Genomic DNA, 57,671 nt, shown 5'->3' with positions numbered 1-57,671 from the left:
CCCTTCAAGAACGCCTACTGGTGCCCGAAAAGAAAGTGGTTTGCCAAGGAGCCCTGTCCCTTTTCCAACCGGTTCGAATGCATGAGCTTCGCCCGCTTCAGCGGGGCCATCTGAAGCCGAAATGCCCCGACCGGAAGGGGGCGTCCCCTTCCGGCCCCTCGCGGGGCGACCCGTCCCGTCCTTCCCCCCGTGCGCCTTCCCTCCCTGCCGCAGAAACCGCCGCTGCCTTTTGCCGCACCCGCAACCCCCCGCCAAGGGCCTGACGTTTTCGCAGCTAGGCGATGCAAAATTGTCCGCGACCGGCAGGGGCGCGCGGCAGGCTATCTTTTGTCACGCATTGCGCGGATGGAAGCCGTGGGGGAATTGCTCGCGGCCGACGTATCACGATAATCCCGACCGGGACATGAAACCTCACCGGGGTTGCGGGCGACAGGCTGTCGCAGGCCGCCCCCAAAAACGCCGATGCCGGGACGGCCTGCGCCAGTCCGGCGTGACGCGCATCGTCCCGGCCGCGACCTGACGGTTTGAAAATCTCCCCGCAAGGGGACTGGCAGGCTTTTCCCCGCTGATGTAACCTTTGGCCTGCCGGATACGACGTGGGTTCGCAACGCCGTTTCCGGCATTCGTTTTTCCGGCAACGTCAACCCTGACAAGGATGTCCCGCATGCCATCTCCCCAGGACGCCTCGCCCCGACGCGGCTCCTTTCGCACCGCCGCCGTCATTCTCGCGCTCCTCGCCGTGGGCGGCGGGCTGTGGTTTTTCGCGGACCGCGACGGCCGGGCCCAGCCCAAGGGACCGCCCCCGGGCATGGGGCCCATGGTCGTATCCGTGTCCGTGACCAAGGCCAGGACCGGCGACGCCCCGGTGACGCTTTCGGGCATCGGCACGGTCACGCCGCTTAAGACCGTCACGGTCAAAAGCCGCGTGGACGGCGAACTGACCGAGGTGCGCTTCAAGGAAGGCCAGTTCGTCAAGGAAGGCGAGCTGCTCGCCCAGATCGATCCGCGCTCCTTCGAGGCCCAGCGCAACCAATACGAGGGCCAGCTGGCCAAGGATATGGCCCTTTTGGAAAACGCCCGGGCCGACCTCGCGCGCTACGACAACCTCGTCAAAAAGGACATGCTCGCCGGCCAGACCAAGGACACCCAGGCCTCGCTCGTGCGCCAGTACGAGGGCGCGGTGCGCTCGGACAAGGCGCAGATCGACAACGCCAAGCTGCAGATCGAATACAGCCGCATCACCGCGCCCGTTTCCGGCCGCGTGGGCCTGCGCAAGCTCGACCCCGGCAACATGGTCAAAAGCACGGACGAGAACGGCCTTTGCGTCATCACCCAGATGTCGCCCATGAGCGTGGTCTTCACCCTGCCCGAGGACCAGTTGCCCAAGGTGCGCCGCAAGCTGCTCGCCGGCGAATCGCTCCCCGTGACCGCCTACGACCGCACCATGAGCGAGAAGCTGGCCCAGGGGAAACTCGCGACCACCGACAACCAGATCGACGTCTCCACGGGCACGGTCAAGCTGCGGGCGCTTTTCGACAACAAGGACGAGGCCCTTTTCCCCAACCAGTTCGTCAATGCCGAACTGCTGCTCGAAAACAGGCGAAACGTCGTGCTCGTGCCCGCCGCGGCCGTGCTGCGCGGCCCCAAGGGCGCGCACGTGTTCGTGGTCGGCGCGGACAATACCGTGTCCATGCGCCCCGTGGTCACGGGCCTTGCCGTGGGCACCGACGTCGTGGTGGACTCGGGGCTTGCCGCGGGCGAAACCGTGGTGGTCGACGGCGCGGACAGGCTGCGCGACGGGTCCAAGGTCTCCATACGGCAAGACGCGGCCGCGGCGGCGCCCAACGCATGAACCTCTCGCGCCCGTTCATCCTGCGGCCCGTGGCCACCACCCTCGTGATGGTGGCGGTCATCCTGGCCGGGGCCATCGCCTATTTCCAGCTGCCGGTCTCGGCCCTGCCGCAGGTGGATTATCCCACCATCCAGGTCCGCACCTTCTATCCCGGCGCAAGCCCCGACGTCATGGCCTCGGCCGTGACCGCGCCCCTCGAGCGCCAGTTCGGCCAGATGCCGGGGCTCACGCAGATGACCTCGGTCAGCTCGAGCGGCGCGTCGGTCATCACGCTGCAATTCGCCCTGAGCCTGTCCCTCGACGTGGCCGAGCAGGAGGTGCAGGCCTCCATCAACACGGCCTACAGCCTGCTGCCCGACGACCTGCCCACGCCGCCGGTCTACAGCAAGGTCAACCCGGCGGACGCGCCCATCATTTCCTTGGCGCTCACCTCCGAATCCATGCCGCTGACGGAAGTGCAGGACCTCGCCGACACGCGTCTGGCCCAGAAGATCTCCCAGCTTTCGGGCGTGGGCCTCGTCAGCGTCTCGGGCGGGCAGCGGCCCGCCGTGCGCATCGACGCCAACCCCACGGCGCTGGCCGCCTACGGCATCACCCTGGAAGAAGTGCGCACGGCCGTGGCCGCGGCCAATGTCAACCAGGCCAAGGGCGGCTTCGACGGCCCGCGCCAGTCCTCGATCCTGGGGGCCAACGACCAACTGCTCACCAGCGCGGAATACCGTCCCCTGCTTGTGGCCTACAAAAACGGCCGGCCCGTGCGCCTGTCCGACGTCGCGACCGTGTCCGACGGGGCCGAGGACGCGCGGCAGGCCGCCTGGGTCAATGGCAAGCCGGCCATCGTGCTCAACATCCAGCGCCAGCCCGGGGCCAACGTCATCGACGTGGTGGACCGCATCAAGGCCATCCTGCCCCAGCTTCGCGCCTCGCTGCCGGCGGCGGTCAACCTGGCCGTCATGGCCGACCGCACGGTCACCATCCGCGCCTCCATCGACGACGTGCAGGTCGAACTGGCGCTGGCCGTGGCCCTGGTCGTCGGCGTCATCTTCGTGTTCCTGCGCGACGGCCGGGCCACGCTCATTCCGGCCGTGGCCGTGCCCCTTTCCCTCGTCGGCACCTTCGGCGTCATGTATCTGCTCGGCTATGGGCTCAATAACCTGACGCTCATGGCGCTGACCATCTCCACGGGCTTCGTCGTGGACGACGCCATCGTCATGATCGAAAACGTGGCCCGCCACGTCGAGGACGGGGCATCGCCCCTCGAGGCGGCGCTCGCCGGCGCGGGGCAGATCGGCTTCACCATCCTGTCACTGACCGTTTCGCTCGTCGCGGTGCTCATTCCGCTGCTTTTCATGGGCGACGTGGTCGGGCGGCTTTTCCGGGAATTCGCCGTGACCCTTGGCGTGGCCATCCTGTTCTCGGCCGGGGTGTCCCTGACGCTCACGCCCATGATGTGCGCGCGCATGCTCGGCCACGGCGGCCTTGGCGGTGGCAAGGGCCGCTTTTTCCGCGCCACCCAGGGCCTTTTCGACAGGGCCATCGCCGGCTACGGCCGCACGCTCACCGTGGTGCTGCGCCACCAGGGGCTCACGCTTTGCGTGGCCCTGGCCACGGTCGTCGTCACGGTGCTTCTCTACATCTACGTGCCCAAGGGCTTCTTCCCGGTCCAGGACACCGGCATCCTCTCCGGCGTGACGCAGGCCCCGGCCACGGTTTCCTTCGCGGCCATGGGCGAACGCCAGCAGGAACTGGCCGACATGATTTCCAAGGACCCGGATGTGGCCGCGGTCGCGTCGTTCATCGGCGTGGACGGCACCAATCCGAGCGTAAATATCGGCCGGCTGTCCGTGACGCTCGTGCCCAAGGCCAAACGCGACGCCGACGCCGCGGCCGTGGCCCGGCGGCTGGAGGCGCAGGCGCAGCACATCGCCGGCATCACGCTCACGCTCCAGCCCGTGCAGGACCTGACCGTGGACGCCCGCGCCGGCCGCGCCCAGTACCAGTATGCGCTCAGCACCCCCAGTTCCGCGGAGCTTGCGCAGTGGACCCCGCGTTTCGTCGAGGCCCTGTCCAGGCGGCCCGAAGTGCGCAACGTCGGCGACAACCTCGTGCCCGGCGGCCTGCGCTTAAACGTCGATATCGACCGGGTCGCCGCCGCGCGCTACGGACTTACCCCCTCGGACATCGACAACACCCTCTACGACGCCTTCGGCCAACGCCAGGTTTCGACCATGTTCACGGAACTCAGCCAGTACCGCGTGGTGCTTGGGCTCCTGCCCGAAATGTCCGACGGCGCGCAGGCGCTCTCGCGCATCCGCCTGCCGGGCACGGGCGGCTCCCAGGTGCCGCTTGCCGCCGTGGCCACGGTGCGCGAAAGCACGGGCCCCCTCGTCATCAACCGCCAGGGCCAGTTCCCGGCCGCGGTCGTCTCCTTCGACGCCGCGCCGGGCCATTCCCTGGGCGACGCCGTGGAGGCCGTCTCCGCCGTCGCCGCCGGGCTCGACATGCCGGCGAGCATCGTCGGCTCCTTCCAGGGCGCGGCCCGGGCGTTCATGGATTCCCTGCGCAACGAACCGCTCCTCATCCTCGCCGCCCTGGTCACGGTCTATATCGTGCTCGGCGTCATGTACGAGAGCTTCATCCATCCGGTGACGATCCTGTCCACGCTCCCTTCGGCCGGCATCGGCGGCTTGTGGGCGCTGCTCCTTTTCCACGAGGACCTCGGCGTCATGGCCGTCATCGGCATCATTTTGCTGATTGGCATCGTCAAGAAAAACGGCATCATGATGGTGGACTTCGCCCTTTCCTCCGAGCGCGAGGAGGGCAAGGCCCCGCGCGACGCCATCTACGAAGCCTGTCTGCTGCGCTTTCGCCCCATCATGATGACCACCTTCGCCGCGCTCCTCGGCGCGTTGCCCCTGGCGCTCGGCTCGGGCGTGGGTTCGGAGCTGCGCCGGCCGCTCGGCATCGTCATCGTCGGCGGGCTCATCGTGAGCCAGGTGCTGACGCTTTACACCACCCCCGTGATCTATCTCTTTTTCGAGCGTCTGGCCCGTTCCCGCCGGCCCGGCGTCGCCGCTCCCAAGGCGTAACCATGGCCAGCCTGCCTGAAATCTGCATCCGCCGGCCCGTGGGCACCACGCTGCTCACGCTGGCCCTGGTGCTGGCCGGGGCCATCGCGTTTCGGCTGCTGCCCGCGGCAGCCCTGCCGCAGGTGGATTTCCCTACCATCTCCGTGCAGGCGCAACTGCCCGGGGCCGAGCCGCAGACCATGGCCACCTCCGTGGCCGCGCCCCTGGAGCGCCAGTTCGCCCGCATCGCGGGCGTGACCGAGATGACCTCCCAGAGCAACCGGGGCTCGACGCGCATCAACCTGCAATTCGACCTCGACCGCGACATCAACGGCGCGGCCCGCGACGTGCAGTCGGCGATAAACGCCGCCCGGGGCTACCTGCCCTCGACCCTGCGCCAGAACCCGACCTACCGGAAGATGAACCCGGCGGATGCGCCCGTCATGGTCCTGGCGCTCACGTCCGATACCGTGTCCCGGGCCACGATGTACGACGTGGCCTCGACCGTGCTCCAGCAAAAGCTCTCCCAGGTGCCCGGGGTGGGGCAGGTGTTCGTGGGCGGCGGCGCGCTGCCCGCGGTGCGCGTCAATGCCGATCCCGCCGCCCTGGCCGCCAAGGGCCTGAGCCTCGAAGACGTCAAGGACATGCTGACCAAGACCACGGTCCTGCAACCCAAGGGGCGGCTGGAGTCCGGGGATCGCTCCTACGAGGTCGAGACCAACGACCAGTTGCACGAGGCCTGGGAATACCAGCCGCTGCTGCTTGCCTACAAAAACGGCGCGCCGGTGCGCCTGACCGACGTGGCCACCGTGACGCCTTCCGTGGAGGACACGCGCACGGCGGGCCTGGTCAATGGCAAACCCTCGGTCATGATCATCGTCTTCCGCCAGCCCGGGGCCAACATCATCGAGACCGTGGACAACGTGAAGGCGCTCATTCCGCAGCTCGAGGCCTCGCTGCCGGCCGGCGTGGGCGTTTCCGTCGAGATGGACCGCAGCCCGCCCATCCGGGCGTCGCTGGCCGACGTGGAACGCACGCTCGTGCTCTCGTGCGTGCTCGTCATCCTCGTGGTGTTCCTGTTCCTTGGCAGCCTGCGCGCCACGATCATCCCGGGCGTGGCCACGGTGGCCTCCCTGGTCGGGACGTTCGCGGTCATGTACCTGCTCGACTATTCCCTGGACAACCTGTCGCTCATGGCGCTGACCATCGCCACGGGCTTCGTGGTGGACGACGCCATCGTGGTGCTCGAAAACGTGGCCCGCCATATGGAGCAGGGCATGGAGCCCTATGAGGCCTCGGTCGTCGGCTCGCGCGAGGTTGCCTTCACCGTGGTTTCCATGAGCGTGTCGCTGGTCGCGGTCTTCATCCCCATCCTTTTCATGGGCGGCATGGTGGGGCGGCTTTTCCGCGAATTCGCCATGGTGCTGTCCATCGCCATCATGATTTCCCTGCTGCTGTCCCTGACGGCGACGCCCATGCTGTGCGCCGTGCTGCTGCGCAAAGGCGTCGGCCGCGCCCGCGAGGCCCGGCCGGGCTTCGGGGCCAGGGTCTACGCGGCCGTGCTCTCGGGCTATGCGCGCAGCCTGCGCGTGGCGCTGGGGCATCCGCGCCTGATGCTCGCCGCGACCCTCGGCGCGCTGGCCGGCGCGATCTGGCTCTACATCGCCATTCCCAAGGGCTTTTTCCCGGAACAGGACAACGGCCGGGTCATGGGATTTATCCAGGCCGCGCCGGACATCTCCTTCCAGGCCATGGAGCAGAAGCTCGCGGCCATCGTGAAGGTCATCGGGGCCGACCCGGATGTGGTTTCGGTCACGGGATTCACCGGCGGCGGGGGCGGGCCTGGCGGCGGCGGCACCAACTCCGCCCAGATGTTCATCACGTTAAAGTCCGCCAAGGAGCGCCCGCCCATGACCGTGACCCTGGGGCGGCTGCGCAAGGCGCTCGCGGCCGTGCCCGGCGCGCCGGCCTTTCTCATGCCGGCCCAGGAACTGCGCCTGGGCGGCCGGCCGGGCAAGGCGCTCTACCAGTACACGCTGCTTTCGGACAATTACGCCGATCTCGTGGAGGCCTCGCCCAAGGTGGAGGCGGCGCTGCGCCGCCTGCCCCTGCTCACCGACGTCAGCGCCGACCAGCAGGACAAGGGGCTCATGACCTCTGTCGACATCGACCGCGACACGGCCTCGCGCCTGGGCGTGAGCACCAAGGCCGTGGACGCCGCCCTCTACAACGCCTTCGGCCAGAGCCTCGTCGGCGTCTCCTACAGTGACCAGAACCAGTACCACGTCGTGCTCGAGGCCACGCCGCGCTCGTTGCAGGGTCCCGAGGGCCTGCGCGACATCCACGTGCCGGGCACGGGCGGCAAGCAGATCCCCCTGTCCGCCGTGGCCACCATCCGCCGCAGCGAAGCGGCCCTTTCCGTCAACCACCAGGGGCAGTTTCCGGCCGCGACGATCTCGTTTAACCTGACGCCCGGCGCATCCCTGTCCCAGGCCGCCTCCGCCATCGACGCGGCCGTGTCGGCCCTTGGCCTGCCGGCATCCGTGCGCGGCACCTTCGCCGGCACGGCGCAGGCCTTCGAGAGCACCACGCGCAGCCAGCCGCTGCTGCTCCTCGCCGCCCTGGTCGCGGTCTACATCGTGCTCGGCATCCTCTACGAGAGCACCATCCATCCGCTGACCATCCTCTCGACCCTGCCTTCCGCCGGCCTCGGGGCGGTTGCGGCGCTGATGGCCGTGCACCTGGACCTGACGATCATTGCCATCATCGGCATCATTTTGCTGATCGGCATAGTCAAGAAAAACGGCATCATGATGGTCGATTTCGCCCTGACCGCCGAGCGCGTGCAAGGACTGCCCCCGCGCGAGGCCATCTACGAGGCCTGCCTCAAGCGTTTCCGGCCGATCATGATGACCACGCTCGCCGCGTTTCTCGGGGCATTGCCGCTGGCGCTCGGGCACGGCGAAGGCGGCGAGCTGCGCCGGCCGCTCGGCATCGCCATCTGCGGCGGGCTGCTCGTGAGCCAGGCCATGACGCTCTACACCACACCCGTGATCTACCTCTACCTCGACCGGGTGCGCCTGCGCCTGGCGCGCCGCCGGGCGCGCCGTGCCGCCCGTGCGGCCCGCGCCGTGGCGCACTGATCTCCTGGCAAAGCAAAAGCCCCGACAGCTGGTTGGCCGTCGGGGCGGGGAAGCCGCGTCCCGTCAGGGCGTCGTTGTCGCGGGCGGTGCCTGCGCGGCGAGGCGCACGAAGGTCAGTTCGTGCTTGTTGTGGCTTAAGTGCAGCAGCCGGCTGCCGGGGATGTCCCGGAATTTCCCCAGCAGCCGGAAGTCCGTTTCGCCCTGCAGTTTGACCGTCAGCACGTAGTTGCGGCACTCCCCGAGCGCCAGCCAGCGCGAAAGCCACTCGTAGAGCCGGTCGGGATAGCAGATCACGTCGGAAAAAAGCCAGTCCGCGGCCCCGACATGGCGCGGGTCCAGGCCGAAGGCGCTGCCCTGGCACCAGGACACCAGGGGATGCCCGGCGACATTCGGGGCGAGCGGGGCCTTGTCGATGCAAAAGACCCGCGCCCCGAGTCCGGCCAGGACAAAGGCCCAGCCGCCGGGGCTGCCGCCCATGTCCAGGCACAGCTCCCCGGGCCTGGGCGCTTGCCCCAGCCGCGTGAAGAGCTCCCACAGCTTGAGGTAGGCCCGGCTCGGCGGGCCTTCCTTGTCTTCCGCGAAGCGGTAGCTGCCGTCCGGCACGGGTTCGGACGTCGTCGGCGAGGCGAGCAGCAGGTTCTCGTCCCAGAGCGTGAAGGCCCCAAGCGGCGACGTGGGCAGGGGCTGGCCGAAGGGCAGCGGCTTGGCCGACACCCTGGGCAGCTTTTCCGCGACGAGCGCCGCCCGGCGGAAATGCCCCGTGGGCACGAGGGACCAGTTGCGCTGGATGGCGGTGAGCGCCTTGGCGGCCTGGCCGATGGACGTCGCCTGGATGAACTCCGGCGCGGTCCAGACATTGGCCGCGAAGGCGGCCTGGCGCGGCGGCCCGTCGGCGACGACCAGCGGATCGCGCACGGCCGTGACGGCGTCGCCGAGTTCGGCGGTGAGTTCGGCCACAAGGCCGGGAGCGGCATGGTAAACGGTAAAGGGCATGGCTCTTCCGGTCGGCAAAGGTTCGGGAAAACGGACGGGAGAACCGCCTAGGCGGCCGTGCCCCGCGCGGGCAGGAATTCCAGGCCGAGCAGGCTCACGTCGTCGCGTGGGTGGGCGTCGCCGAGAAAGGCCGCGGCGTCCTGGCGCAGCCCGGCCAGGATGTCGGCCACGGGATTGCGCGCCAGCCGGTCGACGGTTTCGAGGATGCGCTCCTCGCCGAAAAACGCGCCGTCCGCCGCCTGCGTGTCGGCCAGGCCGTCGCTCGTGACGAGGAGCTTGTCCCCGGGCTCCATGACCATCATGCCGGCGCAGAAGGGCTGGAATCCCGACAGGCCGATGATGGTGCCGCGACAGGGCAGGGGGGTGACGCTCCCTTTGGCCAGGTGCAGCGGCGGCGGGTGGCCGGCGTTGCAGTAGCGCGCCTTGCCCGTGCGCGTATCCAGGGTCATGTAGAACATGGTGAAGAACTTCGAGAATTTCTCAAAAGGAAATTCCTCGTCCAGGCGGGCGAGAACGGTGTGGGGCGCGACCACGTCGATGGACCCGGCAGAACGGTCGATCAGCGTCGCGCGCTGGTAGTGCATGAAGTTGTAGACCGAAAGCGCGACCAGGGAAGAGGCCACGCCGTGGCCGGATACGTCGAGCATATAGAGTCCCACGTGGTGCGGCCCGAGCGGAAAGACATTGAAGATGTCGCCGCCGATGGACTCGCAGGGCATGAATTCCCAGGCGAAGCGCAGCCGTTCGGACATGGACAGGCGCTTGGGCAGGAGGCTGCGCTGGATTTCGGCCGCCGCCTCCAGGTCTTTCATGTGGCGGCTCTGCTTCCTGAGCAGGTCTTCCTTTTGCTTGGCGAAAAGGGTGATGTCCTCGATGTTGCAGATGAGTTCCCCGCCGGGCATGCAGGAAAAATGGATCTGGCAGACGCGGCGCAAGCCGTTTCTGTCGGCGAAGGGGTAGATCCGCCGCCAGACGTGACCCGGTGCCGGGCGCGAGGCCACGATGTCGGCGATATCCGCGCGGTCGGCCGCTTCGGGAAATGTCGTGTCCAGCCAGCGGTCCACGGTGGAGTAGGCGGAAAGCGGCAGGCCGAAGACGCGTTCCATGCCGGGCGAGACAAAGGCGAACCGGCCGTCCGGGTTCACCATGGCGATGCCGTCGTGGGAGTATTCCAGGATGGCGGCGATGCGGTCCTTCTCCTCCCGGATCTCCCTCTCGCGGGCTTTGCGGGCGTCGATGGCCTGCTTGAGGCGCAGGGCCGAGGCGATGCGGGCCATGAACTCCGCGCGCCTGGGTGGCTTCTGGATATAGTCCATGGCACCGGCGGCAAAGGCCTCGGAGAGGTTCTCCTCGTCGTCGCTGACGGTGATCATGATGACCGGGATGTCCGCCAGGCGGGGGTCGGCCTTGAGCCGGCGCGTGCCTGCGAGCCCGCCGAGGCCGGGCATGATGCAGTCCATGAGCGCGAGGTCGGGCAGGGGCGCGCCGGGCTGCCCCAGGGTGTCGAGAAACGCCTCGGCCGAGGCGAAGGCCGCGACGTCGGCGTAGCCCGCGGCGTGGAGCAGGCTTTCCAGGTACGTGCGGAAACTGTCGGAATCGTCGATGACGGCAATGCGCATGGCGCGGATCAGGTGGCCGGCTGCGCGGCGTCGGGCTGTGCCAGGGCAAGGTAGTCCGTCAGGCGCAGCGTCTCGAAGAGTTTGCGGATGGGCGGGGCGGGATTGCGCACGCAAAACTGCTTGCCCCGTTCCTGGCACAGGCGGCGCAGGCCGATCAGGAGCCCCACGCCCGAACTGTCCATGAACGTGACGCCCGTCAGGTCGAGGATGACGGCCGGGCCGGCGTATTCCTCCACGAGCCGGATGACTTCGCTTTTGCGTTCGAGCACCATGTCCATGACGATCTCGCCGGTAAGGGCGATGGTCATTTCCCGATCCGTGGCCGTAAGCGAAAGCCGTTGCATGGGTGTCTCCCCTCGCCAGGGCCGTGACCTGACATTTCGCCGTCGCCGGTCGCCCCGGAGGCAGGCTGGCGGCAGGGTCCTGCGCGTCGCGTACTGCGGATGGCGCGCAGGTTGGAACCTATGGCAATCATCAGGCCAAGGCAAGGCCCCCCGGGCGGTCAATCCGCACGGTCCGCCTCCCCTTGCGCGCACTGCGCCGCGGCCAGGCGGCCGACCTCGGCCACGGCTTCGTCCACGGCCGGGGTCCAGGCGTTGCCGAAGCTGATGCGCACGAAACCGTTGAACTGGTCGCAACTGGAAAAGATGTTGCCCGGCGCGAGGCCGATGCCCTTGGCCTTGGCCTCGTAGAACAGGCGGATGGAATCCACGGGCGGCGGCAACTGCGCCCAGAGCACCGTGCCGCCGCTCGGGTGGCTGACGCGCGTGCCCGCGGGAAAGTGCGCGAGGATGCGCTGTTCCATCATCCGGCTTTGCCGCTCGAGCACGGCGCGCACCTTGCGGATGTGGCGCTCGAAACTGCCCTGGGCGAGGTATTCGGCCACGGCCATCTGCGTCGGCGTGGCGCAGCAGACGTTGGTCGTGGCCTTGATCTCGAAGGCCTTGGCCGCATGGCGCCCGGGGAGCAGGTAGCCCACGCGGAATCCCGGGGCCAGGGTCTTGGAGAACGAGGAGCAGTGCAGCACGTGGCCGCCCGTGTCGTAGGAGGCGATGCAACGCGGCCGGCCGCCCTCGAAAGCGAGGTCGCCGTAGACGTCGTCCTCGATCAGCGGGACGTTTCGCGCGGCGAGCATGGCCGCCATTTCGGCCTTGGCCGTGTCGGGAATGCGCGCGCCGTCGGGGTTGTTGAAGTTGGGGGTGAGGATGACCGCGGCGATGCTATAGCGGTCGAGGGCCGCGGCGAGGTCTTCCGGGCGTACGCCGTCGCCGGGATGGGAGGGCAGTTCCACGGCGCGCAGGCCGAAATTCTCGAGCAGTTGCAGGAAACAGTAGTAGGACGGCGCGGCGATGGCCACGTTGTCGCCGGGCCGCGTGACGCTGCGCAGCGCGATGTAAAGCGCCTCCATGGCCCCGGCCGTGACCATCACGTCCTCGGGTCCGGCCTCGATGCCGGCCTCGCCCAGCCTCCAGGCGATCTGGCGGCGCAGGGCCAGATTGCCGCGCACGCTTTCGTAGCTGACGACCTCCTGCGCGCTTCCGGCGGCGGCCTTGGCCAGCAGGCGGGAAAGCTGCTTGGTCGGCAGGAAGGCCTCGTCGGTGAGCGCGACGCCAAGCGGCACGATGTCGCGCCGGCCCATGCCGTCGAGGACCTCGCGTATCAGCGCCCCCCGGTTGACGGTCGTGGGCGGTTTGGCCGGCTGGCCCTGCGGGCGGGGCGCGGGCGTGCGCGCCCCCGGGCTCTCGCGCACGAAAAAGCCCGACTTGGGCCTGGCTTCCACCACGCCCCGGCGCTCGAGCTCCATGTAGGCCTGATTGACCGTGGACACGCTGACGCCAAGGCGCGCGCCAAGGGCTCGCAGCGACGGGATGCGCTCACCCGGGCGCAGGCTTCCGGCCTCGATCAGCGCCAGGACGTGCTTTTCCACGGTCACGTAGCGGAAAACGCCCTGGTCGGATTCGGGCAGGGTCATGGCCGGGCCTCCGGGAAATCTGTTATGCTCATTTTTTTTGTGAACTGTGACTGTCATGGTAACAGGGAATCTGGTCCAAGGGAAGCGCGCCGCGGGACGGACCCGGGGCCGAACCCGAGGAGGATGCCATGTTCACGGATCGCATCAAGGAAGACAGGGCGTTTGCGGCGGCAAAACCCGGATTGCTGGACGCCTGGCTGTCCGGCTGGCGCGACAGCCGCTTCGCGCGCATCGTGGCCGAGGCCGGGCAGCGGCTTCTCTCCCCCGGCAAGAGCCTGACCGTGCGCCTGTCCCAGGGGAAATACCTGAGCCTTTCCGGCACGCGCTATTGCCGGGTGGAGTGCCGGCGCGGCGCGGTCTGGGTGACGGCCACGGGCGACGGCCGGGACCGCGTGCTCACCCCGGGACAGCGCGTGACGCTCACGCACGGGGGCAAGGTGATCATCTCTGGCCGGGGCGAATCGTCCGAGGCCGCCGTGCGCTGGGATTAGCCGTCGGGCGCAGCTTCACCGGCATAAAGACACTGCCCGACCTATCCCCGTCCCGCATGGGGAAGGCCGTGGCCCGCTTGCATTTCCGTCCGTCTTGCATCCCGTTTTTTTCAAGGCCGCGAGGCCAGGCCTGCGAGTGCCGCGGAGCCGGGGAGCCCCTGTTCGGGAGTCCCCGGTTTCGTCGCGCGCGCTGTTTTCTTGGTGGTATTTTGGTTCGAATAAAAAGCAACGTGATTATCTTGTAAACATTATGGGTGGATTGTAACCGAATACTTCAAGAAATGCGGCAGGGCTCTTGCGCCGGCAGACGGCAGGATGCCGGCGCTGTTTGCGACATTGCCGCCATGCCCTGCCGGAACGTCCTCTGCGCCGGAGGCCTGCGCCTGCCCGGCGATCCTCAACATCCAGACAAGGGGCGTACTGTGGCGTTTTCGCAGCCCGCAACGGATCGCTACCTGACCCTTTCCCTCGGCAGCGCCGTGTTCGCCGTATCCGTCCATCGCGTCCGCGAGATCCTCGACGACCTGGACATCACCGCGATTCCCCATGCCTCCGCCGCCATGCGCGGCATCGTCGACGTCCGGGGTGAGGCCGTGACGGCCTGGGATCTGGGCGTGGTGCTCGGTCTCGATGCCGTGGCGCATACCCGCAACACCCGCATCGTCATCGTGGAACTGCGCCGGGGCGACGGCCTCGTCCTGGCCGGGCTCCTGGCCGATGCCGTGCGCGAGGTGCTGGAAATCGAGGGAGGCAACGTGCAGCCTCCGCCCCGGGATTGCGGCGGCATGCTGCGCGGCGTGGCCCGGGACGGCGCGCGGTTCGTGTTCCTGCTCGACATGGACGAGATCGTGCGCAGCAAGGATTGTTGTGCGCTGGCCGATGCGGCCGGGGACGCTCCCGAAGCCGGGGAAGCGCGGTCGTAACGCGACGCGGGGCGGCTGCCCGCCGAAGAACCAAGGGAGTGCGACATGTTCAGTAATCGAGGCATCGCCTTCAAGCTCGGAGCCGGTTTCGGGCTTTGCATCCTGTTCACCCTGATCGTTTCCGGCGTCTACCGGATCGGCCTTGGCGGCATCATGGACCGGACGGCACTCGAGGACAAAGCCCAGGATTTGGCCGACGGCCTGGCCGCCGCAAGGCTCGACATGAACCGCTACGCCCAGGGCAACGCCCAGAAGGATCTGGACGCCGTACGCGGCCGGCTTAAGGAGCTTGCCGGGAAAGGCAAGGCGTTGCGGGAGATGTTGCACGATTCCGGGCAACTGGTCTTGCTCGACAAGCTCTTGTCCGCACTGGACGGCTATGCAAAGAAGGTCGAGGAATTCCATGAGGCCGTCGTCGCCCGGCAAAACGCGGTCAAAACCTTTGCCGCAAGCGGCGAGTCGGTGCAGGAGCGGTTGATGCGCCTGCGCGCCGACGCCGAACGCGCCTTCGAAGCGGCCCTTGGCGGCAACGATGCCTCCTTGACGCAGCGCACGGCCAAAAGCGGCTTCGCCGCAGGCGCGCTCGTGGACGTCTTCCTGACCGTGCGCCAGCAGATGACCATGTTTGCCTGGACCGGGCAAAAGGAAGGGGTGGAAAGGGCCCTGGCGGGTCTCGAGAATTTTCAGAAGCACCAGGCCGACCTGCGCGAGATCCTGACCCGGCAGGAAAACCGGGCCTTGCTTGACGAGGTCGCACAAAAGGCCGGTGCCTACCGCCAGACCGTCGACGAGTTCGTGCGCGCCTGCGACGTCCTGGTCGCGGCGACAGCGGCCATGGGCGACAGCGGCAGGCGCGTCAACGAGCTGACCGACGAGATCATCGCTTCCCTGACCGCCGCCCGGGAGCAGGCGGCGCGTTCGGTCAACCTGACTTCCCTGTGCGTGTCGGCCACGGCCCTCTTGGTGGGGCTTTTCTGCGCCGTGGGCATCACCCGGGGCATCCGGGGCGGCGTGGCGCGGGCCATCGGCGTGGCCGAGGCCGTGGCCGCGGGCGACGTGTCGCACGACGTGGCCGTGGACCGCAGCGACGAGATCGGCAAGCTGCTCGCCGCCATGGGACAGATGATCACGGCCGAGCGCACGGCCGCGGACGCGGCCGCCAGGCTGGCCCAGGGGGACCTGACGGTCAGCATCGCGCCGCGTTCGGACAAGGACGCGCTGCTTTTGTCCATGACCGCCATGGTGGACAAGCTGCGCGAAGTGGTGGGCGAGGTCCAGTCGGGGGCCGAGACCGTGGCCTCGGGCAGCGAGGAAATGAGCGCCTCCTCGGAATCGCTTTCCCAGGGCGCATCGGCGCAAGCCTCGGCCGTGGAGGAGTCCTCCTCGGCCATGGAGGAGATGGTGTCGAGCATCAACCAGAACGCGGACAACGCCCGCCAGACCGAGGCCATGGCGGTCAAGGCCGCGGCCGACGCCCGCGAATCCGGCTCGGCCGTCACCCAGACCGTGGCCGCCATGCTGGAGATCGCCGGCAAGATTTCCATCGTCGAGGAGATCGCCCGCCAGACCGACCTGCTGGCCCTCAATGCCGCCGTGGAGGCGGCCCGGGCCGGCGAGCACGGCCGGGGATTCGCCGTAGTCGCGTCGGAGGTGCGCAAGCTCGCCGAGCGAAGCCAGGCCGCGGCTTCGGAGATCACCGGTATTTCGCGCAACAGCACGCAGGTGGCCCAGCGCGCCGGGGAGCTTCTGTCCAAGCTCGTGCCGGACATCCAGCGCACCGCCGACCTCATCCAGGAAATCAGCGCCTCGAGCCAGGAGCAGAGCCAGGGCGCGAACCAGGTCAACAGCGCCCTGCAACAGCTCGACCTCGTCATCCAGCAAAACGCCTCGGCCTCCGAGGAGCTGGCATCGACGGCCGAGGAGCTCTCGGCCCAGGCGGAACAGTTGCAGGCCAGCGTGAGCTTTTTCCAGATGCCCGGCGTGCGGCTCGACGCGGCACCACCCCGCAAACCCGCGACATCCTCCAGGCCCGCCTTTTCCCGCAAGACCGCGTCCCGTTCCGCCCTGCCGGGAAGCGGCGGCACCGGCGCGGCGGGACGGAAAGTGCCCGAGACGGACGGCCGGGACGCATTCGAACGTTTTTGAGGCGACGTTTGCGCGGCGGCCCGCAACGTCGGGCCGCCGCGGCGTTTTGACGCGTTCGTCGCCGGGGCGTGTTGCCCGGGGCCGGGGAAGCTGTTAACGCTAGCCAGCCAAGGAGACGCCCATGATGGAAGCCGCCTGCGTAACCGCTGCCGTGGACACGACCATACCGGTGCTCGGACCGGCCAAGATTCCCTCGCCGCTGCCGTACTGCCGCTTCGACGACGAGGCCAAGGCCCGCCTGGAGCTCGACGCCGGGGAGTTCGGCGAGGGCTCGGGGCCGTGCCTCGCCACGTTCGAGACGGCCGGGCCGCGCAGCCGCATCTATTACGACTCCTCCAAGGTCAAGGCGGCCATCGTCACCTGCGGCGGCCTGTGCCCGGGCCTAAACGACGTCATCCGGGCCATCGTCATGGAGGCCCACCACAACTACCACGTGGCCGGCGTGCTCGGCATCCGCTTCGGCCTGCAGGGCTTCATCGAGTCCTACGGCCACGCGCCGGTGGAACTGACCCCGGAGAATGTCTCGGACATCCACCAGTTTGGCGGCACAGTGCTCGGCTCCAGCCGCGGGCCGCAAAAGCCCGAGGACATCGTCGACGCCCTGGAGCGCCTGAATGTCGCCATGCTCTTCGTCATCGGCGGCGACGGCACCATGAAGGCCGCCCGCCGCATCCAGGAAGAGATCGCGCGGCGCGGCTCCAAGATCAGCATCATCGGCGTGCCCAAGACCATCGACAACGACATCAACCTCGTGCCCCAGTCCTTCGGCTTCGACACGGCCGTGGAAAAGGCCACCGAGGCCATCCGCTGCGCCCACACCGAGGCCATCGGCGTGCTCAACGGCGTGGGGCTGGTCAAGGTCATGGGCCGCGAATCCGGGTTCATCGCCGCCCAGGCCACGCTGGCGCTCAAGGAAGTCAATTACGTGCTCGTGCCGGAGTACCCCTTCGTCATGACCGGGGAGCGGGGGCTTCTGCCCTCTCTCGAGCTGCGCCTGCGCGACCGGGGCCATGCCGTGATCGTGGCCGCCGAGGGAGCGGGGCAGAACCTGCTGACGGACACGGGCCTGCGCGACGCCTCGGGCAACCCCGTGCTCGGGGACATCGCCGACTACCTGACCGGCGAGATCGAGGCCTATTTCCGCGCGCGGGAGATGCCCATGACGCTCAAGTTCATCGACCCGAGCTATATCGTGCGCTCGGTGCCGGCCAACGCCAACGACCGGGTTTACTGCGGCTTTCTGGGGCAAAACGCCGTGCACGCGGCCATGGCCGGCAAGACGGGCATGGTGGTGTCGAAACTCGGGTCGCGTTACGTGCACCTGCCGCTCGACCTCGTGACGCTGCGGCGCAAAAAGCTCAACATCGCCTCGGACTACTGGCGCGCGGTCATCGAATCCACGGGCCAGCACAGCGTGACGCCTTTTACCGACGATCCCGGGATCTTCTGCCCGACAGCCTGAGCGGCCGTTTCGAGGCGGCGGAAAGGGGAGAATGCAGGAGCGCAGGCGCGCGCCTGCAACGAGACTGGTCCGAGAGGGAAAGGCGGCACGAGCCGCCTTTCCCTTTTTTACTCCTTGCCCCAGGCGGCCAGGGCGCGCAGGGCGAATTCCAGCAGCTCTTCCGGGGCGCGTTCGGGCAGGCTGGCGTGGGCGCAGGCGAGGTAGAGCGGCTCGCGCTCGGCAAGCGTGGCGGCGATTTCCTCGCGCAGCCCGAGTGCCGTGAGTTTGGGCCGCTGCGCCTCGTTGCAGTCGGCCATGAGCCGCGAGGCCAGCCGCTCGGGGTCGGCCTGGAGATAGAAGACCAGCCCGCGTGCGAGGACTTCCCGGTTTTCCGGCATGAGCACCGCGCCGCCGCCCGTGGCCACCACCTGGCCCGTGCGCTTTCCCGCCTCGGCCACGATGGCTGCTTCGGCCAGGCGGAAGGCGTCCCAGCCTTCTCGGCCGACGAGGTCGGCGATGGTCTCCCCGTGTTTTTCCACGAAAACGGCGTCCAGGTCGATAAACGGCCGACCGAGGCGGGCGGCGAGCATCCGGCCGAGCGTGGTCTTGCCCGAGGCCCGGGGTCCGATGAGGTAGATGTTGCGGTCGTCGGCAGGGGGCATGGCGCTCTCCGGCGTGGGCTGGCGGGCGCGTCGCGCCGCCGCGACCGGGAAATAGCGTCCGGGAGGCTCTTTGTCGAGCGGAGGGTGTAACCGGGCCGGTTTCTCACGCGCCTCAATTTCCGGCGGACGGACGCGGGCGGCCGGAATTTCCGGCGCGAAGCGCCTACGGACGCACGATACGGCAGCGCAGCGGGAAGAGGACGTGGCGGAAAGCGGGACACACCTTGACGGCATCGACGACGCCTCCCTGGCCAGGGAGGCGGCGGAAGGCGATCAGCGGGCATTCGCCGCGCTGGTTTCGCGGCATAAGGCCGCGGTGCTCCATCTGGTCTCGCGTTTTTGCGACGATCCCGATGGCATGGAGGACCTCGCCCAGGAGGTCTTCGTCAAGGCCTACCTCAACCTCGGCGCGCTACGCAACGGCGCGGTCTTCCGCGGCTGGCTGCACCGCATCGCGGCCAACACCTGCATCGACTGGCTGCGTCGGCGCAAGGCCGAGGCCGGGCTCGTGGACGGCCTGGAGGAAGGCCTTGCCGACGAACGCGACATGGAGCGCCTGGAAGCTCGCGAAGCCAGACGCCGGCTGGAATCGGCCATGACCACGGTACTCGGGCAGAAGGACCGCACGCTCGTGATCCTTCTGGGACTTGAAGGGAAAAGCGTGGAAGAGGTCGCGGCCATCACAGGCCTGTCGCGGGTCAACGTCAAAGTGCGGGCCTTTCGCGCCCGGCGCAAGCTGCGGGCGTTTCTGGAGAAGGATTATGCGTGAAAGCGACAGCCGGCGCTGGGGCACGATAGGCGTTTTTTGCATCTTCGCCTTGGGCCTCGGGCTCGGCTGGGGCGGGGCGTCTATCTGGATGACCCACGCCCTGCGCGACAGGGACGCCGCCGACGTCGATGTGGCGCGCTCGCGCCTGGAAGCGGAGGAGATGCGCCTGCTCGATCTCGACCCCGGGCAGCGGGAACGTTTTCTCGAAGCGAAACACGAAGTGTACGGCGAAATCCGTCGCGTGCTCGGCCGCAACAGGCCGGAGATTGAAGGGATTTTGCGCCGGGGCGACGTGAAGATCCGGCCCATGCTCTCGCCCCGCCAGCTCGCCGTCTACGATCGCCTGGAGGCCCGCTACAGGCTGAGCCTGCCCGAGCGCCCCGCAGGCGCGGACGACTGAGCGCGGCGCGTCATTCATTGCGCAGAAGCGGCAGGGCCTTCTCGGCCAGGGCGCGGGCCACGCCGGCAAGCCCCAACGCCAGCGTCAGGGCAGTGGCCAACCCGACCGTGACCAGGGCCGGTCCCGGGAAAAACCGGAACGGCAGTTCCAGAAACGCCGTCACGAACGCCCAGGCCAGCGCCGCCCCCAGCCCCAGAGCCGTGAGCCCCGCCAGCACGCCGAGAAAGGCGTTTTCCGCAAGCAGCATGGCAAGCACCTGCCGCCGACTTGCGCCGCACACCTTGCACAGCACCGCCTCGTAGCGCCGCCGCCGCATGCCCGCGGCCATGGTCTGCACGAGCACCAGCATGCCCACGGCCAGCGTGGCCGCCGCGGCCACGGTCACGGCGCGCGCCACCTTTTCGGCGATGGCCATCACGTCGGCCAGGGCGTCGCCGACGCCGATGGCCGTGACGTTGGGAAAGCGGTCCGTGACGGCGGCGAAGACCGCCTCGCCGGGATTGCCCGGGGCTGCGCCATCCACGTAGGCCGTGGCCAGGTGGGTCATGGGCAGCCCGACGAGGCTGCCCGGGGAAAAGACGAACACGTAGTTGATGCCGAGGCTCAGCCAGTTGACGCGGCGCAGGCTGGCCACTTCGGCCGTGATCTCCCGGCCGAGCACGTTGACCGTCACCGTGTCGCCGACGCCAAGCCCCAGGCCCTTGGCCACGCCTTCCTCCACCGAGACCAGCGGCGGCCCGGCATAGTTTTCCGGCCACCACGCGCCGGCGACGAGCCTGCTGCCTCGGGGCTCCCGGGCGGCATAGGTCAGGCCCCGGTCGCCCTGCACGGCCCAGCGCACGTCCTCGTCGACGTCCACCGCCTCGGCCGGCACGTCCTTGACCCGGGTGATGCGCCCCCGGATCATGGGCGAGGTCTCCACGCGCGTGACGCCCGCGATGGCCCGGGTTGCGGCCTGAAAGTCCGCGATCTGGCCGGGCTGGATGTCCACGAAGAAAAAGGCCGGCGCGGCGCGGGGAATGTCCTCGGTCGCGGCCTGGCGGAAATTGGCCTCGACCAGGGTCATGGCGCAAAGTGTGGTCAGGCCGAGCCCGAGCGCGGCGAGCACGGGCCCCACCTGGTTGCCCGGGCGCGACAGGGCGCGAAGGGCAAGCCCCACGGGGCCGTGGCGGCGGCCGGGAAGCCGGGCCAGCAGCACGGCCAGCACGGCGAACAGGCGAAAGACGAGGGCCGCGCCAAGGACCGCCACGACGAACCACAACCCGAGGCGGCGGCTCGGCGAGGCGGCCACGGCCAGGGCCGCCAGGGCGGCCATGCAGGCAAACCCAGGCAGCCGTGCGGCCAGGGACGGCCGGGGCAGGGTCGGAACGGCATAGCCGCGGAAAAGCAGCAGCGGCGGCACGCCCGCGGCCATGGCCAGATGCGGCAGGGAAAAGGCCAGGGTGGTCAGCGCGCCGCAAAGTCCGGCCAAGCCAAGCGCGGCCGGAAAGGGTCCCGGCGGCAGGGCCGTTGGCAGGAACCGGGAAAGCAGCGGCCCGGCCAGGGGCGGCACAGCCGCGCCGAGCGCCAGCCCGGCCAGGATGCCGCAGCCCGCCAGGGCGGCGATGACCAGGAAATACGTGATCCAGGCCACGCGCCGGGATGCGCCCACGCATTTGAGCACGGCGATGGCGGCCGTGCGCCCGGCGAGGTAGCCCGAGGCGGCCTGGGACACGCCGATGCCGCCGAGCAGCAGCGCGGCCAGGGCGACCAGGCCGGTCGCGGTCGTCAGCCGGTCCATGAAGCGGGCAAGTCCCGGCTGGGCGGCCGAGGCGTCGCGGATGCGCCAGCCGGCCTCCGGGAAGTCCCGCTTGAGCCGCGCGGCGTCCGCTCTGGCGTCCGCGCCGGGCGGCAGCTTGACCCGGTAGAAGTGGCGCGTGAGGCTGCCCGGGCCGGCAAGGCCCGCCTTTTCCAGGGTGTCGTCCTGCACGAGCAGGTGCGGCCCGAGCGTGGACAGCCCGGTCGCGGCATCGGGTTCGCGGCCGAGCTTCGCGCGTATGGTATAGGACGCGTCGGCCACCTTGATGCTGTCGCCCACGCCGACGCCAAGGCGCGCAAGCAGTTCCGGCGCGGCCGCCGCGCCGGGCAGCCCCTCGCGCACCGCCAGGACTTCGGCCAGGGGCAGGGGCGGATCGAGGGCGACACTGCCGTAGAGGGGATAGGCATCGTCCACGGCCCTGAGCGTGGCCAGGGCGCGTTTGCCCGGCCCTGCGGCGCGGCGGGCCATGGTCTGCATGGAGACGAGGTGGGAGACGCGGCCGAGGGCTGTCAGGGCCGCCAGTTCCTCCGGGCTTGCCGGCCGCTGGGCCAGGGTCGCCTCCAGGTCGCCGCCGAGCAGTGCGGCCGCATCCCGGGCCAGGGCCGCGCCGTACGAGGCCGCCAGGCTGCCGACGCCGGCCACAGCGCCGACGCCAAGGGCCAGACAGGCCAGGAAAACGCCGAATCCACGCAGCCCGGCGCGCAATTCCCGCCGGGCAAGGCGCGCGGCCAGGCAACAATCTTGGAGCAGATGCATGGGGTTCCTTCTCGTCGTATCTGTAGGGAAAAAAGCGGCTGCGGTCCATCCATCCCCGGAATATCGGCTTTTTGCATTGCAAGGGAAGGCGAAATAGGCCAATTGTCATCACTGCGGCGAAACGCGTGATTTGGCCCGGGGACCTGCCGCTTCCCGGGCCGTCCATCGGGAACAGCAAGGACAGAGGGGGAAGCGGGCCGTGAAAAATCTCAAGCTCGGCATCAAGATCAGCGTCGGTTTCGGGTTGTTGATACTCATTGCCTGCGTTCTTGGCGGTATGGCCGTGGTCAACATGCGCTCCGTGGAAGGCGAGTCCACGCGTCTGGCCAAGGAATTCGTCCCGGAAGTGAACGTCGGCAATGCCGTCGAGCGTGCGGCTCTGCAGACGATGCTCGAGTTGCGCAGCTACGGCTACAGCGAGAACAAAAAGGAACTTGACGCCGGTCTGCGCAACCTGGGCGAACTCAAGCGGGCCCTGGCCGAGGCCAAGGCCCATTCGGACAAGTACCCGGACCTGGTCAAGCTGCGCGAGGACGTGACCAAGGCCCAGGCCAAGGCCACGGAATACGAGAAGCTCATCAACGACACGGCCGCCAGGGTGGAGGCCATTGCGAGCGTGCGCCGCACCCTGGATCAGGCCGCGACGGAATTCGTGAAAAACTGCGAGGAATACCAGGACAGCCAAGCCAAGGCCCTCATCGAAGAAATCGGCAAGGGGCTCGCTCCGGAGGCCCTCAAGGACCGCGCCGAGAAGGCTGATGCCATCTCCGGCATCATCAACGCCGGCACGGTTATCCGCGTCGGCAACTACCGGGGCCAGCTCTACCGCGACCCGCGCATCATCGAGGACGCCGTCAAGGGCTTCGCCGGCCTGGATCAAGCCGTGGAGACCCTGCGGAACAAGACCCGCGTCGACGCCAACCTGCGCCAGCTGGCCGCCATCAAGGACGCCGCCCAGAAATACCGCCAGGCACTGCTCGATTTCCTGGACAACTACAAGGCGTTGCAGGAACTTGCCGGCAAGCGGCTGGAAGCCGCCAATGCGGTGCAGGACGCGGCCGAGGAAACGGCCAAGGCCGCACTGGACGCGACGCAGAAGACCGCCAACGAGGCCGTCGTCAGCCTGTCGAGTGCGTCCTCGATCATGATCGTCGGCCTCATCGTCGCCATCCTGCTCGGCATCGTCATCGCCGTGGTGCTTACCAAGGCCGTCACCGGCCCGGTCATCAAGGGAGTGGGTTTCGCCAAGGCCATGGCCGAGGGCGACTTCACCCGCCTGCTCGACATCGACCAGAAGGACGAGATGGGCGTGCTCGCCTCCTCGCTCAATGAAATGGTGGGCAAGCTGCGCGAGGTGGTGGCCGAGGTCCAGTCGGCCTCGGAAAACGTGGCCTCGGGCTCCGAGGAGCTTTCGGCTTCGGCCCAGAGCATGTCCCAGGGCGCGACCGAACAGGCGGCCAGCGTCGAGGAGATTTCCTCGTCCATGGAGCAGATGAGCTCCAACATCAAGCAGAACGCGGAAAACGCCCAGCAGACGCAGTCCATCGCGGTCAAGGCCGCCCAGGACGCCCGCGAGGGCGGCGAGGCCGTGGTTTCGGCCGTGGCGGCCATGAAGAACATCGCCGAGAAGATTTCCATTATCGAGGAGATCGCCCGGCAGACCAACCTGTTGGCCTTGAACGCCGCCATCGAGGCGGCCCGTGCCGGCGAGCACGGCAAGGGCTTCGCCGTGGTGGCCGCCGAGGTCAGAAAGCTCGCCGAGCGCAGCGGTTCGGCCGCGGCCGAGATCTCCGAGCTGTCCTCCTCGAGCGTGCAGGTGGCCGAGCGGGCCGGGTCCATGCTGACCAAGATGGTGCCCGACATCCAGCGCACGGCCGACCTTGTCCAGGAGATCGCCGCCGCGAGCCAGGAGCAGAACTCCGGGGCCGATCAGATCAACAAGGCCATTCAGCAGCTCGACCAGGTGGTGCAGCAAAACGCTTCGGCTTCCGAGGAAATGGCCTCCACCTCCGAGGAGCTTTCGAGCCAGGCCGAGCAGTTGCAAAGCACCATGGCCTTTTTCCGGGTGGACGGTCTGGGACGCAGCCACGCCCGTACCGTCAAGGCCCTGCCCTCATCGACTGCCCGGCGCGCGGCGTCGCGCCCGGCGCGTCCGGCCGCGCCCAAGGCCGCATCTGGCGGCGTCGGCATCGACCTCGACGACAAGGACGACGACTTCGAGCGGTTCTAGTTCGCTGTCGCGCCATGTTCTTCAGGCCGGGGAGCCCAAGCGGGCTCCCCGGCTTTTTTTTGCGCCCGGGATGGGTGCGGGTGGCTTGTCCTTGGCCGGTTTCCTCCGTAGTTTGGCCGGCGCGGCCCATGCGACGGGCCACGGGAGGACGTATGGACGCAGCCGCCTTGCGTGCACAGTTTCCGGTCGTTGCCGAAACGGCCTTTTTCAACCACGCCGCCGTCTCGCCCATGCCCGTGCGGGCCTGCCTTGCCGGGCAGGCGGTGTTCGAGGACCGCTGCCAGCGGGCTTCGGCCGATTATTTCCGCTGGCTCGACGCCGTGGCCGCCGCACGGGGGCTGGCCGCGAAGCTGCTCGGGACCGTGCCGCAACAGGTGGCGTTTACGGGCAACACCTCCCACGGCCTGGGGCTCGTGGCCGCGGGCCTGGATTTCGCACCCGGCGACACGGTGGCCGTGACTTGGCCGGATTTTCCCACCCTGCGCTTTCCCTTCGACAACCTCGCCGCACGCGGCGTCCGCGTCGTGGAGATTCCCAAGCACGACGGCCGGGTGGACCTGGATGCGGCGCGGCGTGTCATCCCGGGCTGCCGCCTGGTCGTCGCTTCGACCGTGGACTGGGCCACGGGAGTGGCCGCTCCCGTGGCCGAGCTTGCCGGGCTGTGCCGCGAGGCCGGCGCGCTGTTCTGCCTCGACGCCATCCAGAGCCTGGGCGCGCTGCCCATGGACGTGACGGCGCTTGGCGTGGATTTTCTGGCCGCCGGCTGCCACAAATGGCAGCTTGGCCCCATGGGCCTCGGCATCTTCTATGTCGCGCCGGGGGCCGCCTCCCGCCTGGATACGGTGCTTGCCGGCTGGCGCTCCATGCGCGACGCCGAGGAGTTGCGCGGGGAGTTCGCCCTGAAAGACGGCGCGGGGCGTTTCGAGCCCGGCACCCAGGACATCGCCGGCGTCTGCGCGTACGGCGCGTCGCTGACCCTTTTCGACGAGCTGGGCATGGAGACGGTGCGGGAGCGGATTTTCGCCGCCGTGGACCTGCTGGCCGCAGGGCTCGACGAGCGCGGCCTCGCCGTGGTCTCGCCCCTTTCCGGGCCAGGGCGATCGGGCATCCTGGCCTTCGCCCACGGCAACGCGCCGGCGCTTTTCAAGTACCTCATGGGGCATAACGTGGCCGTGTCGCTGCGCGACGGGCGCATCCGCCTCGCGCCGCACTGCTACGCCGACGCTTCGGACGCGGCGCGCCTGTTTAAGGCCCTCGATGCGTTCGACGGCCGCTAACCACAGCCAAGGAGACGCCTTTGAAACGCGCGATTTTCGTCATGAGCCAGAAGGGCGGCTCGGGCAAGACCACCTTTTCCCGGGCCCTGCTCGATCATCTGCGGTTCGGCCGTGGCATGGCCGTGGCGGCCTTCGACGCCGACGGGCAGGTCGGTCAGTTGCTCCAGTACTATGGCGCGCGCGACGCCGAGGGGCGGCTTGCCGCGCCCCAGAACCCCTTGACCGGGGTGGGGGTGTTCGACCTGCGCCGCCGCGAGGAGCGGGGGCTTGTGGTGGACGCCCTGGATCTCGGGGCGCAGACGCTGTTGTTCGATTTTCCGGCCGGCTGCCTCGACGACCTGGCGCGTGTGCTGGGCCGGGGCGGTATCGGCCCTGTCCTCGACGAATACGAGCGCGAGGGCTACCGCGTCACCGTGGCCGTGGTCGTGTCCAACGTCCAGTCCTCGGCCGGCAACGTGCTGGCGGCCATGGAGGTCTTCCGCGACCGGGTGGACTACGTGGCGGTGAAGAACCTTTTTTACGGCAAATCCGAGGATTTCCTGTTCTTCGACGGATTTACCGGGGCTGATGGCCTGCTTTACGGCGGGCAGGCACGGGAGGCGCTTTCGCGCCGGGGCGGCGTGGTGCTTGCGATGCCGGCGCTTCCTGGCCGGGAATACGCCCTTTGCGACATGTATTGTCTGGGATTTCGCGAAGCGCAGGGCCATCCGGCGTTGCGCCGTTCGGAGCGGGCGACCGTCGCCCGATTTCTGCAGGAGTGCGGCGAGGCCGTGGATGCGGCAGGGCCGCTGCTTGGCTGCGCCGCCGGCGCGCCGGCGGCTCCGGCTACGCGCTGGCCTCTTTCCTGAGGCCCCGGTTGCGGGAGGTCCGGGAGGGGCTTTCGCCCCTCCTTTGCCACGGTGGCGTTGCCCCCTGAATCAACCGAAGGAGCGGGTGAACAAATCCGCGATGGCGGCCTTGCCGGCTTCTTCCAGAAAGCGGGTGCCTGTGCCGGTGAAATGCATTTGCGTGATGGTCGGCGCGGCCACGGGAGCCCAGGTGTCGCCGTCCCAGGTGAACCAGCCGCGTTTTTCCTGGCAGAAGACGAAAAGCGGTTTGTTGCAGATCTTGGCGAATTCCGCGCCCCAGCCCGTGCCGCCCTTGACCGTGCCATCCTCCTGGATGGTCCCCACGACAAAGACCTCGAGCCCCGCGTCCACCTGATGCATGATGGTGCGCAGCACCATGCGGATCTGCGGGCCGTTGCTGAACTTGCGCGAAAGCAGCTTGGAGACGTAGGTCAGGCTCACGTCCTTTTTTGCCAGTTCCTCCTGGGTCAGGACCCGGATGCCGCGCGTGCGTTCGATGCGGTGGCCCTCGAAGGTGAAGTTGACTTCCTGGACGCTGTGCAATTCCGCCTGGCGGCCGAATTCGGCTTCGGCGCCCTGGGCGCCGCCGCTAAAGAGCGTGAAGTTGGTGGCGTTGGGCATGGGGACTCCTTGCGGGTGGTTGCGTTGCGCGCGAGGCCGCGCGGCAAAAAATCGCCATATTTTTCATAGTGCCTGTTTTGCGGGTGCCGCGCAAGACGCCTCATGCCGGACGTTTCACGATCCGTCTGCATGGCGCGGCGCGGAACCGGTGAGTTTCGGCTCTGCGCGACATGGAAAAATACCGCGAAACGGCGGGCTCCGGGGACGGCTCGCCGCGTTGGCGTCTGCTCCGCGCCTACTCCAGGTGCATGCGGGTCATGGACGTCTTGAGGTCGGTGGCCAGATGGGACAGGCTCGCCACGGACGAGGAGGCCATGGACATGGTCCCGGCCGTTTCTTCGGCGATGCGGTTGATCTGTTCGGTGGAGCGGTTGATCTCCTCGGAAGTGGCCGACTGCTGCTCGGCGGCTGTGGCGATGCCGCGCACCTGATCCGAGGTCTTTTCCACGTAATTGAGGATCTGGCGCAGGGCGTCGCCGGCGTCGTGGGCGAGGACGTCGGCGTCCTCGATGACCTTGGAAGTCTCGTCGGTTGCGGTCATGTTGCGCCGGGCGCTTTCCTGGATGGCCTGGATGTAGTTGCTGACTTCCTTGGTGGCGGTCATGGTCTTTTCGGCGAGCTTTCTGACCTCGTCGGCCACGACCGCGAAGCCGCGTCCGGCTTCGCCGGCGCGCGCCGCCTCGATGGCGGCATTGAGCGCCAGCAGGTTGGTCTGGTCGGCGATGTCGGAAATGACCTGCATGATCTGGCCGATGCCTTGCGCCTGGCCGCCGAGGTCCTGCATTTCGGATTTGAGTCCGGCCGCCTTGCTGTTGACGGACTCCATGACGGCGATGACGCGGTCCACGAGTTCCGCGCCCTTGGAGGCCATGGTGTTGGCCTGGCCGGCGGTGGCGGCGGCGTCGCCGGCGTTCTTGGCCACTTCCAGGATGGTGGCGTTCATCTCCTCGATGGCTGTGGCCACTTCGGCCGTGCGGGAGCGCTGCTCCTCCATGCCTTCCGTGGACTGGGTGATCTGGAGCGTCATCTGTTCGGCGGCTTCGGCCAGGCTCTCGGAGACGGCCGTGGCTTCAAACACGCCCTTGGCGATGCGCTGGTTCTGCTCGGTGATGGTGCGTTCCTTGAGCACCACGCCCGTGAAGTCGGCCACGGACACGAACGCGCCGATGAGCTTGTCGTCGAAATCGACGATGGGCGTGGAAAAAATGCTGATGAACTTGTGCTTGCCCTTGCGGGTGTCGAACTCGGTTTTGGACGATTGCCGGGCGCGCTGCCGAATGGCGAGGTCGGCGATGGTTTCGCGGCTGTCGCCGTAAAAGAAGCGGGCGAAATTGGCGCCGAAGTGGGTCGCCGGCGCGCCATCGTTCTCGGTCAGGCGCACCATCTGCTCATTGAGCCACTTGATCTCCCCCTTGTCGCCCACGATGGCCATGGGCGTGATGATGTTGGAGAGCATGGCTTCATCCTTGCTGAGGCGTTCCTTGAGGCTTTTTTCGTGCGTCGCGATGCCCTGTCGCAGTTTGTCGGTGGCCAGAAGCGGGTCGTCGTCGAGTTCGCAGTCGAAGGTGGCGGAAGCGGTGGAGGCGAAGACCTGCTCGATGCAGGAAAAGACCGCTTCCACGCGGCGATTGGTCCACAACAGCATGGCCGCGAGACAGACGAAAGCCACGGCGAGCAGGCAGATGGAAATTGCGCCGTCCGTGAAGGCGGAAGCGGCCAGGAGGATGGCTTCGAGCACGAGAGCGGCGACAAGGATGGAACGCTTCATGGTGTACCTCGTGAGTCCCTGGTTGGTATCCATGGGAAAAAAAGGCCATAGTCGATTCGCGGCCAAACCGCAACGCGACGGTCACGGTTCTGGTCGGCGGGAAGAGGGGAAGTGGAGGAAGCGGCGGAGGACAGGCTGTCTTGAGGCCATAGGGTCGGCCGGGTCACCTGTAGGCGGAGAGCGCGTTTTCGGGCATGAGGCGCAACGTCCGCGTCGGGGAAGTCCTGGTCCCTTTGTCCCGAAGGCCGGTCCAGGCCTGAGCCTGAGCAAGCCCGAGGCCCCCCTTCCCCTGAAGCGGCTCCCTCTGGACCTCAACCCCCGATTCCGGCCCCGGCATAACGGGATCGGGCAAATTTGCGCCCCTGGCCCGAGGCAACGCCGCCTCCGGGCCGGGAAGCCTACCCGGCGGCGTCTGTCGGGGCATGCGCCTGCGGCAAAACAGGGTGGCGCTCATCCGTCGCCTGATGGCCGTGCTGCATGGAGGCAAGCAGTTCCCGCAGCGTCTGTGTCTGCCCGGCCATCGCTTCAACGGCCTCAGCCGAGTGGCGCATGGTCACGGTAAGCTCCTCGGAAATCTGCGAAACATCTGTCACACTGCGGCTTATTTCCTGGCTTGTCGCGGCTTGCTGCTCCGCCGCCGTGGCGATGGAGCCGATCTGCCCTGACGTCTGCTCCACCAACTCGACGATGCCGCGCAACGACGCGCCGGACTGTCCGGCCAATTCCGTGGCTGCGGCTATGGAGTCCGCGGCCTTTTCCATACTGTCCATGCTCTCCCGTGTTCCGGTCTGGATATCCCGCACAGCCAGATCGACTTCAGCGGTGGCTGCCATGGTCTTTTCCGCCAGCTTTCTCACCTCGTCGGCCACCACAGCGAAGCCCCGTCCTGCTTCTCCGGCCCGGGCCGCCTCGATGGCCGCGTTGAGCGCCAGCAAGTTTGTCTGGTCGGCGATGTCGCTGATGACGCGTAGCACCGTGCCGATGCCTTCCGCCTGACGGCCAAGCCCTCCCATGACCTCCTTGAGCGTGGACGCCTGCAAATGCGCCTCGTCGATGCCGGAAATGACCCGGGCGACGACATCGGCCCCTTCCCTGGCCTTTTGTCCGGCACTTGTCGCGGCGTGGGAGGCGTGCGCGGCGTTTTGCGCAACCTCGCCCACAGTGGCGTTCATTTCCTCCATGGCGGTCGCGAGCTCGCCCAGGCGCATGCTTTGCACTTCCGTCCCGCGCGTGGATTGCCCGACCTGGGCGGCAAGCGCTTCGGAGGCGGCGGACACGGCATACACCACGCCTTTCAGCGTTCCCGCCGTTTGCAGCATGCCTTCCGTCCTGGCTTCTTCGGCGGCACGCCTTGCCTGGTCGGCTTCCAAGGTGGCGGTATTGGCCCGGTCCACGGCCGCATTGGCCAACTCGGTCTGGGCCTGGGCCTCGGCAATTTTGCTCTTGAGGCTCGCGACCATACGACGCAGGCTCTCGGCCAGTTGCCCCAGTTCGTTTGGGCGGGAAAAATCGAGCGCAGCGTCGAGATGCCCTGCGTCCACCGTCGCGGCATAGATCTGCAACTGCCGCAGCGGACGCACGACGATGCGGGATAGCGCCAGCATGCTGCCGACGATAAGGGCCGCCATGGCGGCGATGCCGGCCCAGAGGAGCTGGTTTCGCTGCGCCGCCGCCTGGGCGACGATCGTCGCGCGGTCCATCGTGAAGGCCATAGCCCAGTGCCAGTCCGGGATGCGGGTCCAGACGATTTCCTTCTCCTTACCGTCAATGGTGCAGGCGCCCTGGCCTTCCGGCTCTTCGAGCATGGGCGCGATGCCGTCCGCCCCGGCCATATTCTTGAGGATCAGTTTCTTGTCGGGATGCGCGACCATCACGCCCTTGTCGGACAAAATGTATGGATAGCCCGTGGCCCCGAGCCGGGTCTGCCCAATATAACGCTCGATGAACCGGTCGAGGGGGTAGGTCATGCCCACCACGCCGAGCACCTTGCCAGCCTCGTCGCGAACCGGGACGTTGAAACTGACGACGAGCTTGTCCGTGGCGTTGCTTTTGGCCGGCAGGCGACTGCGGGACTCCTTGCCGTCCAGGGCCGCCCGGATGGTCGGACTTTTGCCGAGGTCGTTTACCGGCGCGGCCTTGCCCTGCACCATGAGCAGAACCTGCCGGCCCCGGTCGTCCATGAGATAAAACGTGTTCACGTCTTTCGAGGCCCTGGACATGGCGGCGATGATTTCCGGCGCCGGACCGGATCCGCCGCGTAGAAATTCCCGCATGGCCGGCACGTGTGCGGCGGCCCGCACCAGTTGCATCTGCTGCTCGCCGAAATCCTCCGTGGATTTCTTGAGCATGTCGGCGAGTTGCTGCATCTCATGCCGCGTGGAAGCGATACTTTTCTGATAGGCCGACGACGAGACAAGGACGACCAGAACCGCTTGAATGACAAGAATGATCGCCCCGATGATGAGCGACATGGTCGTCATGATGCTCCGAAAGCGCATGGGCAGCTCCGCTTGGCTTATGAAATGAAAGGGGGAATGTGAGTCAATGCCGGATAAGTATGACGGAACAACTCACAATATATTTTGTTTCCACGGAAAGTTCTTGTTGCAATTTATCTTGCCATACGTTGCAACAGACGCGACGCCAGCAGCGATGCCGGCGTCGCGTCATACAGCAGCAATGCCGACTTGACACGGTCATTACCACTTATACGTAAAGCCGAAGGCCACCTTCCATTCGTTGTTGCCGTTGCTTTCGGCCTGGTGATACAATCGATGTCCCCAGATGCTTTCCTGGAACTGGCCGTGCGCCCAGCCCGTCTCGACGATGGCGGCAAGGTTTTCGTAGATCATGTACTTGGTGTCGAGGTTGATGCCGAACATGGACTCGTTTTCGCCAAGGTCGTGTCCCATGGTCATGTAGGAAGCGCTGTACGTCCGGGCCGTGCGCAACGCCCGGGCGGCGTTGTTGCCGTGGGCGTAGGCGAAGGTCAGTTGATTGGTCAGTTTTTCGACGAACGAGATGTTGGCCAGCGACAGGCCGATGCCGTAGTTGCCCACGGGCCGGGCGTAGGCGCAGTAGTTGCGCCCGAGCGCCTGGTCGCTTTCAAAAAGGAAGCTGTTGCCCGCGCCCCACTGCGAGCGCAGATAGGGCAGGCGCTCGGAGCCGTTGCCGGTGGATTTGTCTTCGCCGGAGGCCCACCAGGCAAACAGTTGCGGGGTGAACACGGTAAAGCCGGTGTATTCCGCGCCGGCGTCGACCATCCAGCCGTGGCGCCGGGCCGCCTTGGCATCGCCCATGGCGCCCGCGCCGTAGGCGACGTCGGCGTAGAAGCGCACCGGGTCCAGGGCCGAAACTTCGAACGCGCCGCCGAACCAGGAGTACGGGTTCTGGGAATTCTTCCAGGAGCCGAGCTTGGAGCTCGCGGTCATGTTGGCGTAGCTGGCGGCGGAGAACAGGGTGTTGGTGAAGTTCGTACCGCCAAGATCCGGGAAGTCATTGGAGTTTTTCAGGGCGTAGTTGGCGTTGCGCCCGGCCACGGCGACCATGGCCCAGGGCGTGGCCTTGAAGCCGTCCAGGGTGACGGGCAGGGTCAGGAAATAGGCGTCGAGTTCATCGCCCACCTGCGTCGTGGAGTTGTCGAAGCTCCTGTTCGTATCCAGCAAGCGGCCGAAGCCAAACTGGGCCGTGAGCGTCTCGGGAATCAGGGGCGCGTTGACGACCACCGCCGCCAGGGGGTTGCTCCACACGACGCTGCTGTTAAACAGCTTGCTTTGCGGCAGGCTCAGGAACTGCAGGCCGGCCGCGACCTGGATGTCCGTGTCCGGATACTTGAACTGGAGATAGGCCAGTTCGACCATCAGGGCCGCGGTGGGATTGGCCGCCGTGTAGGTGTCGTAGCCCCAGATCGTATCGACTTTGAGCCCCAGCCGAAAGTACAGATTCTTGTTGGCCTCGAAATCGAAGCGCGGGCGAAAGCGCTGCCATATCTCGAATTGGTCTTCCGTCTTGGTGCCTGTGCTGTTCCAGCCGGTAAAGTTGTGGTTGGCAAAATAAGTGCCGTAGACGCGCATGTCGCCACGCGCCTTGACTATGGTTTCGGCCTTGGCATTGGTACAAAGACAGATCGCCATGGCGCTGGCGAGTATGAGGCTTAACAATCGTCGCATTATCTTCCTCCATTCGCAGAATCGCTGCGTTGCATTGCCTGTCACGGCACGCCGGGGATGCTTCGGCACGCGACCCGAGACCCGGGTGCCATGAAGGCTCCCGGCCGAGGGGCATCCCCGACGTGCCCGGACTGCGCGGCAGGAGGGCGTGTTCCCGCCGCACGATCACTGAGGAAACGTGCCTATCGGACCGGCGCTTCAGCTCTTGGCCGGAGCGGGATTCTTCCACTCCTTGAAGAACAGCGGGCAGCCGCCGGGAACCATGGGCGTCTTCTTGCCCAGGTCCCGGCCTTTGAGACCCGGATAGTCCGGTCCGTAGCGGTAGGCCCGGTGCACGGCGTTGGTCATCATTTTGAGGTGGGCGTCAGGCAGGGAGTCCTTGTCCTCGTCCAGGACGCACTTGGGCACGTCGGCGGCGACGGGGCTCACGTAGTCCCATACGATCTGCTTTTCCGGCGTCACTTCGAAGATGTGGCCGTGGTGGGTGGAGGTGACGAGGACGTTGCCGTTGGGGAGTTTCTGGACCGCTCCCTGGCGGAAGCTGAAGAAGCTGTTGACGTCCTTGGAGGCGTATTCCCAGACGACCTTGCCGGTCTTGGGATCCATCTCCACGACCCGGGAACGGTTGCCTTCGGGCCGCTCGGAGCCGTTGTCGAAAAGGAGCATGTGTCCGTTGTCGAGGGGCGTCACGCAGTGTTCGCCAAAGACCTGCTGGTCGCGGTCATCGTACCAGGACGGGGCCTTGCCCGCGCCGTAGGCCGAGGGATTGCCCCAGCGGTACTCGATTGCACCTGTCTTGCGGTTGATCAGGTAGAATTCGCTGAAGTTGCGCGAATTCACGAGGACCTGGTCGGTTCCGGGCAGATAGTCCACCGTATTGAAGTGGCTCCAGTCGAAGTTGGGATAGACGCTGCCCATGGGAAGCGGCAGCGTATAATTGATGTCAAGTTTTTTCGGGCCCTTGCCAATGTGGTCCCAGGCGTGCCATTCCCAGACGGTCTTGCCGTCCTTGTCCACTTCGCGCACGAAATCGACCCAGAAGTCGTTGTGCTCGACGCCCTTGGAGACCATGGCCTTGTCCGGGATGGTCTTGGGGTCGCGACCCTTGGCCAGGGCCTCCTGCTTGGTCTTGCGCTCCCAGCCGAGGATGAGGGTGTTGCCGTTCGGCATGCGTTTGAACGTGTGGTGCTGGTAGTGGTCCTTGTCGGCCATCCTGTATTCCCAGACCACCTTGCCGTCCCAGTCGAGCTCCTGCACGATGCCGCCGATGCCGCCGATGCCGTTGTCCTTTTGCGGGATGTAGCCGGCGCGCAACAGGTTGCCGTTGGGGAGCAGTTCGGCGTAGAGCCCGGCCGTGTACTGGCATTTCCACTCGTGGACGACGTTGCCCTCCATGTCGATCAGGTATGTCGTCTTGCTTTTGACCGTCGGCGAAATCACCGTGTAACCGTTGTACGCCTTGTCCTTGTCGTACTTGAGCACGCCCGTCGGACCGACCATGGCCTCGTAGGCCAGAGCCGGAGCGGACAGGACCAGCATGCCCAAAGCGACGACACAAGCCCTTGCCAACCGTTTCATCGCAGTTTCCTCCCTCGCGCCTCGCGTTGTGCCCTTGCCGCCGCACCGCCCCTACGGCACTGCGGCCATGGCGTTGCACAAATTCGCAACCCCTTGCGTTCCTCCGCCATTTCTCTTGCGGCTTCCCCATCGCCGCCCCAAAACATGGCGCGGGACTGGCGGCCACCGCCAGTCCCGCGCGCCTTATTCCACCTGCTGCGCGTACTGCGCCGCGGTAAGCAGTCCCCCGAGCCCGCCGTCGGGGCGGACCCGGACGAGCCAGCCCGCGTCGTACGGCGACTGGTTAAGCAGTTCCGGCGTGTCGGCCAGGGCCTCGTTTATGGCCACGACCTCGCCGGAAACCGGAATGATCGCTTCGGAGACCACCTTGACGGACTCGATGGATGCGCAGGACGTGCCCTGGTCGAAATGCAACCCCACTTCGGGCAGGTCGACGAAAACCACGTCGCCGAGCTGGCTTTGGGCGAAGTCCGTGATGCCGATCAACACGGTTCCATCCGCTTCCGGCTTCGCCCAGAGATGTTCGGCGTGGTAGGATCGGTCGTCGGGATAGGTCAGGCTCATACAGACGCTCCTTGCCTGCGGTCAGGCGCAGCCCCGGCGGCCGGGGCGGGAATGCGGTTCATCACTGCGCGGCGACCGGCTTGCGCGGCGCGCGGATCGCCATGGGCACGATCTCGTCCAGGGTCGGGTGGGCGAACATGACCTCGTGCAGCCGCTCGGGCGTGTAGCGGCCGGCGAGCAGCAGCTGGGCCACGGTCACAAGATGGGAGACGCCGTGGCCCACGGCCGCGATGCCGGCCATGTCCTCGCCGTCCCAGACCACTTTGACCAGGCCGGAGGCATTGCCACCGGCCTGGGCGATGGCGTTGAGGCTCAAGGGCACGGCGGAAACCGAAACCCGCCGGCCGGCAGCCGCCAGGGCCTTGGCCGTCTCGCCCACGCGCATGACCTCGACGCCGCCGTAGATGCAGGCGGGCACGGGGCCGGGCACATAGGGACCCGTTTCCTCGCCCAGAAGCCGCCGGGCCACGTACGTGCCCTGGTGCTCGGCCGCATGGGCGAGCAGGGTCCGGCCGTTGATGTCGCCCACGGCATAGACCGTGGTCGCGGCTTGCAAGGCCGCATCGACCACGACGAAGCCCCGGCGGTCGCGGGCGCAGCCGGCCTTTTCGCAGTCGAGGTCCTTGGTGTTGGGCGCGCGGCCGATGGCCACCAGCGCCTTTTGCGCGGTCAGGACGCGGCCGTCCTCCAGTTCGAGGCGCGCCTGGCCGTCCCTGGTCGCCAGGGAGACGGCCTTGACGCCGCTTATGCACGTGCGGCCGGCCTTGGTGATGGCCCGTTCCAGTTCGGCAGCGATATCGGGGTCTTCGCTGGGCGCGATGTGGGGAGCCGCTTCCACCATGGTGACCTTGGTGCCCAGGGCGGCGTAGAAATCCCCGAGTTCCAGGCCGATGGCCCCGGCCCCGACGATGATGAGACTTTCGGGCACGTCCGCAAGCGCCAGGGCGCCGGTGCTGTCGAGCACGGCTTCGTCGTCCGGGGCCATGCCGGAGAACACGGCGTTGCGCGAGCCGCCGGCCAGGATGATGGCATCGGCCTGAAGCCGCTCCTCCGTGCCGTCGGCCTGGAAGGACACCAGACCCTGGCCGACGCAGACGCCACGACCGTTGCGCAGGTCGATGCCGGCTTCGGTCAGGGATTTGGCCAGGACCTGGCTCGACCCTTTGAGGAACCGGCTGACGCGGCTGCGCAGGGCGGCGAAATCCACGACGATCTCCCCGCCGGCCAGGCGTTGCCGGGCCAGGGCGTGCAGCTGGCTTTTGGGCGTGACGGCTCCCAGCAAAAGCTTGGTGGGGATGCAGCCGCAGTTGAGGCACGTGCCGCCCCAGTGCTTCTCCTCGATGACGGCAACCTTCTTGCCGCCGGCCGCCAGGATTCTGGCCGCGGCGGTTCCGCCGGGACCACCGCCGATGATGATCGCATCATACTGCATAACATCGCCTTTCTTTGTCCGCGCGGCGCGTGTCTCGACCCACGAAACCACGCTCCGCGTTCCCGGCGTCCCGCCGGGAGAAGAAGGTTGTTGCCCGCCACCTGCGTTTCGCGGCTATCGGGGCGCTATGTCGGCCTTAAAAAGCGTGTTTCGGGAAGCGGAGCGGTATTTGAGCAGCATGGCGTCCTCCAGGGGGGGGAGACCATGCAGGCCGCCCGGCGTCTCCGCCGTGGCGCAGGCGATCCGGTAAGGCAGCTGGTGGTCGCCGCAGGCCTCAAAAACCATGGCCGCAGCTTCTGCTGCCTCCTCGCGCGTGGGCCAGGAAGCGGAACCGTCCGCGCGGGGAACCGGCGCGGCGAAGAAACGGATGTCGTAATCGGGAAAGGCCCGCACGAGGGCGATGGTCTCGGCCAAGGCCGTCTTGTCCGGGGTCTGGCCGAACAGGGCGTTGTAAAGGGACGCCGGACCGGGGATGTCGAGGGAGACCTTGGCCACGGCCTTGGCTTCGATCAGGCGGCGCAGCAGGGCCGGATTGCGGCCGTCGGCGCGTAGCAGCACCGACAGGCCGCCCTTGGCCAGGTGCGCGACCAGCGTGACGAAGTCGTCCTCCCGGTCGACCGGGCATTGGGACACATAAAGCCCCGAAATCCAGCCATGCAACAGTTCGCTGCGGGTGACCGCCGGCTCCAGGGCATGGCCGGCCAGCAGGTAGGCGATCACTTCGCCGCTGCCCTGCTTGACGACCTCGCCGTCGTCACACAGCGGGAATTCCACCCCCTCGGGATTGCGGTAGATACGCTTGCGGTTGGCGCGGTAAAACGTGTTGAATTCCTGGGCGTCCGCCTTGAAGTCGATGACGCCGTATTCGATGCCGCGTTCCTTGAGGAACGCCTTGACGATCCTGCAACGCAGACAGTCCGGCGCGGTGTAAAGGGTAATGCTCATGACCGCTTGTCCTGGGTATGGGGCGGGGAAGCGACGTTCCCCGCCCCGGTGGTTCGTTATTTTTCGCCGTCTTCCACGGAGGCCACGCACAGGGCGTTGCTGCCGGCGTAGGGGGCGCATCCGGCCACGGACACTTCCTTGGCGCGCTCGCCCAGGGCGGCGGCGCCGGGCACGCGGAAGGCGGAAACTTCCAGGGGCGCGATGGGGGTTTCCACGGGCTTTTGCGCCTGGGGCACCCAGGTGTAGGGCACGCGGTAGGCGCGGTAGGTCATGTTCATGGGGATGAACTTGCCCTTGTAGGGGGAAACGAATTCCCAGACGATCTTGTGGTCCGGGGTCACTTCGAAGACACGGCCGTCGGAGCCCTCGGTGATGAGGGTGTTGCCGTTTTCCAGGCGCTGCATGCCGCTGATGAACGGGCTGTAGAAGCGATTGCTGTCCATGGGGGCCAGGAAGCCCGCTTCGGCCGGGGTGTACTGCCACACGATCTTCATGGCCACGGGATCGATTTCGAGCACGCGGGAATAGTCGCGAAGCGCCGCCTTGACGCCCGTGGGCGCGCCGGGGTTGGGCACGTCGTAGCCGCCCCATCCGCCGTTGTCGAAAACCAGGATGTTGCCGCCGCCCGGCAGGGAATGGGGAATCATGTGGGCGTGGTGCTGGCCGATGATCCAGCCGATGGCCTTGGCCTCGGGGCTGTCGTCGTAGTCCGGGCCGAGCTTCCAGGTGATCTTGCCGGTCTTTTTGCTGATGACGAAGATGATATTGGCTTCGCGGCCGTCCACGATGATGTTGTCGGGGTGGAAGCGCTCGTCCCCGGCGTCGAACCACTTGTTGGGGCCGAGTACGGACATGGAGTTGATATGGATCCAGTCGCCCATGCCCTCGGGCTGGGTGGGACGGTAGTTGGGGTTGCGGCACAGGGTGTTCTTGGGACCCTCGCGAAAACCCATTTCTTCGAAATGCTCGTGGCAGTTCCATTCCCAGACGATGTCGCCGTCCCAGTCGACCTCGACGATGAGGTCGTCGAGGAGCTGCTTGTCGGAGATCTTGGAATTGCGGGCGTTGCGGTGGGCCAGGATCAGGGTGTTGCCGGAGGTGGACTTGGGCTCCATGCCCGGAGCGTAGTAGCCCACGGGATTGCCTTCGCGCTGGAAGTCGTGATGGTAGCGAGCCATCCAGCGGGGCTCCGTGCCCGGGTCCTCGATGTACTCGTTGCGGTCGAACTTCCAGACGATGTTGCCTTCCCAGTCGACCTGCACCACGTCCAGGCCGTCCTGCACACTGTATTTGCCGTCGCGCCGGCCGCGGCTGGTCACCAGGTAGCCACCCGGGAATATCTTGTTGGGCATGCCGAGGACACCTTTCCAGACGTTGACTTCACGCCCGTTCATGTCCATGAGCACGGCGCCGACTTCTTGCGCCTGGTAAATGGTGAAGCCATTCCAGCATCTTTCAGGATCATATACGGTTACCCCGGTCGGATAGATTGTGGGGTGTCCCATGGCGGGCTCCTTTGTGCGTTTTGAGGATTGATATGAGCTGCTTTTCCAGTTTGGCCTCAAGCTGGCATAAGCATTTAGCAGGCAGGGCAACGTCCCGCTGTTGCACTTGTTACAACTTTCGCAAAGAACGCATTTTTTTTGCGACAATCATATTTTCAGGAATAAATACGGGATGATGCAGGCTAGCATCGAAAGCGGGCCGGGCAAGGCAAGACACGAAGGGGTGCGCGGTACGCAAGAACGGCCATTTCCCGCTGGCCGCAGGGGGACCGAGACCCGGGTGGTTGGCGCGCTGTGCGCAATGCGCTAGCAACACCCGGCGGACAGGACGCGCCGGCTGGGCCTCAATGCGGCAAGTGGGGGCACGTGGCCAGCACACCGCTTGTTCGGGGAATGGTGCTGGTCAGGGAGACGAGGGATGGCAGACGTCGCGTCCCCGGAGCGCGCCCGGACGACCGGCGTCGGGGCAATGCCAGCGGCGCGGGCGCGGCAGGGGCGGCATTATTTCAGGATAAGTTCCCGGAAGCGTGTGTCGTCGAGAATGTACACTTCGTCCCGGGTATAGGGACCGAGGATGGATTCACGCTCCAGTTCCCGCAGGGCCTTGTTGAGCGTCACCCGGTGCACGCCGAGGAGGTTGGCCAGTTCCTGCTGGTTGAGTCCGGGCGAGACACGCGCCGCCATGCTGCCGTCCTCCAGCATGTGGGCGCGCAGGTGCAGGAAGGTGCAAATGCGCGACGGCAGGTCGTCCAGGCTCAGGCGTACGGACTGGTTGCACAGCACCCTGACTTTGGCGGCGAGGGTCTGCAGCAGGGCCATGGCCAAAGCCGGATAGCGGGGGATGAGTTCGCCGACGACGCAATCTTTCGAAAAAGAATAAAGAACACAGTCCGTTGCCGCGACAATGGTGCTGCATGAGGGTACTTCGTCAAAAAAAGGCGTTTCCCCGACGATGGCCCCGGGGTGCAGGGACAGCAGCAATTTTTCGCGCCCGTCGCGCGTAAAGCGCTGCAGGCGCACCTCGCCCTGGTCGATGAAAAAGAGGTGTTCCCCGGTGACGCCGCCCGGCAGGATTTCCGCGCCTTTGGGGAAGCGGCAGCGCTTCCCGTAGTGCAACACCTGTCTCCAGGCTCCGGCGACAGAAGGTATCTTCACGAATTCTAGGGACTTGTTTTCTTCGAGAAGGCAATATTTCCCTTTCTTCATGGGGATCGTCTCCCTACTGCGGGTGCTCTTGGCAGGGACGCGAGCAATGTTTCGGCGAACATTTCCTCATTTTGGAAGGGATGCAAGAAATTATTTGTGAAAAATGTAGCAATCGTTACAGCAGATATTGTGCCTCTCCCCTATTCTCCAGTCAAGCCTCAAGCACAATTCCAGGAGGAGGACTGGCTATGCCGTCACCAGGTTTTTATAAGGCTTCACTGTGCAAGTGGGGCTTGAGTTTACTATTGCCATTACTTGCCTATTTCGCCATGCCTGTGGGGAAGGGCATCGTGACCGTCCACATGGCCTTGTTCATGGCCTTTACGGTTTGGGCAGTATCTGTCTGGTCGATGGATGTAATCGATCAAGTGGCAGTCGGTATTGTTCTCCCGATATTTTATATTGTTTTCTGTGGCGTGCAGCAGCGGGTCGTTTTCGGACCCTGGCTCGGCGACGTGCCGATCATTGTGATTGGCGGTTTCACGTTGGGCAAGATCTTCCATGATACGGGACTGGGAAAGCGTATCGGGCTCGTCTGCGTCAGGGCCATGGGAGGCAGTTTTACGGGAACGCTCTTCGGGATATGCATCGCCGGTGCGATCATCGCCCCGCTCGTTCCCTCCATCATGGGCAAGGCCGCCATCATCTGCGCCCTCGGCGTGAGCCTGTGCGACGCACTGGAGTTCAACCCCAAGAGCCGGGAAGCGACGGCCGTCATGCTGGCCTGTCTGCTGACCGTCACGTCGACGAAATTATGCTATCTTACCGGAGGTGCCGACCTCGTCCTGGGCATGGCCCTCGTCGACAAGGTACTGGGCATCAAGACGACATGGCTGGAATATGCCATGTACAACTTCCCTCCCGGCATGCTGTATACGATAATGTCCGTGGGTTTGGTGGTCCTTCTGCTGCCTTCGAAGACGAATAAGGCGACCATGAAGACCAACCTTCTTGCCAAATGCCGGGAGATCGGCCCTGCCTCGCCCGAACAAAAGCGTGCGGGCTACCTGATGCTTGCCACGCTGTTTTTGCTCGCCACGGACAAGTTGCACGGCATCAGCGCGGGCATCGTGCTCATCGTGATCACGTTTGCCACGTTTCTGCCCGGTGTGAAGCTTATGGACGGCCAGCGCTTTTCCAAGATCAATTTTGCGCCGCTGTTTTTCATCATGGGCTGCATGGCCATCGGCAGCGCCGGCGGGGCGCTCAAGGTGACAGATTGGATCGCCTCGGTCACGCTGCCCTACCTCCAGAACCTCAGCGACAATATGGCCGGTCTCGCCGCCTACGTCCTGGGCGCGGCCGCCAACTTCCTGCTGACGCCCCTGGCTGCCACCACTACCATGACTTCGCCCCTCGCGGAGCTGGGCAAACAAATGCACGTCGATTCCCGTGCGTTGTATTTCGCCTTTCAGTACGGTCTCGACAATTATATTTTCCCTTATGAATACGCGGTGCTTCTGTATTTCTTCAGCTCGGGCTACATCCTTTTCAAGGACATGTTCAAAGTTCTTGCAGTACGTATGGTGCTTGCCGGCTGTTTTATTGCCCTTGTCGCCATGCCGTATTGGAACATTATACTTATGTAGATTGATTCCCGGAGGATGCTGAATATTTGGCCCCGATATAAAATGTCGGGGCCTTTTCTTTCAATAAGAGACCACTGCGCAATTCTCGCAAAATGCTATCGTCCCGTTTTCAGGGGTGCGCGGCGACTGCCATTGCTGCTTTTCTCCGGGCCCAGGAAGCTATCGCCCCCCGTTGGTGGCATTTGCCAGCCAAAAGAGGCACGTCTGCTCAGCAGGGAACCTTGAGGACCGCTTTTTAGATTGAAGGCCACGTCATTGTTCGGCCTTGGCCGGGTTGCCAACGGCATTGGCCGCACGCCTGGGCTTTGGGCGAAGCATTTTTCATGAGGTTTCCAGTCGATGAAGCCGTGCGACCACAACGGCCAGTGCCGGATTCGATTCCGACTTTCCTGTTGCGTATTGCAATGGCCATCGCGCAACACCTGCCACGATGCCCATGTCGCGGCCGGGAGTGAAAGCCGCACGCAATACTTCATGGCACAGTAAGACTAGGACACCTCTTCGGCCGAAACGCCCAAAGCCTCCCATTGGGCTGCAGCCTCGGCTTCGGCCCTGGCCAGTTCCTCTCCGGAATACGGCTTGAGGACAAGACTCTCGGCCACAAGCTGCCAGATGTATTTCACCTCGTACTTGTAGTCCTTGTAGTAGCGCGGCAGCCGCTTCATCATCTGGTCGCGGCAGTTGGAGCAGCCCACCACCACCACGTCGGCCCCGGTGCGGCGGATCTGGTCGTACTTGAGCCGGCCGTGGTAGGCCGACTGGGCCTCGAAGGGCATGGGCCAGTTGCCGCCGCCAGCCCCGCAGCAGTAGTTGTTCACGCGGTTGGGAATCATGTCCGCAAAATCGTCCACGCATTGCTGAATGATGTAACGCGGTTCCTCGTAGTAGGCCTTGCCGAAGTGCTTTTCCAGTTCGCGCCCATGTTTGCACGAGTCGTGCCAGGTAAAGCGCTTGCCGGCGTTGACGCTTTTGTCAAGCTCGATGCGCCCTTGGGTGATCACTTCCATGAGATAGTCGTAGAGGTAGATGAAATCCACCTGTTCGGCAGGGTCCTCCATGGCACACATCTTCATGCCCGACCGGCAGCCATAGGAGCCACCGCCGCAGTCCGGCATGATCATGCGGCCCACGTGCAGTTCCCGCATGAGCTCCATCTTGCGCCGGGCCAGTGTGGCCGTGGCCTCGAAGTTTCCGGAAAAAAGCCCCCAGTCAACGGCTTCCCAGTTGCGAGACGGCACGGTCCAGTTGGTACGGGCGGCGTAGAAGACCTTCCACCACCATTTCATGTCCTCGAAGTCGCCATAGACCTCCTTGGAATTGGGAAAAAAGAGGATGTCCGCGTCCTTTTTGTCCACAGGCACATAAAACCCAGGGCACTCCTCATCGGCCAGGTCGTTGCCCACGTCGAGCAGGGTGGCGAGGTACTCGGACTGGGCGATCTCCATGTTGTTGCCCGAACGCAGCACCCGTTCCACGCCCTTGTGCAGGATGCCCGGCACCTTGTCCCGAGGGCGCATGTGCTTGAGCTCGGCCATGACCGGCACGATGTCCAGACCCATGGGACAGACAAGGGAACAGCGGCCGCAGCCCGTGCACAACCAGGGAAAATCCGTGGCCGCCGCCTCGTCCACCAGCCCAAGGACCAGCATGCGCAAGATCTTGCGCACGTCGAGGTCGCCAAGACCGGGCGTGCCCGTGGCCGGACAGCCGTTGACGCAGGCCCCGCAGGTCATGCAGGCCTGCAAGTTGAGGTTTTCCGGCAAGAGCCGCAAAGGCTGGCCCTTGAGCCGTCCCCGGGTGTTCGCGTCGAGAACGAGGGGCGGGGGCGACGTGGCGGTGATGGTTTGCGTGTCCATGCTCTGCTCCCGTGTTGGCGGCGGGGGCGGGCGCGGCTCCTTATGCGGCGCGCGCCCGGTCCCCGTCCGCGAAAGGCGGCCGACACGATCAGGCCATGGCCTCGGCCGGCACAACCTGGCCGGTCTGGTCGTACATCAGGCCGCAGCGCAGATCGAAGTGCTTGTTCACGCTCATGGTCGGACAGGCGGCATTGAGCGCCACCTTGGTCACGGTGGAACCCAAAAAGGCCTGCTCCGGATCCTTCTCCTTGGAATGGTGGGCCATGATGATGAGATCGGTCTTGCTCCGCTGGGACATTCCCAGGATTTCCATGGCCGGGTCCCCGACGAGGCACTGGAAGTCGTGGTTGGCGATGCCGGCCAGGCGGGGTTCGTAGATTTCCCGCAGCCTGGCCACCGTGTCCGCCTGGGCCGCCTGCAGCGCCGCGGCATCAAGGTCCCCCTTGTCCAGGACATGGAAGACCGTCAGCGAGGCCCGGTAATGCCGGGCCATCTGTCCGGCGTAGGACACGGCGCATTCCGCCTGTTCGGAGAAGTCCGTGGCCGCGATCAGGTGGCCGAACCGCTGTGCGGCCGGCGCCTGGTTGGTGACGATCATGATCGGGCAGGAAGCGCGCTGGCTGACGCGCTCCAGTGTGCTGCCAGCCATGCCCCACATGCGGGAGCGCTTTTCGGTGTACTCCTTGGTGTGGGGGCCCATGATGATCAGGTCGGCATTCTTCTGCCTGGCCAGGCGCAGGATCTCATTGTGCGGGATGCCCGCCCGCACGATGATTTCGCAATGCGGCACGCCGGCGATACGGTCCTTGTAGAAGACCTCGATATTCTCCTTGATGCGCGCCGTGGCCCCGGAGGATTCAAGGTATTCAATTTCGCCCCAGCCCTGCTCCAGGCCGCACACATGGGCGAGGTAGAGCTTGGCGTCGAAAAGCTTGGCGAAGGTAAAGGCCTTTTCCGCGGCATTGTCACAGATGGCCGATGGCGTGACGGCCAGCACGATGTCCTTGAACATAACGCCTCCTTGGAGGATGCGGTTTTAAGGCGCCGGACCGGTTGGTGCGACTCAGGAGACGGCCCGGGCAGCCCCGGTTTGTTCCAGCTTGGACGTAAACACAGGGGTAATGGCCAGGTTTTTCTCCATGAGCACCTCCCGTGGGGAAAGCCCCAGAGCCAGTCCGACCAGCTGGGGCAGATAGAGGACGGTCACGGCGGCCGCGCCGTGTCCCAGGGCCTGGGCCTGGTAGGCGTCCAGGTTCATCTGGCACATGGAGCACACCGTGACGATGACGTCCGCGCCGGCGGCCGCCCTGAGGATGGCCGCCACGGAGGCCAGGGCCGCGTCCTTGTGCGTGGCCATAAGCGACGCCCCGCAACAGGCGTTCCCACGGCGCCAGGGATGGACCGCGGCCCCGATGGCCTCGATGATCGGCTCCATGGACCGGGGATGTTCGGGGTCGTCGAAGACGGGATAGGGGCGCAGCACCTGGCAGCCGTAATAGGGCGCGACGACGAGGCCGGCGAGTTCCCGCGCGACCCTGGCCTTGATGGCTTCCGGGCCGACGTCGCGCGCAAGTACGTCGAGCAGGTGGCGCACCCGGCCGCCCTTGCTGGTGTAAGCCAGTTCCTCGTCGGCCAGGAGGCGGTTGACCTCGCGGATGACGGGACCGGTTGCCTGGCGCGTCAGCTTGAGATGGTTGAGGTAGCAGGCGGCGCAGGGCATGAGGATGTCCAGGCCCGGCAGATGCCGCTCGGCCAGGGCCAGGTTCCTGGCCGGCAGGGCGCGGCCCAGGGGCTGACTGACCGATTCCACGGCGCTGGCCCCGCAGCAGGTCCAGTCCGGTATCTCCTCGATTTCCACCTCCAGACGGTCGAGCATGGCCCTTGTCGCCTGGTCGAATTCGACGGCGCTCTCCATGAGCGAGCAGCCGGGGTAGTAGGCGTACTTCATGACCGGTCCCCCTCGTCCTTGGCGGCCGTGGCGAACATGGGGCCAAGCCTGCCCCGCTGTTCGGTCGCGGGCCGGTGGAGCTTGCCCTTGGCCAAAAGCCGCAGGCCAAGCGGCGCGAAGGTCAGGGGCAAAAGCGGATTTTTCATGGCCCAGAAATACCGGCCCATGAAATCCGTCTCCTGCACCCGGCCATTGCGCCGGACATTGTCCATGAACGTCCCGTAAAAGGCCGCCCCCTCCCTGGCCGCGGCCGGGTCGTGCCGGCTGGCCAGACGCTTGAGCGCCGCCATGGCCTCGGTCAGCGGCAGCCCGCGCGGACAGCGCAGCGTGCAGGCGTAGCAGGAGGAGCACAGCCAGAAGCTGCGGCTGGCCAGGGCCTCGTCCGCGTGCCCGGTCAAAAGGAGCCGCCACAACCGCCGGGGCGAGACGTCCATGGCGGCGGCGTTGGGACAGGAGGCGGTGCAGGTGCCGCACTGCATGCAGGAACGCACCATGTCCCGGACGGCTTCCAGTTCGGGGCCGGCTTCGGTGGGGATGGCGTTCATAGGGTCTCCTTCACATCCGTTGACGGGACGGGCGCGAACCGGCCCGGGGCGGCCAGGGCCGCGTCGATGACGGAAAGGACCTGGCGGTCGGAAAAGCCCCGGATGAAGCTGGCGCTGTTGGGACAGGCCGAGGCGCACGAGCCGCAGCCCTGGCACAGGATGTCATCCACCACGATGCGGTCGTGCTCGGCATCGAGCGTCCTGGCTCCGTAAGGACACACATCCAGGCACTTGCCGCAGCGCGTGCACAGGCTGTGGCGCACCGAGGCCACCACATGGCCCGGGGCCAGATGCTTGTCGCCAAGCACCCGCAAGGCGCGCCTGGCCGCCGCCTTGGCCGAGCAGACCGTCTCGTCCATGCTGCCCGGGGCCCGGGCCACACCGCACACGAAGATGCCCGAGCGCAGGAAGTCCACGGGCCGCCACTTGGATTCGGCCTCCTGGAAGAAGCCGTCCGGCCCGACAGGCACGCCGAAGACTTCGCGCAGTTCCGCCGTGTCCCCAGGCTCGATGCCGTCGGAGAGCGAGAGCAGGTCGGCGTGGACCTCGACCGCGCGGCGCAGCACCGGGTCGTAGCCGGTGATGACGGGCTTGCCCGCCTCGTCGAAGCGGACTTGCGGCTTGTGGGTCGGATCGTAGCGGATGAACACCGCCCCGGCCCGTCTTGCCTTGGTGTAGTACTGCTCGGCGAAGCCGTAGCTCATGATGTCGCGGTAGAAGACGTAGATGGGCAGGTCGGGGTGCTTGTTTTTGAGGTACAGGATGTTCTTGAGCGCCCCGGCGCAGCACACGCGCGAACAGTAGCGCCGGTTTTCGTCCCGGGAGCGGAAGCACTGGATCATGGCCACGCTGCCGAGAGTGGCCGTGTCCAGTTCGCCGCTGGTGAGCATGCGTTCCAGATCCTGGTGGGTGGTCACGGTCTTGCGGGTGAGAAAGCCGAAGTCGTAGACCTTGGCCCGACGGCCGCCCGTGGCCAGGATGGTCACGCCATGCTCCACCGGCACGCCGCCCTCGTCGGTGGAGACGATGCTCAAAAAACGGCCGGCCTTGCCCGTGAACAGGGACACCCGGGCCTCGGTCATGACCCGGATGTTGGGATGACGGCGCACCCGGTCGATGAGCCCCTCCAGGAAGCGGACCGGATCGCCGCCGCCAAGGGTCAGGCGCACGTGCCTGGCCAGCCCCCCGAGTTCCGCCGTCTCTTCCACCAGCGTGACCTTGTAGTCGTGGTCGGCAATGCCGAGCGCTGCAGACATGCCGGCCAGTCCCCCGCCGACCACCAGGGCGGCCGGGGTCACGGCCAGCGGCCGCGGCAGCGGCGTGGGGTCGGCCCCGAGCAGCTTGGCCGCGGCCATGCCGAGCCGGGCCGCGATCTCCTGTTCCACGGCGGGCTCGGTCCCGCAGGCCCCGTCCTTGGCGACCGAAAACGTCGGGGTGTGGATGTCCACGACGTCCATGAGCGTGGGCCGCAGTCCCAGGGCCGTCCCCAGTTCCCGCAGTTTCGGCACGTAGGCGTAGGGCATGCAGGCCCCGATGAGGATGCGGTTGGGCCTAAGCTCGGCGCTGGCGTCGCTGATGGCCGCCCAGCCTTCCTTGGTGCAGGCCCGGGGCACGCGTGCGACCCGGCAGACGCCAGGGGCCTCGGCCAGGGTCCGGCACACCCGCTCCACATCCACGGACCGCTCCAGGGTGGGGCAGGACTCGCACAGAGTGACGAGGATCCTGGGCGCTTCCCGGGACACGTCCCGGTAGACCGGCCTGGGTTCGGGTTCGCGCTGCCGGATGGAGGCGAAGCGCTGGATGATCCGGGACGCGCCCAGGGCCGCCGCGCCGGCCTGGATGACCGACTCGGCGATGTCCCGCGGGCCGCCCATGGCACCGGCGGCGAAGACGCCCAGGCGGCTGGTCCTGTTGGCGTCAAAGGGCGGCGTGGCGCAAAAGCCGAAGGCGTTGGTGTCCACCCCGGCCGCCTGGGCGAGCTTTTCCATGCCGGCGGGCGGGCGGGCTCCCACGGCCAGGACCAGCATGTCGAAGGCCTCCTCGTGGAGCGCGCCGGTCTCGTCGATGTAGGACAGGCGCAGCCGGCCGTCGCCCGAGGGATCGGGCAGGGTGGTATGGAGCCGGCCGTGCACGAAGCGCACGCCGTGGGTGGTCTCGGCCTCCTGGCGGTAGCGCTCGAAATCCCGGCCGAAGGTCCGCACGTCCATGGCGAAGATGGTGGCCCGGATTTCTCCTCCCGTGGCCCGCCTGGCCAGGACGGCTTCCTTGATGGAGGCCATGCAGCAAAAAGACGAACAGAAATCGGCGTTCTTGCGCAGATCGCGCGAACCCACGCACTGCAGCCAGGCGATGTCGCGCACGGGCCTGCCGTCGCCCGGACGCAACAGCCTGCCACCGGTCGGGCCGGTGCCCGAAAGCAGGCGCTCGAACTCCACCGAGGTGACCACCCCGGGCAGTACGCCGTAACCCAGCACCGGCGCGTCCGCGCCGGGATCGTAGCAGTCGAAGCCGCCGGCCAGGATAACGGCGGCCACGTCCAGGGTCACGGTGGCATCCGAGGCCAGGCGCATGAACTGCTTGTCGATCCAGGGCACGAAGGTCTTGTGGGAAAGGGGATGGGGCATGGCGGCCCGTGCGCCGAGGCGCAGAAGCTCCCGGGCGGCGTCGGCCGCTTCGGGATCGCCGGGAACGAACACGGCCAGGTCTGGCCGCAGCTCCAGGGCCCGGGTCAGCACGCGGGCCGGTTCCATGTCGGAAAGGACGGTGGAGAGCAGCATGATGCGCACGGGCGCGTCCGAGGCCAGGATGGTCAGCGCCTTGTCGCCGGTGGCGGCGGACAGGACCGGAAACTTGAGCGCGCCGAGCCAGGAGCCGTAGCGGCCGGCCGCCTCGGCATCGGGATCGACCACCAGGATGCCGTGGCGCTCGCGCTCCCCAAGCTTGAAGTCGATGGCTCCGGTGGGGCAGGCCTCGTAGCACTGCCAGCAGCGCTGGCAAGCGTCGAGGTCCACCACGTAATGGTTGGGAATGGCATGGGGCACAGGCAGGTACACCGCTCCCCGGCTGGTGAGTCCCGCATTGAATTCGTTTGGCACCGAAGCCGGGCACACGCTGGCGCAGGCCCCGCAGCCCACGCACTTGCCGGCGTCCACGAACGACGACCGGCGGTTGACCACGGCCGTGAACGCGCCCGGTTCGCCTTCGAGAGCCGTCAACTCCGAGGAGAGCAGTATTTGGATGTTCTTGTGGAACAGCCCCTTGCGCAGACAGAATTCGCTCGATGCCTCGCGTTCGGTCAGGGGCAGCATCTTGCACATGCCGCAGTGGTCGGACGGGAACTGGTGGTCGAGACGCGTGAGGATGCCGCCGATATGGGGCCGCTTGTCGATGACGGTCACGGTGTGACCGGCCTCGGCCAGGTCCAGGGCGGCCCGAATGCCGCCGATGCCGGCCCCGACGACCAGGACGTCGCACGTGCGCTTCATGATCCGCTCCTTTTGCCCGCGTTTACTCCGCGCCCGCCGTGACTTCGGCGAACTCCCGCTCCTGGAAGAGCGACAACGGCGGCGCTTCCTCGGGGCTGCGCCCGGCCTCGTAGCCGAAGGCCGCCTGGGCGCCGGCCGCCACGGTGCGGAAAAGCTCCATCACCGGCACCCCGCTCGGGCAGGCGTTGGAACACTGGCCGCAGCCCACGCAGGCGAGACTCATGTGGGCCAGCCGCGTCATGTGGTAAAAAAGCGTGTCCGCCGGGAGCTTGAGCACGCCCTTGCGCCTGGCCCAATTCAGGTATTCCCAGGGGGAGTGGTCGAAGACGTCGGTGACGAAGACGCATTCCCGGCAGTAGCAGACCGGGCAGGCCACCCGGCAGTTGTAGCAGTTGACGCAGCCGGCAAGGTACGCGCCGAGCTTCTCCAGTCCGGCCACGGCCGCGCCCGTCTCGGCGAACATGGCGTCGCGCCGGAGCACCCGCTCCGCGACGCAGCTTGCCAGGGCCGCGTCGCGGTTGGCCGCAAGCGCCTCCTCGGCCGCGGGCAGGTCCAGACGGCGCAGGAGCCCCAGGCCCTTGGCGGTCTGGGGGACGACGAGCATGACCTTTTCCGGGTCGTTGCCGAAAAGCCCGATGGTGCCGTCGGCGGGGGCCGCCACGGGGTGTTCGCACACCCGGCAGGCCCGGGCCACATCCGGGCCGTCGTCGTCGGTGGGCTCGCCGGAGAGCATGCGGCGCAGAAACGTCCGGGCGACCTCCCTGGTCCCATGCCGGATCGCGAATTCCCGGTAGTCCGCGTTGCCGAAGGCCCCCGGACAATCCATGCCCAAAAGCAGCACGTTTTCCAGGTTGCCCTGGTTGAGTTTGACCAGTTCCACGAAAGCCCTGATCTCGCAGGGACGCAGTACCGCCGCGATGATGCCATCGGTGCCGCCCCGGGTGAGCCTGGCCAGGATCGTGGCGGCATTGACGGGAAAGGCCGGGGCCAGGGGATCGGCGTCGGCCAGGAGGTCCGGGTCGGTGATGAGCGCCGGCATGGCTGCGCCGCCCGGAGTATGACGCAGGCTGAAGATGGCGGCCACGTCCGGGATGGCCAGCAGCTTGGCCAAAACGCCCCGCAGGGCGGCCGTCGGGCCTTCGCCCGGCACTTCGATCTTCATGGTGGTAGACATGGTCTGCCCTCCGCGAATGTCCGGTCACACAACCAGGGTACGCCTGGCCTCGATGGGCCCCAGTTCCTTGATCCGGGCCACCAGCCCATTGACCGTGGCCGCGAATTCGCCCCCCTCGCTGGCCCCGACCCAGGTGAGCAGCAGCCGCTCCTCCTCGATGCCCAGGCGCGGCAGTATCTCTTTGAGCAACTTCACGCGCCGCCGGGCCTTGTAATTGCCGTTGATGTAGTGGCAGTCGCCGGGATGGCAACCGCTTATGAGCACCGCGTCGGCCCCGGAGAGAAGCGCCTTGATCACGTACTTGGGGTCGACCATGCCCGTGCACATCATGCGCACGAGCCGCACGTTCGGGGACTGGACCATGCGCGAGGTGCCGGCCAGGTCGGCGGCGGTATACGTGCACCAGTTGCAGACAAAGGCCACTATGGTGGGTTCGAAGTCGTCCATCACGTCCTCCCTTGGCGGCATCAGGCCGGAGCCTTGGTTTCCTCGTCCAGGACGGCGGCGAGTACGGGCAGGGGCTCGATCAGGCCGTCGATCTCGGCGAAAAGTTCCCGCTGGTTGAAATGGCGCACTTGCGCCGCCCCGGACGGACAATGTCCGGCGCAGGCCCCGCAGCCCTTGCACATGGCCTCGTTGACCACGGCCACGCCCAGGCGCTGGTCGAACTCGATGGCCCCGTAGGCGCACAGCTTGATGCAGATGCCGCAGCCGATGCACACGTCCGGATTGATGTGGCTGACCGTGGGCGAAATGGTCACCTGGCCCCGGCTCGCCAGGGCCAGGGCCTGGCAGGCCGCGCCCGAGGCATGGGACACGGTGTCCGGGATGTCCTTGGGGCCCTGGCAGGCGCCGGCCAGGAACACGCCGTCCGTGGCCGTGGAGACCGGCCCGAGCTTGGGGTGCTCTTCCAGGAAGAACATGTCGAGGCCCTGGCTTATGCCGAAGATCCGGGCCACCTCGGCCGCGTCGGACCGCGGCTCCATGGCCGTGCACAGGACCACCATGTCCACGGGCAGGCGCAACGTGCGGCCAAGCAGGGTGTCCTCGCCGACCACGACGAGCTTGCCTTCCTCTTCCGGGGAGAGCGCCTCGTCCGTGACCAGGGCCGGCCGGCCCCGAATGAAGGTCACGCCTTCCTTTTGCACCCGTTCGTAGAATTCCTCGTAGCCCTTTCCGAAGCAGCGCATGTCGATGTAGAAGTTGTAGACCCGGGTGTCGTGGCCGAGCTTGTCCTTGATCAGGTGGTCGTATTTGAGCGCGTACATGCAGCACACGCGCGAGCAGTAGGGGTGGTGGGCGGCGTCGCGGCTGCCCACGCAGTGGATGATGGCCACGGATGCGGGCGGTTTGCCGTTTTTCATGACGATCTTGCCGCCCGTGGGACCCACGGCGTTATTTAAGCGTTCGAACTGCAGGGCCGTGTACACCTCGGGGTAGCGGCCGAAACCGTACTGGCCAAGCGGCGTGGGGTCGAAGGCGGCAAAGCCGGTGGCCATGACGATGGTGCCTACCTCGAGACTGAGCAGGCTTTCTGTCTGGGCGAAATCGATGGCCCCGGACGGACAGTTCTTTTCGCACACCCGGCACTTGCCCTTGCGGAAGTAGAGGCAATGCTCGGTGTCGATGACGGGCTTGTTGGGCACACTTTGGGGGGAATTGCGGTAGATGGCCCGGCGCATGCCGATGCCTTCCTCGAATTCGCTCGGAACCTTGGTCGGGCACTTCTCCAGGCACAGCCCGCAGCCCGTGCACTTGGTCTCGTCGATATAGCGAGGCTTTCTGCGCACGGTGACCGTGAAGTTGCCGACGAACCCCGAGACCTCGGCCACCTCGGCGTAGGTCATGAGATGGATGTTCGGGTCCTGGGACACGGCCACCATCTTGGGCGTGGAGATGCAGGCGGCGCAGTCGAGCGTCGGGAAGGTCTTGTCGAACTGGGCCATGTGCCCGCCGATGGAGGGCTCCCGTTCCACCAGATGGACCCTGTGCCCGGATTTGGCGATGTCGAGGGCGGCCTGGATGCCGGCGATGCCGCCTCCGACCACCAGCACGTCGGGATGCACGGCTTCGGTGCGCGAGTAGAGTTCCTCGTGGTGGTTGACCCGGTCCACGGCCCCGGCCACCAGGTGCTTGGCCTTGGCCGTGGCCTCGGCCGGATCGGCCACCACCCAGGAGCAGTGCTCCCGGATGCAGGTCATCTGGAAGAGGAAGGGGTTGAGCCCGGCCCGCGCACAGGCGTTCTGGAAGGTCTTTTCGTGCAGGCGCGGCGAACACGAGGCCACCACCACGCGATTCAAACGGTACGCCTTGATGTCGCGGATGATGGTTTCCTGGCCGGGATCGGAGCACATGAACTTGTAGTCCCGGGCCACGGCCACGTTTTTGAGTCCGGCCGCGAAGCCGGCCACGGCGGCAGTGTCCACCTTGCCGGCGATATTGGTGCCGCAATGGCAGACGTAGACCCCGATTCTGTTGGCCATGTCGCCTCCCTGTCTTTTGCCCGGTTGTGTGCCCCCTTCTGACCAAGAACCGTGCCAGGGGCACAGTGCGTCAGGATGATTGAAAATGCGCGAATCCTGCCGCCATGGACCATGTATCTGGACAGGGATTGCTCCATGGAAGCGTCTTGAACAAGAAGAAAAGTCTTCCTGGACAAGACGAACGTTGCCTTGTCGAAATGTTACAATGGAAACAGTGGCTCCATAACAGACGGCAACTCCCTGTCCTTTTACAGGTTGAAGAGAAGCGCCCGACGGAAGCGAGCTTGTTGCCAACGGCGGCGTTATTTTTGCAGCATGAGTGTCGTTGACAAGCTGTGACAGTATGGTACGAGGCGGGTATCATGGGAAAAAATGCGGATGAACCGACGCCGGAGGATATGGCGTCCTCCACGGACCCGGCAACGCTTCCGTCCCGAGCCACGCCGGCCCGCGATGCGTCTCCAGAGCCCGAGGACGTGGTGATTGTGGCTCCCGACGGAACCATCCTGGCCGCCGATCCCGGGCTGGCCGGCTGGTTGCCGGCCGACCGCGAGGCCGGCCGGTACGGTTCGCTGTACGCCTGCTTCGAGGACGACGACGGGGAGTTCTGGCGGGGCGCGGTGGCCGAGGTGCTGCTGTCGCGGACCTCGCGCCGCTACCGGCTGGCCGCTTCGCCGGACAGGGTGGCGGACGCGCGACTGGTGCCGCTTCTGGACGCGGCCGGGAACGTGACCGCCGTGGCCGTGCGCCTGCGCGACGCCAGCGGGGAACAGCGTGCCTTCAGGCAATGCCACAAGCTCGCCGCGGCCATCGAGCAGGCCATGGAGGCGGTGATCGTCACCGACGACCGCTTTCGCATCGAATACGTCAACCAGGCCTTCGAGGCCATGACCGGCGTGCCCCAGGGGCAGGCCCGGGGACGCGGGCTCAAGACTTTTTACAAGGGCAGGCAACAGGCCCGCAAATTCGAGCATGGCGCGGCCGCCCTGGAGCGCGGCGACGTCTGGAGCGGCCGGTTCCTGCTGGTGGATGCGGCCGGGGAGACACGCATGTGCGACCAGACCATCTCCCCGGTCTGGGGCAGGCACGGCCTGGTGGAGGGCTACGCCTTCGTCTGGCGCGATTCCACGGAGGTAAGCGGTCTCGAAAAACAGCTGCGCCACGCCCAGAAGATGGAGGTCATCGGCACCCTCGCCAGCGGCATCGCCCATGACCTGCGCAACATTCTCGGGCCGATCATCCTGCATGCCGAACTGTGCCTGGAGCGGCTTGAGTCCGGCGATCCCCAGGCCGAGTCCCTGCGGGAGATTGTCGAGGCCGTGGGGCGGGCCCGGGCTCTCGGCGAACAGCTCCTTTCCCTGGGACGCAGCGTGGAAAGCGAATCGCCCGTGCGTTTCCGCCTGAGCACCCTGGTCAAGGAATGCCTCAAGTTCCTGGGGCCGGGCCTGCCTCCAGACCTGTCCATCCGCCTGCGGGTCGAGGCCGGGGGCAGCGAGATTCGAGGCGATCCGACCCGGGTCCATCAGGTGGTCATGAATCTCCTGGCCAATGCCGTCGAGGCGATGAAGGACCAGGAGGGCGGGCTATTGACCGTGCGCATCGAGGACGCCGTGGTCAGGGAGGGCGACTGGCCCGAGGAGCCGTCCCTGCCGCCGGGGGCCTATCTGCGTCTTTGCGTCAGCGACACCGGACACGGCATGGCGAGCGACGTCCTGAAGCGGATTTTCGAGCCGTTTTTCAGCACCAAGCGTACGGGCCAGGGCACGGGCCTGGGACTGACCGTGGCCCGGCACATCGTGTCCCAGATGCGTGGAGCCATCACCGTGGAAAGCCATCCCGGGCTCGGAACCTCGTTTCGGGTATTGTTTCCGAAGGGGCCAGCCGCTGCCGGATCCCCGGGCGCGCCGCCCCCGGCCAGGAATCTGCCGCCCCGGCCACGGGCCCGCATCCTGTTCGTGGGTGACGACGCGGACATGGTCCATTGCACGACCATGGCCCTGGCCCGCCTCGGCTACACGGTTGCGGCATGCGCCGGACGCGACGAGGCCGGAAGGACCATGGCCCTGACACCCCAAGGGTTCGATCTGGCCCTGGTGGATGTGTTGCGGCCCGGCCAGGAGGGCATCCTTTTAACCCGGGAGCTGCTGGCGTTGCGGCCGGATCTGCCGGTGGTGCTGCTCTCGAGCCTGGACGCGGCATTAGCTGAGGACATGCTGCGGGCCTGCGGCGGCCGGCGCGTGCTGGCCAAGCCGTTCTGTTTCGACGAACTGGACCGGGTGATCCGGGAGACGCTTTCCGTCGCGGTCTGAGGGCCTTTTCAGGGAGACAGACAACCATGCCCCGTATTCTCGTCATCGACGACGATGTCGGCTTCTGCCGCTCCCTTCAGGCCGTCATTGCCGGCCTGGGCTGGGAAAGCGAGGCTGCCAACAGCCTCGAGACCGGCCTGGAAAAGCTGGCCCGGGGCGGTTTCGACGTGGTGGTGCTGGACGTGGTCCTGCCCGACGGCAATGGCCTGGAGCACATCCCGGCCGTTCGCGAGACGCCGGACGCGCCCGAAGTCATCATTCTCACCGGCCAGGGCGACCCCGACGGGGCCGAGCTGGCCATCAAAAGCGGTGCCTGGGACTACATCACCAAGCCCGGCACCTTGAACAATATCCGTCTCCCCATAAGCCGGGCCGTGGAGTATCACCGCCACAAGGCCCTGGCCAAGCCCAGGGCGTCGCTGCGGCGCGAGGGCATCATCGGCGAGAGCAAGGCGCTCACAGCCTGCCTGGACATGGCGGCCAGGGCGGCCAGAAGCGGGGGCAACGTCCTGATCGTCGGCGAGACCGGTACGGGGAAAGAGCTTTTCGCCCGGGTCATCCACGACAACAGCAACCGCTGCGAGGGGCCGTTCGTGGTGGTGGACTGCGCCGCCCTGCCGGAGTCGCTTGTGGAGAGCATGCTCTTCGGCCACGAGAAGGGGGCTTTCACCACGGCCGAGAAGAAGCATCCGGGGTTGATCCTTCAGGCCCACGGCGGCACGCTGTTTCTCGATGAGATCGGCGAACTGCCCTTGGCCGTGCAAAAGGCTTTCCTGCGCCTGCTGCAGGAACACCGCTTCCGCCCGGTGGGGGCCACGGAGGAGGTGCGAAGCGATTTTCGGCTGGTGGCGGCCACCAACCGCGATCTGGAGCGGATGGTGGCGGATTGGACCTTTCGCCAGGATCTGCTCTTCCGGCTGCGGGGCATGACCATCGAACTGCCGCCGCTCAGGGGCCGTACGGTGGACATCGAGGCGCTATGCCGCGCCCGGCTGGCGCGGCGGGCCGCCGAGGAAGGCGAGCCGGCCAGGGAGGTGTCGCCGGAATTCTGGGGTGCGCTTTTCGAATACGGCTGGCCCGGCAACGTGCGTGAACTGTTCAGCGCCCTGGACAGCGCCCTGACCGCGGCGGAGACCGGGACGCCTCTGCTTCCCCGGCATCTGCCGATGCATATCCGGGCCTGGTTGGCCCGTCGTTCCGTCCCCGTGAGCCATGGCCCAGTCGCGGACCGGGAACAACCCGCCCCTCCCGAACTTGATCCTGACCATTTCCCCACCATCCGAGAATTCCGGGCCAAGGAACTAGCCCGGGTCGACCGACGGTATCTGGAGGTGCTGTTGCGCATTTCCGGGGAAAGCATGGAGCGGGCCGAGGCCCTGTCCGGACTGTCCCGGGCCAGGCTCTACGCCCTGCTGCGCCAGCATGGACTGACGCGCCATGCCCCGGCCTGAGGCGACGTCACGACGATCTCGTCCAGGAACGCAACCACGAGTGCGCCGCCCAACGCGAGCAGGAGCAAGCCGCCCGCTACGCCGAGCAGCAGGCACATTATCAGCAGGCCCAGGCCCAACGGCATCAGTACCAATACTGGCACCTGGACAAACTTTGTTGGCTTTGTCGTTTGGGAGTGGCAATGCGTTGAAAGCCGGAAGTCTCCATGGATGCCGCTTACTCGGTTGTGAGAAAGATTTGCGGCACTACACCAATGGGGACGGCCTCGCCGCTATTCGCATCGCATGTCGAAAAAAGCGAAAAGCCGCCCATTTTTGGACGGCTTTTCTTCATGATTCGAAATACCTGGCGGAGAGGGAGGGATTTGAACCCTCGAACAGGGTTTAAGCCCCGTTACCCGCTTAGCAGGCGAGGGACCGAAAAGCATCCGGTCAGTGAATCCAGGTAGTTCAAGCGGTTGTTTCATCCAAGAGCATCCAGACAGCATACTTTCGCCCGAAAACAACCACAAAAGTATGCCCAAGGGTATGCTCGGATGGAAAACCTTCTCTACCAATACGCCCAAGTCCCACCACCTTCGCCCCCGAGGGGGTTTGAACCAGATCGTGCCAGCGTCCAGTGTGAGAGAGCGACCGTAAGCCAAAATCTAGCAGAA

At 66.4% G+C, this 57,671-nt stretch carries 41 protein-coding genes (1 of these 41 running past the window's edge); 16 read left to right on the top strand and 25 right to left on the bottom strand.

Annotated elements, in window-relative coordinates; all coding sequences use genetic code 11:
• The 4 genes from Q368_RS0119260 to Q368_RS0119245 all read left to right on the top strand — a co-directional run.
• On the top strand, positions 1-114 hold the 3' portion of the coding sequence (locus Q368_RS0119260; RefSeq protein WP_029460678.1) for a hypothetical protein. Its footprint begins 90 nt before the window's first position; 114 of the gene's 204 nt are visible here — the last part of the coding sequence; its start codon lies off the left edge, out of view; it ends in the stop codon at positions 112-114.
• 550 nt (positions 115-664) lie between these two features.
• Positions 665-1,852, top strand: a complete 1,188-nt coding sequence (locus tag Q368_RS0119255; RefSeq protein ID WP_029460677.1) for an MdtA/MuxA family multidrug efflux RND transporter periplasmic adaptor subunit — start codon at positions 665-667, stop codon at positions 1,850-1,852.
• Complete coding sequence (locus tag Q368_RS0119250) at positions 1,849-4,941, top strand: multidrug efflux RND transporter permease subunit (RefSeq protein WP_043786472.1); 3,093 nt, start codon at positions 1,849-1,851, stop codon at positions 4,939-4,941. Before Q368_RS0119255 ends, Q368_RS0119250 begins: the two co-directional genes overlap by 4 nt.
• 2 nt (positions 4,942-4,943) lie before the next feature.
• Positions 4,944-8,063 (top strand): efflux RND transporter permease subunit, encoded by a 3,120-nt coding sequence (locus Q368_RS0119245; RefSeq protein ID WP_029460675.1) that lies wholly within the window; start codon positions 4,944-4,946, stop codon positions 8,061-8,063.
• A 63-nt stretch (positions 8,064-8,126) separates the two neighbouring features.
• Here the strand turns inward: Q368_RS0119245 and Q368_RS0119240 are convergent, their stop codons facing one another.
• The 4 genes from Q368_RS0119240 to Q368_RS0119225 form a co-directional block, all read right to left on the bottom strand.
• Positions 8,127-9,056: an SAM-dependent methyltransferase gene (locus Q368_RS0119240; RefSeq protein WP_029460674.1), complete on the bottom strand. Its 930-nt coding sequence runs from the start codon at positions 9,054-9,056 to the stop codon at positions 8,127-8,129.
• 47 nt (positions 9,057-9,103) lie between these two features.
• The gene (locus Q368_RS0119235; protein ID WP_029460673.1) at positions 9,104-10,675 is read right to left on the bottom strand and encodes a SpoIIE family protein phosphatase; all 1,572 of its coding nucleotides are present in this window, start codon (positions 10,673-10,675) and stop codon (positions 9,104-9,106) included.
• Positions 10,676-10,683: 8 nt separating this feature from the next.
• Positions 10,684-11,019 carry an STAS domain-containing protein gene (locus Q368_RS0119230; RefSeq protein WP_029460672.1) on the bottom strand — a complete coding sequence of 112 codons (336 nt, stop codon included), beginning with the start codon at positions 11,017-11,019 and terminating at the stop codon, positions 10,684-10,686.
• A 158-nt stretch (positions 11,020-11,177) separates the two neighbouring features.
• Entirely contained in the window at positions 11,178-12,647 is a 1,470-nt protein-coding gene (locus tag Q368_RS0119225) for an aminotransferase-like domain-containing protein (RefSeq protein WP_029460671.1), read from the bottom strand.
• A 128-nt stretch (positions 12,648-12,775) separates the two neighbouring features.
• Between Q368_RS0119225 and Q368_RS0119220 the strand changes: the two genes are divergently transcribed.
• The 4 genes from Q368_RS0119220 to Q368_RS0119205 all read left to right on the top strand — a co-directional run bounded on the left by Q368_RS0119220 (position 12,776) and on the right by Q368_RS0119205 (position 17,668).
• Positions 12,776-13,138: a DUF2917 domain-containing protein gene (locus Q368_RS0119220; protein WP_029460670.1), complete on the top strand. Its 363-nt coding sequence runs from the start codon at positions 12,776-12,778 to the stop codon at positions 13,136-13,138.
• 422 nt (positions 13,139-13,560) lie between these two features.
• A complete protein-coding gene (locus Q368_RS0119215; RefSeq protein WP_029460669.1) occupies positions 13,561-14,061 on the top strand; it encodes a chemotaxis protein CheW in 501 nt (166 codons plus the stop codon).
• Between the two features lie 45 nt (positions 14,062-14,106).
• On the top strand, positions 14,107-16,206 hold the full coding sequence (locus Q368_RS0119210) for a methyl-accepting chemotaxis protein (RefSeq protein WP_029460668.1): 2,100 nt from the start codon (positions 14,107-14,109) through the stop codon (positions 16,204-16,206).
• Positions 16,207-16,330: 124 nt separating this feature from the next.
• Positions 16,331-17,668 (top strand): ATP-dependent 6-phosphofructokinase, encoded by a 1,338-nt coding sequence (locus tag Q368_RS0119205; protein ID WP_029460667.1) that lies wholly within the window; start codon positions 16,331-16,333, stop codon positions 17,666-17,668.
• A gap of 107 nt (positions 17,669-17,775) precedes the next feature.
• Here Q368_RS0119205 and Q368_RS0119200 read toward each other — a convergent pair whose 3' ends face one another.
• Entirely contained in the window at positions 17,776-18,309 is a 534-nt protein-coding gene (locus tag Q368_RS0119200; protein WP_029460666.1) for a shikimate kinase, read from the bottom strand.
• 202 nt (positions 18,310-18,511) lie between these two features.
• On the opposite strand from Q368_RS0119200, the gene Q368_RS0119195 reads away from it, so the two are divergent.
• Positions 18,512-19,078: an RNA polymerase sigma factor gene (locus tag Q368_RS0119195; protein WP_029460665.1), complete on the top strand. Its 567-nt coding sequence runs from the start codon at positions 18,512-18,514 to the stop codon at positions 19,076-19,078.
• Positions 19,071-19,478 carry a hypothetical protein gene (locus Q368_RS0119190; RefSeq protein WP_029460664.1) on the top strand — a complete coding sequence of 136 codons (408 nt, stop codon included), beginning with the start codon at positions 19,071-19,073 and terminating at the stop codon, positions 19,476-19,478. Before Q368_RS0119195 ends, Q368_RS0119190 begins: the two co-directional genes overlap by 8 nt.
• Positions 19,479-19,488: 10 nt before the next feature.
• Here the strand turns inward: Q368_RS0119190 and Q368_RS0119185 are convergent, their stop codons facing one another.
• Positions 19,489-22,032 carry an ABC transporter permease gene (locus tag Q368_RS0119185; RefSeq protein WP_029460663.1) on the bottom strand — a complete coding sequence of 848 codons (2,544 nt, stop codon included), beginning with the start codon at positions 22,030-22,032 and terminating at the stop codon, positions 19,489-19,491.
• A 199-nt stretch (positions 22,033-22,231) separates the two neighbouring features.
• Here Q368_RS0119185 and Q368_RS0119180 point away from each other — a divergent pair, with 199 nt between their 5' ends.
• From Q368_RS0119180 to Q368_RS0119170, 3 genes are all read left to right on the top strand, one after another.
• The gene (locus Q368_RS0119180; protein WP_029460662.1) at positions 22,232-24,262 is read left to right on the top strand and encodes a methyl-accepting chemotaxis protein; all 2,031 of its coding nucleotides are present in this window, start codon (positions 22,232-22,234) and stop codon (positions 24,260-24,262) included.
• A gap of 152 nt (positions 24,263-24,414) precedes the next feature.
• Positions 24,415-25,539: an aminotransferase class V-fold PLP-dependent enzyme gene (locus Q368_RS0119175; RefSeq protein WP_029460661.1), complete on the top strand. Its 1,125-nt coding sequence runs from the start codon at positions 24,415-24,417 to the stop codon at positions 25,537-25,539.
• Positions 25,540-25,559: 20 nt separating this feature from the next.
• Positions 25,560-26,387, top strand: a complete 828-nt coding sequence (locus tag Q368_RS0119170) for a nucleotide-binding protein (protein WP_029460660.1) — start codon at positions 25,560-25,562, stop codon at positions 26,385-26,387.
• A gap of 69 nt (positions 26,388-26,456) precedes the next feature.
• Here Q368_RS0119170 and Q368_RS0119165 read toward each other — a convergent pair whose 3' ends face one another.
• From Q368_RS0119165 to Q368_RS0119115, 10 genes are all read right to left on the bottom strand, one after another.
• Positions 26,457-27,008 carry a hypothetical protein gene (locus tag Q368_RS0119165; protein ID WP_029460659.1) on the bottom strand — a complete coding sequence of 184 codons (552 nt, stop codon included), beginning with the start codon at positions 27,006-27,008 and terminating at the stop codon, positions 26,457-26,459.
• Positions 27,009-27,243: 235 nt separating this feature from the next.
• Positions 27,244-28,776: a methyl-accepting chemotaxis protein gene (locus Q368_RS0119160; protein ID WP_029460658.1), complete on the bottom strand. Its 1,533-nt coding sequence runs from the start codon at positions 28,774-28,776 to the stop codon at positions 27,244-27,246.
• A 398-nt stretch (positions 28,777-29,174) separates the two neighbouring features.
• Positions 29,175-31,274 (bottom strand): methyl-accepting chemotaxis protein, encoded by a 2,100-nt coding sequence (locus tag Q368_RS0119150; RefSeq protein ID WP_084158907.1) that lies wholly within the window; start codon positions 31,272-31,274, stop codon positions 29,175-29,177.
• Positions 31,275-31,475: 201 nt separating this feature from the next.
• Positions 31,476-32,945, bottom strand: coding sequence for an outer membrane homotrimeric porin (locus Q368_RS0119145; RefSeq protein WP_029460655.1), 1,470 nt, complete (start codon positions 32,943-32,945; stop codon positions 31,476-31,478).
• Positions 32,946-33,143: 198 nt separating this feature from the next.
• The gene (locus tag Q368_RS0119140; protein WP_029460654.1) at positions 33,144-34,523 is read right to left on the bottom strand and encodes an aryl-sulfate sulfotransferase; all 1,380 of its coding nucleotides are present in this window, start codon (positions 34,521-34,523) and stop codon (positions 33,144-33,146) included.
• Between the two features lie 183 nt (positions 34,524-34,706).
• Entirely contained in the window at positions 34,707-35,087 is a 381-nt protein-coding gene (gene gcvH / locus Q368_RS0119135) for a glycine cleavage system protein GcvH (protein ID WP_029460653.1), read from the bottom strand.
• A 61-nt stretch (positions 35,088-35,148) separates the two neighbouring features.
• The gene (locus Q368_RS0119130) at positions 35,149-36,519 is read right to left on the bottom strand and encodes a dihydrolipoyl dehydrogenase family protein (RefSeq protein WP_029460652.1); all 1,371 of its coding nucleotides are present in this window, start codon (positions 36,517-36,519) and stop codon (positions 35,149-35,151) included.
• 114 nt (positions 36,520-36,633) lie between these two features.
• Positions 36,634-37,464, bottom strand: coding sequence for a glutaredoxin domain-containing protein (locus Q368_RS0119125; RefSeq protein WP_029460651.1), 831 nt, complete (start codon positions 37,462-37,464; stop codon positions 36,634-36,636).
• Positions 37,465-37,520: 56 nt separating this feature from the next.
• Positions 37,521-38,969 carry an aryl-sulfate sulfotransferase gene (locus Q368_RS0119120; protein WP_029460650.1) on the bottom strand — a complete coding sequence of 483 codons (1,449 nt, stop codon included), beginning with the start codon at positions 38,967-38,969 and terminating at the stop codon, positions 37,521-37,523.
• Between the two features lie 501 nt (positions 38,970-39,470).
• Positions 39,471-40,124 (bottom strand): Crp/Fnr family transcriptional regulator, encoded by a 654-nt coding sequence (locus Q368_RS0119115; protein WP_245611405.1) that lies wholly within the window; start codon positions 40,122-40,124, stop codon positions 39,471-39,473.
• A gap of 239 nt (positions 40,125-40,363) precedes the next feature.
• On the opposite strand from Q368_RS0119115, the gene Q368_RS0119110 reads away from it, so the two are divergent.
• Positions 40,364-41,764, top strand: coding sequence for an SLC13 family permease (locus Q368_RS0119110; protein ID WP_029460648.1), 1,401 nt, complete (start codon positions 40,364-40,366; stop codon positions 41,762-41,764).
• Between the two features lie 488 nt (positions 41,765-42,252).
• On the opposite strand, the gene Q368_RS0119105 is transcribed toward Q368_RS0119110, so the two are convergent.
• From Q368_RS0119105 to Q368_RS0119070, 8 genes are all read right to left on the bottom strand, one after another.
• Positions 42,253-43,620: a (Fe-S)-binding protein gene (locus Q368_RS0119105; RefSeq protein ID WP_211249793.1), complete on the bottom strand. Its 1,368-nt coding sequence runs from the start codon at positions 43,618-43,620 to the stop codon at positions 42,253-42,255.
• 88 nt (positions 43,621-43,708) lie between these two features.
• Entirely contained in the window at positions 43,709-44,632 is a 924-nt protein-coding gene (locus Q368_RS0119100) for a universal stress protein (RefSeq protein WP_029460646.1), read from the bottom strand.
• Positions 44,633-44,683: 51 nt separating this feature from the next.
• Complete coding sequence (locus Q368_RS0119095) at positions 44,684-45,568, bottom strand: CoB--CoM heterodisulfide reductase iron-sulfur subunit B family protein (protein WP_029460645.1); 885 nt, start codon at positions 45,566-45,568, stop codon at positions 44,684-44,686.
• Positions 45,565-46,113 carry a 4Fe-4S dicluster domain-containing protein gene (locus Q368_RS0119090; protein WP_029460644.1) on the bottom strand — a complete coding sequence of 183 codons (549 nt, stop codon included), beginning with the start codon at positions 46,111-46,113 and terminating at the stop codon, positions 45,565-45,567. The genes Q368_RS0119095 and Q368_RS0119090 overlap by 4 nt, the downstream gene beginning before the upstream one ends.
• Positions 46,110-49,598 carry an FAD-dependent oxidoreductase gene (locus Q368_RS0119085; RefSeq protein WP_029460643.1) on the bottom strand — a complete coding sequence of 1,163 codons (3,489 nt, stop codon included), beginning with the start codon at positions 49,596-49,598 and terminating at the stop codon, positions 46,110-46,112. Before Q368_RS0119085 ends, Q368_RS0119090 begins: the two co-directional genes overlap by 4 nt.
• 22 nt (positions 49,599-49,620) lie before the next feature.
• Positions 49,621-50,772 carry a Coenzyme F420 hydrogenase/dehydrogenase, beta subunit C-terminal domain gene (locus Q368_RS0119080; protein WP_029460642.1) on the bottom strand — a complete coding sequence of 384 codons (1,152 nt, stop codon included), beginning with the start codon at positions 50,770-50,772 and terminating at the stop codon, positions 49,621-49,623.
• Positions 50,773-50,796: 24 nt separating this feature from the next.
• Positions 50,797-51,219: a hydrogenase iron-sulfur subunit gene (locus Q368_RS0119075; protein WP_029460641.1), complete on the bottom strand. Its 423-nt coding sequence runs from the start codon at positions 51,217-51,219 to the stop codon at positions 50,797-50,799.
• 20 nt (positions 51,220-51,239) lie between these two features.
• A complete protein-coding gene (locus Q368_RS0119070; RefSeq protein WP_043786468.1) occupies positions 51,240-53,255 on the bottom strand; it encodes a CoB--CoM heterodisulfide reductase iron-sulfur subunit A family protein in 2,016 nt (671 codons plus the stop codon).
• Positions 53,256-53,653: 398 nt separating this feature from the next.
• On the opposite strand from Q368_RS0119070, the gene Q368_RS24135 reads away from it, so the two are divergent.
• The gene (locus tag Q368_RS24135; RefSeq protein WP_162179664.1) at positions 53,654-55,564 is read left to right on the top strand and encodes an ATP-binding protein; all 1,911 of its coding nucleotides are present in this window, start codon (positions 53,654-53,656) and stop codon (positions 55,562-55,564) included.
• 26 nt (positions 55,565-55,590) lie between these two features.
• Complete coding sequence (locus tag Q368_RS0119060) at positions 55,591-57,015, top strand: sigma-54-dependent transcriptional regulator (RefSeq protein WP_029460638.1); 1,425 nt, start codon at positions 55,591-55,593, stop codon at positions 57,013-57,015.
• Between the two features lie 450 nt (positions 57,016-57,465).
• Here Q368_RS0119060 and Q368_RS26790 read toward each other — a convergent pair.
• The coding region (locus tag Q368_RS26790; RefSeq protein WP_211249792.1) for a hypothetical protein at positions 57,466-57,671 on the bottom strand (206 nt) is incomplete at its 5' end.

Source organism: Solidesulfovibrio alcoholivorans DSM 5433, assembly GCF_000702665.1.
GTDB lineage: Bacteria > Desulfobacterota > Desulfovibrionia > Desulfovibrionales > Desulfovibrionaceae > Solidesulfovibrio > Solidesulfovibrio alcoholivorans.
Note: the sequence above shows the minus strand (reverse complement) of the source record. Positions and strands in the feature narration are given on the sequence as shown.

Coding starts and splice junctions, on each gene's coding strand:
- Q368_RS0119250 (WP_043786472.1), top strand. CDS start 1,849: ATGAACCTCTCGCGCCCGTTCATCCTGCGGCCCGTGGCCACCACCCTC.
- Q368_RS0119090 (WP_029460644.1), bottom strand. CDS start 46,113: ATGAACGCCATCCCCACCGAAGCCGGCCCCGAACTGGAAGCCGTCCGG.
- Q368_RS0119225 (WP_029460671.1), bottom strand. CDS start 12,647: ATGACCCTGCCCGAATCCGACCAGGGCGTTTTCCGCTACGTGACCGTG.
- Q368_RS0119085 (WP_029460643.1), bottom strand. CDS start 49,598: ATGAAGCGCACGTGCGACGTCCTGGTCGTCGGGGCCGGCATCGGCGGC.
- Q368_RS0119125 (WP_029460651.1), bottom strand. CDS start 37,464: ATGAGCATTACCCTTTACACCGCGCCGGACTGTCTGCGTTGCAGGATC.
- Q368_RS24135 (WP_162179664.1), top strand. CDS start 53,654: ATGGCGTCCTCCACGGACCCGGCAACGCTTCCGTCCCGAGCCACGCCG.
- Q368_RS0119075 (WP_029460641.1), bottom strand. CDS start 51,219: ATGGACGACTTCGAACCCACCATAGTGGCCTTTGTCTGCAACTGGTGC.
- Q368_RS0119230 (WP_029460672.1), bottom strand. CDS start 11,019: ATGCAACGGCTTTCGCTTACGGCCACGGATCGGGAAATGACCATCGCC.
- Q368_RS0119165 (WP_029460659.1), bottom strand. CDS start 27,008: ATGCCCAACGCCACCAACTTCACGCTCTTTAGCGGCGGCGCCCAGGGC.
- Q368_RS0119175 (WP_029460661.1), top strand. CDS start 24,415: ATGGACGCAGCCGCCTTGCGTGCACAGTTTCCGGTCGTTGCCGAAACG.
- Q368_RS0119255 (WP_029460677.1), top strand. CDS start 665: ATGCCATCTCCCCAGGACGCCTCGCCCCGACGCGGCTCCTTTCGCACC.
- Q368_RS0119190 (WP_029460664.1), top strand. CDS start 19,071: ATGCGTGAAAGCGACAGCCGGCGCTGGGGCACGATAGGCGTTTTTTGC.
- Q368_RS0119210 (WP_029460668.1), top strand. CDS start 14,107: ATGTTCAGTAATCGAGGCATCGCCTTCAAGCTCGGAGCCGGTTTCGGG.
- Q368_RS0119100 (WP_029460646.1), bottom strand. CDS start 44,632: ATGTTCAAGGACATCGTGCTGGCCGTCACGCCATCGGCCATCTGTGAC.
- Q368_RS0119080 (WP_029460642.1), bottom strand. CDS start 50,772: ATGTCTACCACCATGAAGATCGAAGTGCCGGGCGAAGGCCCGACGGCC.
- Q368_RS0119140 (WP_029460654.1), bottom strand. CDS start 34,523: ATGAAACGGTTGGCAAGGGCTTGTGTCGTCGCTTTGGGCATGCTGGTC.
- Q368_RS0119110 (WP_029460648.1), top strand. CDS start 40,364: ATGCCGTCACCAGGTTTTTATAAGGCTTCACTGTGCAAGTGGGGCTTG.
- Q368_RS0119105 (WP_211249793.1), bottom strand. CDS start 43,620: ATGGACACGCAAACCATCACCGCCACGTCGCCCCCGCCCCTCGTTCTC.
- gcvH (WP_029460653.1), bottom strand. CDS start 35,087: ATGAGCCTGACCTATCCCGACGACCGATCCTACCACGCCGAACATCTC.
- Q368_RS0119160 (WP_029460658.1), bottom strand. CDS start 28,776: ATGAAGCGTTCCATCCTTGTCGCCGCTCTCGTGCTCGAAGCCATCCTC.
- Q368_RS0119240 (WP_029460674.1), bottom strand. CDS start 9,056: ATGCCCTTTACCGTTTACCATGCCGCTCCCGGCCTTGTGGCCGAACTC.
- Q368_RS0119150 (WP_084158907.1), bottom strand. CDS start 31,274: ATGCGCTTTCGGAGCATCATGACGACCATGTCGCTCATCATCGGGGCG.
- Q368_RS0119120 (WP_029460650.1), bottom strand. CDS start 38,969: ATGGGACACCCCACAATCTATCCGACCGGGGTAACCGTATATGATCCT.
- Q368_RS0119235 (WP_029460673.1), bottom strand. CDS start 10,675: ATGCGCATTGCCGTCATCGACGATTCCGACAGTTTCCGCACGTACCTG.
- Q368_RS0119200 (WP_029460666.1), bottom strand. CDS start 18,309: ATGCCCCCTGCCGACGACCGCAACATCTACCTCATCGGACCCCGGGCC.
- Q368_RS0119245 (WP_029460675.1), top strand. CDS start 4,944: ATGGCCAGCCTGCCTGAAATCTGCATCCGCCGGCCCGTGGGCACCACG.
- Q368_RS0119145 (WP_029460655.1), bottom strand. CDS start 32,945: ATGCGACGATTGTTAAGCCTCATACTCGCCAGCGCCATGGCGATCTGT.
- Q368_RS0119070 (WP_043786468.1), bottom strand. CDS start 53,255: ATGGCCAACAGAATCGGGGTCTACGTCTGCCATTGCGGCACCAATATC.
- Q368_RS0119185 (WP_029460663.1), bottom strand. CDS start 22,032: ATGCATCTGCTCCAAGATTGTTGCCTGGCCGCGCGCCTTGCCCGGCGG.
- Q368_RS0119095 (WP_029460645.1), bottom strand. CDS start 45,568: ATGAAGTACGCCTACTACCCCGGCTGCTCGCTCATGGAGAGCGCCGTC.
- Q368_RS0119060 (WP_029460638.1), top strand. CDS start 55,591: ATGCCCCGTATTCTCGTCATCGACGACGATGTCGGCTTCTGCCGCTCC.
- Q368_RS0119220 (WP_029460670.1), top strand. CDS start 12,776: ATGTTCACGGATCGCATCAAGGAAGACAGGGCGTTTGCGGCGGCAAAA.
- Q368_RS0119205 (WP_029460667.1), top strand. CDS start 16,331: ATGGAAGCCGCCTGCGTAACCGCTGCCGTGGACACGACCATACCGGTG.
- Q368_RS0119130 (WP_029460652.1), bottom strand. CDS start 36,519: ATGCAGTATGATGCGATCATCATCGGCGGTGGTCCCGGCGGAACCGCC.